At 67.9% G+C, this 57671-nt stretch carries 49 protein-coding genes, 1 tRNA gene and 1 pseudogene (1 of these 51 running past the window's edge); 29 read left to right on the forward strand and 22 right to left on the reverse strand.

Annotated elements, in window-relative coordinates; translation table 11 throughout:
• Window positions 1–980 (forward strand): annotated as a pseudogene (locus ACZ3TS_RS17425) (hypothetical protein); the annotation flags it as partial.
• 306 nt (window positions 981–1286) lie between these two features.
• On the opposite strand, the gene ACZ3TS_RS17430 reads toward ACZ3TS_RS17425, so the two are convergent.
• Window positions 1287–1919 (reverse strand): HAD family hydrolase, encoded by a 633-nt coding sequence (locus ACZ3TS_RS17430; RefSeq protein WP_467618654.1) that lies wholly within the window; start codon window positions 1917–1919, stop codon window positions 1287–1289.
• Between the two features lie 232 nt (window positions 1920–2151).
• On the opposite strand from ACZ3TS_RS17430, the gene ACZ3TS_RS17435 reads away from it, so the two are divergent.
• A complete protein-coding gene (locus tag ACZ3TS_RS17435) occupies window positions 2152–3021 on the forward strand; it encodes a GNAT family N-acetyltransferase (protein WP_467618656.1) in 870 nt (289 codons plus the stop codon).
• 100 nt (window positions 3022–3121) lie between these two features.
• On the opposite strand, the gene ACZ3TS_RS17440 is transcribed toward ACZ3TS_RS17435, so the two are convergent.
• Both ACZ3TS_RS17440 and ACZ3TS_RS17445 read right to left on the reverse strand, forming a co-directional pair.
• Entirely contained in the window at window positions 3122–3544 is a 423-nt protein-coding gene (locus ACZ3TS_RS17440; protein WP_467618657.1) for a GlcG/HbpS family heme-binding protein, read from the reverse strand.
• A 116-nt stretch (window positions 3545–3660) separates the two neighbouring features.
• Window positions 3661–4869: an MFS transporter gene (locus tag ACZ3TS_RS17445; protein WP_467618660.1), complete on the reverse strand. Its 1209-nt coding sequence runs from the start codon at window positions 4867–4869 to the stop codon at window positions 3661–3663.
• Between the two features lie 139 nt (window positions 4870–5008).
• Between ACZ3TS_RS17445 and ACZ3TS_RS17450 the strand changes: the two genes are divergently transcribed.
• Together ACZ3TS_RS17450 and ACZ3TS_RS17455 are read left to right on the forward strand one after the other, a co-directional pair.
• On the forward strand, window positions 5009–5467 hold the full coding sequence (locus ACZ3TS_RS17450) for a MarR family winged helix-turn-helix transcriptional regulator (protein ID WP_467618662.1): 459 nt from the start codon (window positions 5009–5011) through the stop codon (window positions 5465–5467).
• 43 nt (window positions 5468–5510) lie between these two features.
• Window positions 5511–5963, forward strand: coding sequence for a GNAT family N-acetyltransferase (locus ACZ3TS_RS17455; RefSeq protein WP_467618665.1), 453 nt, complete (start codon window positions 5511–5513; stop codon window positions 5961–5963).
• Between the two features lie 69 nt (window positions 5964–6032).
• Here ACZ3TS_RS17455 and ACZ3TS_RS17460 read toward each other — a convergent pair whose 3' ends face one another.
• Both ACZ3TS_RS17460 and dnaB read right to left on the reverse strand, forming a co-directional pair.
• On the reverse strand, window positions 6033–7418 hold the full coding sequence (locus tag ACZ3TS_RS17460) for a serine hydrolase domain-containing protein (RefSeq protein ID WP_467618666.1): 1386 nt from the start codon (window positions 7416–7418) through the stop codon (window positions 6033–6035).
• 74 nt (window positions 7419–7492) lie between these two features.
• Entirely contained in the window at window positions 7493–8968 is a 1476-nt protein-coding gene (gene dnaB / locus ACZ3TS_RS17465; RefSeq protein WP_467618669.1) for a replicative DNA helicase, read from the reverse strand.
• Window positions 8969–9428: 460 nt separating this feature from the next.
• Here dnaB and ACZ3TS_RS17470 point away from each other — a divergent pair, with 460 nt between their 5' ends.
• A complete protein-coding gene (locus ACZ3TS_RS17470; protein WP_467618670.1) occupies window positions 9429–10766 on the forward strand; it encodes an MATE family efflux transporter in 1338 nt (445 codons plus the stop codon).
• Between the two features lie 133 nt (window positions 10767–10899).
• On the opposite strand, the gene rplI is transcribed toward ACZ3TS_RS17470, so the two are convergent.
• The 4 genes from rplI to rpsF form a co-directional block, all read right to left on the reverse strand.
• Window positions 10900–11346: a 50S ribosomal protein L9 gene (gene rplI / locus ACZ3TS_RS17475; protein ID WP_467618673.1), complete on the reverse strand. Its 447-nt coding sequence runs from the start codon at window positions 11344–11346 to the stop codon at window positions 10900–10902.
• 18 nt (window positions 11347–11364) lie between these two features.
• Window positions 11365–11601: a 30S ribosomal protein S18 gene (gene rpsR, locus ACZ3TS_RS17480; RefSeq protein WP_003949403.1), complete on the reverse strand. Its 237-nt coding sequence runs from the start codon at window positions 11599–11601 to the stop codon at window positions 11365–11367.
• An 82-nt stretch (window positions 11602–11683) separates the two neighbouring features.
• Window positions 11684–12265 carry a single-stranded DNA-binding protein gene (locus tag ACZ3TS_RS17485; protein WP_467618675.1) on the reverse strand — a complete coding sequence of 194 codons (582 nt, stop codon included), beginning with the start codon at window positions 12263–12265 and terminating at the stop codon, window positions 11684–11686.
• A gap of 76 nt (window positions 12266–12341) precedes the next feature.
• Window positions 12342–12632, reverse strand: coding sequence for a 30S ribosomal protein S6 (gene rpsF / locus ACZ3TS_RS17490; protein WP_351221260.1), 291 nt, complete (start codon window positions 12630–12632; stop codon window positions 12342–12344).
• A 263-nt stretch (window positions 12633–12895) separates the two neighbouring features.
• Between rpsF and ACZ3TS_RS17495 the strand changes: the two genes are divergently transcribed.
• The 3 genes from ACZ3TS_RS17495 (at window position 12896) to ACZ3TS_RS17505 (ending at window position 15632) form a co-directional block, all read left to right on the forward strand.
• Window positions 12896–13201 (forward strand): hypothetical protein, encoded by a 306-nt coding sequence (locus ACZ3TS_RS17495; protein ID WP_467618677.1) that lies wholly within the window; start codon window positions 12896–12898, stop codon window positions 13199–13201.
• Between the two features lie 159 nt (window positions 13202–13360).
• The gene (femX, locus tag ACZ3TS_RS17500; protein ID WP_467618680.1) at window positions 13361–14479 is read left to right on the forward strand and encodes a peptidoglycan bridge formation glycyltransferase FemX; all 1119 of its coding nucleotides are present in this window, start codon (window positions 13361–13363) and stop codon (window positions 14477–14479) included.
• A gap of 121 nt (window positions 14480–14600) precedes the next feature.
• Entirely contained in the window at window positions 14601–15632 is a 1032-nt protein-coding gene (locus ACZ3TS_RS17505; protein ID WP_467618681.1) for an alanine racemase, read from the forward strand.
• Between the two features lie 101 nt (window positions 15633–15733).
• Here ACZ3TS_RS17505 and ACZ3TS_RS17510 read toward each other — a convergent pair whose 3' ends face one another.
• Window positions 15734–17242 carry a glycosyltransferase family 87 protein gene (locus ACZ3TS_RS17510; protein ID WP_467618682.1) on the reverse strand — a complete coding sequence of 503 codons (1509 nt, stop codon included), beginning with the start codon at window positions 17240–17242 and terminating at the stop codon, window positions 15734–15736.
• A gap of 128 nt (window positions 17243–17370) precedes the next feature.
• Complete coding sequence (locus ACZ3TS_RS17515; RefSeq protein WP_467618684.1) at window positions 17371–20031, reverse strand: transglycosylase domain-containing protein; 2661 nt, start codon at window positions 20029–20031, stop codon at window positions 17371–17373.
• Between the two features lie 374 nt (window positions 20032–20405).
• On the opposite strand from ACZ3TS_RS17515, the gene ACZ3TS_RS17520 reads away from it, so the two are divergent.
• The 4 genes from ACZ3TS_RS17520 to ACZ3TS_RS17535 all read left to right on the forward strand — a co-directional run bounded on the left by ACZ3TS_RS17520 (window position 20406) and on the right by ACZ3TS_RS17535 (window position 24217).
• Complete coding sequence (locus ACZ3TS_RS17520; RefSeq protein ID WP_467618685.1) at window positions 20406–21086, forward strand: PadR family transcriptional regulator; 681 nt, start codon at window positions 20406–20408, stop codon at window positions 21084–21086.
• A gap of 44 nt (window positions 21087–21130) precedes the next feature.
• Window positions 21131–22213, forward strand: a complete 1083-nt coding sequence (locus tag ACZ3TS_RS17525) for an inositol-3-phosphate synthase (protein WP_467618687.1) — start codon at window positions 21131–21133, stop codon at window positions 22211–22213.
• A gap of 96 nt (window positions 22214–22309) precedes the next feature.
• Window positions 22310–23572: an MFS transporter gene (locus ACZ3TS_RS17530; RefSeq protein WP_467618690.1), complete on the forward strand. Its 1263-nt coding sequence runs from the start codon at window positions 22310–22312 to the stop codon at window positions 23570–23572.
• A gap of 117 nt (window positions 23573–23689) precedes the next feature.
• On the forward strand, window positions 23690–24217 hold the full coding sequence (locus tag ACZ3TS_RS17535) for an LppU/SCO3897 family protein (protein WP_467618692.1): 528 nt from the start codon (window positions 23690–23692) through the stop codon (window positions 24215–24217).
• Between the two features lie 106 nt (window positions 24218–24323).
• Here the strand turns inward: ACZ3TS_RS17535 and ACZ3TS_RS17540 are convergent, their stop codons facing one another.
• Entirely contained in the window at window positions 24324–25766 is a 1443-nt protein-coding gene (locus ACZ3TS_RS17540) for a CCA tRNA nucleotidyltransferase (protein ID WP_467618694.1), read from the reverse strand.
• Between the two features lie 219 nt (window positions 25767–25985).
• Here ACZ3TS_RS17540 and ACZ3TS_RS17545 point away from each other — a divergent pair, with 219 nt between their 5' ends.
• The 7 genes from ACZ3TS_RS17545 to trxA all read left to right on the forward strand — a co-directional run bounded on the left by ACZ3TS_RS17545 (window position 25986) and on the right by trxA (window position 35816).
• Window positions 25986–28421 carry a DUF6049 family protein gene (locus ACZ3TS_RS17545; RefSeq protein WP_467618696.1) on the forward strand — a complete coding sequence of 812 codons (2436 nt, stop codon included), beginning with the start codon at window positions 25986–25988 and terminating at the stop codon, window positions 28419–28421.
• 46 nt (window positions 28422–28467) lie between these two features.
• Window positions 28468–30783: a murein biosynthesis integral membrane protein MurJ gene (gene murJ / locus ACZ3TS_RS17550; protein ID WP_467618697.1), complete on the forward strand. Its 2316-nt coding sequence runs from the start codon at window positions 28468–28470 to the stop codon at window positions 30781–30783.
• A gap of 118 nt (window positions 30784–30901) precedes the next feature.
• The gene (locus ACZ3TS_RS17555; protein ID WP_467618699.1) at window positions 30902–32623 is read left to right on the forward strand and encodes a protein kinase family protein; all 1722 of its coding nucleotides are present in this window, start codon (window positions 30902–30904) and stop codon (window positions 32621–32623) included.
• 24 nt (window positions 32624–32647) lie between these two features.
• Complete coding sequence (gene sigM, locus ACZ3TS_RS17560; protein ID WP_467618701.1) at window positions 32648–33361, forward strand: RNA polymerase sigma factor SigM; 714 nt, start codon at window positions 32648–32650, stop codon at window positions 33359–33361.
• Window positions 33358–34287: an anti-sigma factor family protein gene (locus tag ACZ3TS_RS17565; protein ID WP_467618703.1), complete on the forward strand. Its 930-nt coding sequence runs from the start codon at window positions 33358–33360 to the stop codon at window positions 34285–34287. The genes sigM and ACZ3TS_RS17565 overlap by 4 nt, the downstream gene beginning before the upstream one ends.
• Window positions 34288–34468: 181 nt before the next feature.
• Entirely contained in the window at window positions 34469–35440 is a 972-nt protein-coding gene (trxB, locus tag ACZ3TS_RS17570; RefSeq protein WP_467618706.1) for a thioredoxin-disulfide reductase, read from the forward strand.
• A 43-nt stretch (window positions 35441–35483) separates the two neighbouring features.
• On the forward strand, window positions 35484–35816 hold the full coding sequence (gene trxA, locus ACZ3TS_RS17575; RefSeq protein WP_402422815.1) for a thioredoxin: 333 nt from the start codon (window positions 35484–35486) through the stop codon (window positions 35814–35816).
• 112 nt (window positions 35817–35928) lie between these two features.
• Here the strand turns inward: trxA and ACZ3TS_RS17580 are convergent, their stop codons facing one another.
• The 9 genes from ACZ3TS_RS17580 to rpmH form a co-directional block, all read right to left on the reverse strand.
• Window positions 35929–36546 carry a GNAT family N-acetyltransferase gene (locus tag ACZ3TS_RS17580; RefSeq protein WP_467618709.1) on the reverse strand — a complete coding sequence of 206 codons (618 nt, stop codon included), beginning with the start codon at window positions 36544–36546 and terminating at the stop codon, window positions 35929–35931.
• A 329-nt stretch (window positions 36547–36875) separates the two neighbouring features.
• Window positions 36876–37997, reverse strand: coding sequence for a ParB/RepB/Spo0J family partition protein (locus ACZ3TS_RS17585; protein WP_467618712.1), 1122 nt, complete (start codon window positions 37995–37997; stop codon window positions 36876–36878).
• Window positions 37994–39067, reverse strand: a complete 1074-nt coding sequence (locus tag ACZ3TS_RS17590; RefSeq protein ID WP_467618906.1) for a ParA family protein — start codon at window positions 39065–39067, stop codon at window positions 37994–37996. Before ACZ3TS_RS17590 ends, ACZ3TS_RS17585 begins: the two co-directional genes overlap by 4 nt.
• Before the next feature lie 298 nt (window positions 39068–39365).
• Window positions 39366–40082: a 16S rRNA (guanine(527)-N(7))-methyltransferase RsmG gene (gene rsmG / locus ACZ3TS_RS17595; RefSeq protein ID WP_467618714.1), complete on the reverse strand. Its 717-nt coding sequence runs from the start codon at window positions 40080–40082 to the stop codon at window positions 39366–39368.
• A gap of 119 nt (window positions 40083–40201) precedes the next feature.
• On the reverse strand, window positions 40202–40714 hold the full coding sequence (locus tag ACZ3TS_RS17600) for a Jag family protein (RefSeq protein WP_467618717.1): 513 nt from the start codon (window positions 40712–40714) through the stop codon (window positions 40202–40204).
• Between the two features lie 15 nt (window positions 40715–40729).
• Window positions 40730–42028, reverse strand: coding sequence for a membrane protein insertase YidC (yidC, locus tag ACZ3TS_RS17605; protein WP_467618719.1), 1299 nt, complete (start codon window positions 42026–42028; stop codon window positions 40730–40732).
• A 3-nt stretch (window positions 42029–42031) separates the two neighbouring features.
• On the reverse strand, window positions 42032–42385 hold the full coding sequence (gene yidD / locus ACZ3TS_RS17610; protein WP_467618722.1) for a membrane protein insertion efficiency factor YidD: 354 nt from the start codon (window positions 42383–42385) through the stop codon (window positions 42032–42034).
• Window positions 42382–42756, reverse strand: a complete 375-nt coding sequence (rnpA, locus tag ACZ3TS_RS17615; RefSeq protein WP_467618724.1) for a ribonuclease P protein component — start codon at window positions 42754–42756, stop codon at window positions 42382–42384. The genes yidD and rnpA overlap by 4 nt, the downstream gene beginning before the upstream one ends.
• A 21-nt stretch (window positions 42757–42777) precedes the next feature.
• Window positions 42778–42915 (reverse strand): 50S ribosomal protein L34, encoded by a 138-nt coding sequence (gene rpmH / locus ACZ3TS_RS17620; protein WP_003956500.1) that lies wholly within the window; start codon window positions 42913–42915, stop codon window positions 42778–42780.
• 423 nt (window positions 42916–43338) lie between these two features.
• On the opposite strand from rpmH, the gene dnaA reads away from it, so the two are divergent.
• From dnaA to ACZ3TS_RS17665, 9 genes are all read left to right on the forward strand, one after another.
• The gene (gene dnaA, locus ACZ3TS_RS17625) at window positions 43339–45201 is read left to right on the forward strand and encodes a chromosomal replication initiator protein DnaA (RefSeq protein ID WP_467618726.1); all 1863 of its coding nucleotides are present in this window, start codon (window positions 43339–43341) and stop codon (window positions 45199–45201) included.
• A gap of 1122 nt (window positions 45202–46323) precedes the next feature.
• A complete protein-coding gene (gene dnaN, locus ACZ3TS_RS17630) occupies window positions 46324–47454 on the forward strand; it encodes a DNA polymerase III subunit beta (RefSeq protein ID WP_467618728.1) in 1131 nt (376 codons plus the stop codon).
• Window positions 47455–47635: 181 nt separating this feature from the next.
• Complete coding sequence (gene gnd, locus ACZ3TS_RS17635; protein WP_467618730.1) at window positions 47636–48511, forward strand: phosphogluconate dehydrogenase (NAD(+)-dependent, decarboxylating); 876 nt, start codon at window positions 47636–47638, stop codon at window positions 48509–48511.
• Window positions 48512–48562: 51 nt separating this feature from the next.
• On the forward strand, window positions 48563–49684 hold the full coding sequence (gene recF, locus ACZ3TS_RS17640) for a DNA replication/repair protein RecF (protein ID WP_467618732.1): 1122 nt from the start codon (window positions 48563–48565) through the stop codon (window positions 49682–49684).
• Window positions 49681–50214 (forward strand): DciA family protein, encoded by a 534-nt coding sequence (locus tag ACZ3TS_RS17645; protein ID WP_467618735.1) that lies wholly within the window; start codon window positions 49681–49683, stop codon window positions 50212–50214. The genes recF and ACZ3TS_RS17645 overlap by 4 nt, the downstream gene beginning before the upstream one ends.
• 362 nt (window positions 50215–50576) lie before the next feature.
• Window positions 50577–52658, forward strand: a complete 2082-nt coding sequence (gyrB, locus tag ACZ3TS_RS17650) for a DNA topoisomerase (ATP-hydrolyzing) subunit B (protein ID WP_467618736.1) — start codon at window positions 50577–50579, stop codon at window positions 52656–52658.
• A 42-nt stretch (window positions 52659–52700) separates the two neighbouring features.
• Window positions 52701–55295, forward strand: coding sequence for a DNA gyrase subunit A (gene gyrA, locus ACZ3TS_RS17655; protein ID WP_467618738.1), 2595 nt, complete (start codon window positions 52701–52703; stop codon window positions 55293–55295).
• Window positions 55296–55313: 18 nt separating this feature from the next.
• On the forward strand, window positions 55314–56123 hold the full coding sequence (locus tag ACZ3TS_RS17660) for a DUF3566 domain-containing protein (RefSeq protein WP_467618740.1): 810 nt from the start codon (window positions 55314–55316) through the stop codon (window positions 56121–56123).
• 300 nt (window positions 56124–56423) lie between these two features.
• Window positions 56424–56500: transfer RNA gene (locus ACZ3TS_RS17665), tRNA-Ile, on the forward strand.
• 91 nt (window positions 56501–56591) lie between these two features.
• On the opposite strand, the gene ACZ3TS_RS17670 is transcribed toward ACZ3TS_RS17665, so the two are convergent.
• The gene (locus tag ACZ3TS_RS17670; protein ID WP_467618908.1) at window positions 56592–57026 is read right to left on the reverse strand and encodes a tyrosine-type recombinase/integrase; all 435 of its coding nucleotides are present in this window, start codon (window positions 57024–57026) and stop codon (window positions 56592–56594) included.
• Here ACZ3TS_RS17670 and ACZ3TS_RS17675 point away from each other — a divergent pair.
• A protein-coding gene (locus tag ACZ3TS_RS17675) for a PP2C family protein-serine/threonine phosphatase (RefSeq protein WP_467618742.1) crosses the window boundary here: on the forward strand, window positions 57020–57671 show its 5' portion. It continues 572 nt past the right edge of the window; the window shows 652 of its 1224 coding nt (coding positions 1–652); the start codon lies at window positions 57020–57022; the stop codon falls past the right edge of the window. The two genes, ACZ3TS_RS17670 and ACZ3TS_RS17675, sit on opposite strands and share 7 nt — an antisense overlap.

The raw sequence follows: 57671 nt of genomic DNA on the forward strand, positions 1-57671 counted from the left end.
GCGACCCGGCCGCCACACTCGTCCGCCTCTACCATGAACGGTGGGAGGTCGAGTCTGCCTTTTACGCCCTGCGGCACACCCTGCAAGCAGGGCTGGTCCTGCGTTCATGTGATCCGGTCGGCCTGGAGCAGGAGATGTGGGCCAGCCTGATCGTCTATCAACTGCTCCGCAGGGCGATGACGGACGCGGCCATGCAAGGCGATGGGGCAGATCCCGACCGGATGAGTTTCACCGTGGCCCTGGAGAGCGCCCGCGACCAGGTGGCCCTCGCCTCCGGCATCGAGTACACCGGTCTCACCGCCGACGGCACGATCGGCGCCGCTGTGCTGAGATCCCCACTGCCCCTGCGGCGCCTGCGCGTCAGCGCGCGGAAGGTCAAATGCAGCACCTCGCGCTACGCGTCCCGGACCGATGATGAGCGCGCCACAACGAGCATGAACGTCACGCACCTGGCCATCGACATCCACGACGGACACGTCCCCTTCCCCGTCCTCGACACGCCCGAACCTGCCGATGGCGGGTCGTGTCTGCCGTCCCGAACAGCACGCAAGGAGCGCGTCATCCGGCTGCTGCAGACCCACCCCGTCCGCTCCTGGACGGCCCGCGAGATCGCCTATGCGCTGGGTTATCCCAAGCACCACGTCATCGCTGGGCAGTTGTGCCAGTGGGCGATCACCGGGGTGCTCGAACGCACCGCCCCCGGCGCTTACACAGTGGCCCCCGCCTGGGCTGATCCGGCTCACCCAGGACGAGCCGGACATACCAGCAAGGAACGCACGATCGCGCTCCTGCGAGCGAACCCGGACCGCTCCTGGAAGGCTCGGGAGATTCTCGACGCCCTGGAGTATCCCCCGGCCCGCCATCGCGGCCTGGTCAACGAGCTATGCCGCTGGGTCCGTGAAGGAATCCTGCAACGAACCGGCCCCGGCAGCTACAAGCTCCCCAACCCAACCGATTTGACCTGCGGCGTTTCCGCTTAACTGCCGGGCATTGGGCCCTGGACACGCGCATTCACCACCGCCTGGCAGCGGGCCCACCAGCTCCCGGCCCTCACCTGACGGCAGTCCGTCACCCCGACGACACCGGAAAGGACAGCACCGCACCACCCTCGGGCCCGTGGAACCCGACGCCCCCGCAGCGTCACGCGACGGCCAGTCCCGACACAGCACGGGACATATCGGGCAGCCAGCCGCTCACAACGCCGCCGTCAGCCCTCGGAAGAATCGAGGCAAGTCCCCCTTGGTACGCCCTGAATGGGCGGGCGAGCAAACCAGAAATTCCTTAAATTACCGGGCGAGGCGCACCAATTCATAGGCTTCCCATAGATCACGCCCGGTATAGCAGTGAGTCGCACTCCCTACCAGATGCCGGTCCCCATTGACCGCGACGGATACCGGCGCCATCTCGAACAAGTCCTTGTCCGACATCGAGTCACCGTAGGCGACGCAGTCGGCGCGCCCCACTCCGAACTCCACGCAGAGTTGGTCCGCGATCCGCACCTTGGCAGCGGCGCTGAGTATTCCCGCCGGATCCACCGGTTCCCTGAAGGGCAGTGCGGGGAAGCGCGAGCCGAACGCCGCGTGGACGCCCCACTGTGTCAGTCGCTCCACGAAGAAGGAGGGCGAAAGCGAGATGACGGCGCAGTAGTCACCGTTCTCGCGGATCTCCGTCCACACTTCCTCGATACGGGAGAGCCAGGGAGCCGCCGCAAAGGCCGCCGTCACATGTGCCTCCGTGAGTTCCGCCCACAGGGCGTGTACCTGAGTCGCGTATTCCGGGGGTCCGATGCGCCCGGCCCCGATCGCCCGGTCCAGCGCCACGGTCTCGGCCTCAAGGCCGAGTTGCCGCGAGATCTCCACGGGCGCCCATGTCCCGTGCAGCAACGTCCCGTCCAGGTCGAAGAGATGAAGTCTCGCCATGGGCGAGGAGGCTAGCGCGCGCCTACCAGCCACCGTCGCAGGACTCTCCTCGGACGCGTGCAGCCACGACGGGTCATCCGTTCGTTGCCGACCGATCGTGATCAGGCCATCGCTGTTTCACGTGAAACATCTGTCCCTGTCCTGTGCGGTCGAGCATGACATGGCCAAAAGCGTGTGCGTTCGACCGCAAACCGGTGGACGCGGGTGCCCCACGTCGGACAGCCTGACCTGCGTGCCGACACCTCCCCTCGCCGCTCTGCCCATCAGGCGTCTGACGCACCGCGATCTCGCCGCCTGCGCCGACTTGTCCGAAGACCGGGGCTGGCCCCGCGAGGAACACAAGTGGGGGCTGCTCCTTGCCGCCGGAAAGGGATATGGCATCGATGACCCGGAGGGTGGCCTCGTCACCGCCTGCGTCGTGACCGAGTACGGGTCCCGCTATCGCCCGGATCTGTGCGGCATCGGCATGGTGCTCGTCGCCCAGCGGCATGCCCGTCAGGGCGTCGGCCGCCGGCTGATGCGGCATGTGGTGGCGGAGACGGGCACCACGACCCCGCTCACGCTCTACGCAACCCCCTACGGTCGTCCCCTCTACGAAGAACTCGGCTTCAAGGTCACCGGCAGCTCCGAGATGGTGCGTGGACACTTCATACCTGGTGGACCGGCGTCGACCGTCGCCACCCGTCCGGCCACCGGGGAGGACCTCGCCGCCCTGGTCCGGCTCGACGAGCAGGTGTTCGGCGCCGATCGCACGCATGTGATCACACGGCTGCCTGCTTTCGCCGACCAGGTGCGAGTCGCCGAGGAGAACGGGCGGATCATCGGGTACGCGGCCGCCTGGCCCAACATGGACACCCACGTGGTGGGCCCGCTCATCGCCCGCGACACCGAGACGGCGAAGGCACTCGTCGGGTCTCTCGCCGCTCATACCGACCGACCCCTACGCACCGATGTCGACGTACGGCACGAGGACCTGCTGGCCTGGCTGAAGGAGCGTGGGCTCGCCTCCGTGGGCCTCAACGCGGTCATGACCTTCGGTATCCCGGACCTGCCCGGTGACTGGACACGGCGCTTCGCTCCGCTGACGGTGGCAGCGGGGTGAGTCGACGCCGAGAAGAGCGCGTGCCCCCGGGCTGCCGGGGACACGCCTTTCATCGCCGTTCGACATTCTCGGGCGCCCGCGGCGCCCGACGGCCGGTGCGTCAGGCGAGCGCCCCCAGGGCTGCCTTGGCGAACCCGTGGTCCTGTTCGGGCGCGCCGCCGCCGACCCCGATCGCGCCGATCAGCCGCCCGTTGCGGTGGACCGGGACGCCGCCCGCAATGAACAGCAGCGGACGGTCGAGCGCGGTGGGCAGGGTGTGGAAGAGGCCGCCGGGCTGGACGGCGTCGACGAGGTCGGCCGTGGGCGCGTTCAGCTGGAGCGCCGTGTAGGCCTTGCGCGTGCTGGTCTCTCCGGAGATCAGCACGGCCCGGTCGTCGCGGCGGAAGGCCAACAGGTGACCTCCCGCGTCGAGCACAGTGACGCTGACCGCGACCCCGGCGGTCTCGGCGGCGCTGTGGGCGGCGGCGACGAGCACTTCGGCGTCCTGGATCGTGAGCGGGGCAATGGCGGTGGTCGTGCTCATGGGGAAGTTCTCCTTGCGAGTGGTGCTGAGTTCTTGGGGAGCTTGTCGAGAGGGGCTGATCCGGGGACGGCCCTGGCCCCGGGCCCCGTTCGCGGCAGGCCGGTCGCGGGCAGAGATCAGTGGTGGACGGCGGTGCGCCGCTCGGCGGGCGCGGCACCTGCCACGACCGTGCCGAAGGCCGTCTCCCGGCGCTCCAGGGCGGCCGAGAGGAACGCCAGCAGCAGGGCGGAGCCGGCAAGGAGCGCGCCCACCCAGTTGGGAGCGGTGTAGCCGAGACCGGCGGCGATCACGATGCCGCCGAGCCAGGCGGACAGGGCGTTGCCGAGGTTGAAGGCACCGATGTTCGCGGCTGAGGCAAGGGTCGGCGCGCCCTGCGCATGGTCCAGGACCCGCTTCTGCAGCGGAGGCACGGTCGCGAACCCCAGGCCACCGATCAGCACGATGGTGAGCGCGGCGAGGATCTTGCTGTGTGCGGTCACGGTGAACAGTGCGAGCACAAGAGCCAGACCTCCGAGCGACACATACAGCATCGGCATCAACGCGCGGTCCGCGTACCTGCCACCGATGAGGTTGCCGCCGACCATGCCGAGTCCGAAGAGGACGAGCAGCCAGGTGACCGAACCGTCGGCGAAGCCGGTGACGTGGGTCATCATCGGCGCGATGTAGGTGATGGCCGCGAACACACCGCCGAAGCCGAGGACGGTCATCGCCATGGCGAGCAGCACCTGCACGTTCTTGAACGCGGCCAGCTCGTGGCGCAGGTGGACACCCTCCGGCCTGGGCGTCTCGGGCACGAGCTTCGCGACGCCGATCAGCCCGACCACGCCGAGGGCCGCGACCAGGGCGAAGGTGACCCGCCAGCCGGCGGACTGTCCGACGAGCGTGCCGAGCGGGACGCCGACGACGTTGGCGACGGTCAGGCCACTGAACATCATGGAGATGGCACCGGCCTTCTTCTCGGGGGCGACCATGTCGGCCGCGACCACCGAGCCGATGCCGAAGAACGCACCGTGGGCCAGGGATGCCACCACCCGGCCCACCAGCATCAGTCCGAAGACCGGGGCCACGGCAGAGACCAAGTTGCCGAGGATGAACAGGCCCATCAGGAGCATCAGCATCCGCTTGCGGGAAACCTTGGTGCCGAGGGCGGTCATGACCGGCGCGCCGAACATCACGCCCAGGGCATACCCGGTCACGAGCAGACCGGCGGTGGGAATGGAGACCCCGAAGTCGTCCGCGACCTCGGGGAGCACACCCATGATCACAAACTCTGTGGTTCCGATCCCGAAGGCCCCGATCGCGAGGGCCAGAAGCGCGAGAGGCATGAGGTAGACCTTCCAAGCGATTGCATGAGCGCTTTTCGTGCGCCAACAATAGTTGCATACGCTCTATACATGCAACCGCAGGCTATTGCAGTCGTGCTCTATCCTGGCTGTGAGCCGCTCCTGGACGGAGGAGAACGCCATGACTGCGACCGACCCCGCGCTCACAGCCCTCGCCCAGGGCTGGTGCGCCCTCTCCCTGCTGCACGGGAGGATCGAGGCCCGTATCGAGCGCGCCCTGCAGGCCAAGCACGGGCTGAGCGTGCGGGAGTACTCCCTGCTGGACGTGCTCAGCCGCCAGCACGACGGCGAAGGCGGACATCTGCAGATGAAGCAGGTCGCCGACGCCGTGGTCCTCAGCCAGAGCGCCACGACCCGGCTCGTCACCAGGCTCGAGGACCGCGGTCTGCTTGCGCGCTACCTCTGCCCGACCGACCGCCGCGGCATCTACACCAACGTCACCGACGCCGGCCTCCAGCTCCTGGAAGAAGCCCGCCCCACGAATGACGCAGCTCTGCGCGAGGCGCTCGACGAGGCGGCCAAGAATCCCGAGCTGGCGCCGCTGGTCCGCGTCGTCGAGTCGTTGAACGTGCCCGCCTAGAGCCCGCGTCCGGGGGGCGGGCCTGGCCGCATAGGGTGCGGATATGGGAGATCTTGAGATACGCACCGCCGTCCCGGACGACGTTCCCACGATCGTGGCCATGCTCGCCGACGATCCGCTGGGTGCTCAGCGCGAGTCACCGGACGACCTGACGCCGTACCTGAGCGCCCTGGAGCGGGTGAGCGGCGATCCCAACCAGCGTCTCGTGGTCGCTGTACTCGACGGACGTGTCGTGGGCACCCTCCAGCTCACGATCATCCCGGGCCTGTCCCGCAAGGGCGCGAACCGGTCGATCATCGAGGCCGTGCGTATTCACGCCTCCGAACGTGGCGGTGGCCTCGGTACGCAGCTCATCGAGTGGGCGATCGGCGAATCCCGCCGCCAGAACTGCCAGTTGGTCCAGCTGACCTCCGATGCCACCCGCACCGACGCCCACCGCTTCTACCAGCGCCTGGGCTTCGAGGCCTCGCACGTGGGCTTCAAGCTGCCACTCTGACACCGCCGTCGAGGAGCAAAGGGGGCGTGTTTCACGTGAAACATGCCCCCTTCACAAGCGCAGCGGCGCCTAACGGATCCCGATCCACCCCTCCGGGTCCACTCCACCGGGCACGGGAGCCCCCTCGTCGTACGGCTGCCGCGTGAACACGAACGATCCGAGGTCCAGATGGCTCACGGATCCGTCCGACCGCCGTACGGCCCTCAGTACCTCTCCGGCGTAGTAGCCCTCCAGACCTGTCCAGGTACCGTCACCGTTCGGCCGGAACCGCGAGCGCCGGCCGTTGCCGGACAGCGGCTCCAGTGAGACGAGCCCATCCGCCGCGACTCGCAGGGCGTAGCCGTACGTCCCCCAGTACCACTGCCCCGCCAGCTCGAGGACGGAAGGATCGACGTCCCGCAGCGGCCGCCACGGCTCGGGGATCCGAGGTTCGGCCTCGGCGACGATGCGAACGAGATCGGCACCCACCACGGACAGCAATGGGCCAGAGGTGCAATTGGCCAGAACGACGGCTGCGACGTCGTCCTCCACGCTGATCGTGAGACAGGCGAGGAAACCCGGCAGGGATCCCGTGTGCCCAGTGAGGAGCCGACCGCCCTGGCGCCGGATATCCAGTCCCAGACAGTAGGCGTACCCCGTCGCCACGTCAGCGGCCTCGGGCGGAGCCGCCGGAGTCCGCATCTCCAGAAGCGACTCTGCGCTCAGTACCCGATCGTCCCCTTTGAGCAGGAAGGCTGCGAAGCGCGCCAAGTCGCCTGTTGTGGACCACAGTTGTCCGGCCGGAGCCATTCGGCCGAGGTCTTCGGCCGGTTCAGGAAGCATGACATCGGCCCATGGGTGCACCGCCCAGCCACCGGCGTGCGGTGCCTGCGCACGGCCACTCGTACGGTGCAGGCCCAGGGGTTCGAGCACTTCCCGCCGAAGGACCTCTTCCCACGGTGCTCCGCGCAGTGTCTCGATCAGCGCCCCGAGCAAGGTGTAGCCAGGGTTGGAGTAATGGAATCTGCGCCCGACCGGATGCCTCAGTGGCTGCTCGCCCAGCACGTCCGCAAGCTCGGGGCGCAGCGAACCGGGCGTGCGTTCCCACCACGGCGCGGGCGACTCGGCCGCCAGGCCGCCTGTATGGGCGAGCAGTTCGGCGATGGTCGCCTCCCCCGCACCGGTGCCGGGCAGATGCTTCTCCAGCGGGTCGCCGAGGTCCAAGAGGCCCTCGTCACGCAGCCGCAGCACGAGGAGCGCGGTGAAGGTCTTCGTGATCGATCCGATCCGGTACTGCACGTTCTCGTCCGGGGCATGGCCGTCCACGGAGGTGCGCGAGCCGTGCCACACCGTCCGCCCGTCCCGGACGACCGCGGCCACCAGGGACGGCGCCCTCCCCTGGGACTGCGCAACGGCGATGCGGTGCAGCAGTGACCGGCGCGTGGCGGGGAGCAACTCCTCTTGAGATGTCGTCATGGCTACAGTCCACTCGGCCGGGGATTCCACGTCGAGTCGATTACCCCGACATCACCGATGTCCGACCGACGGGATCAGGTCTGCGCCATATCCACAAAACGGGAGTAGTGCCCCTGGAAGGCGACGGTGATCGTCGCCGTAGGACCGTTTCGGTGCTTGCCGACGATGATGTCCGCCTCGCCCGCTCGTGGCGACTCCTTCTCGTACGCATCCTCACGGTGCAGCAGGATCACCATGTCGGCGTCCTGCTCGATCGAGCCGGACTCACGCAGGTCGGACACCATCGGCTTCTTGTCCGTCCGCTGCTCGGGGCCTCGGTTGAGCTGCGAGAGCGCGATGACGGGCAGCTCCAGCTCCTTGGCCAGAAGCTTCAGATTCCGCGACATCTCGGAGACCTCCTGCTGCCGGCTCTCGGACCGCTTGGAGCCGGACTGCATCAGCTGCAGATAGTCGATGACGACCAGCTTCAGGTCGTTGCGCTGCTTGAGGCGGCGGCACTTGGCGCGGATCTCCATCATCGACAGGTTCGGCGAGTCGTCGATGTAGAGGGGAGCGGCCGAGACGTCCGGCATACGACGGGCGAGCCGGGTCCAGTCCTCGTCCGTCATGGTGCCGGACCGCATGTGGTGCAGGGCCACACGCGCCTCGGCGGACAGCAGCCGCATCGCGATCTCGTTACGGCCCATTTCGAGCGAGAAGATCACGCTCGGCAGGTTGTGCTTGATGGACGCTGCCCGCGCGAAGTCCAGGGCCAGCGTCGACTTACCCATGGCGGGACGGGCCGCGATGATGATCATCTGGCCCGGGTGCAGACCGTTGGTGAGCTGGTCGAGATCGGTGAAGCCGGTCGGTACGCCGGTCATCTCCCCCGATCGCGAGCCGATCGCCTCGATCTCGTCGAGCGCGCCCTCCATGATCTCGCTGAGCGGCAGATAGTCCTCGGCTGTGCGCTGCTCGGTGACCGCGAAGATCTCGGCCTGGGCACTGTTGACGATCTCGTCGATGTCGCCGTCGGCCGCGTAGCCCATCTGTGTGATGCGCGTGCCGGCCTCGACCAGGCGGCGCAAGACCGCGCGCTCGTGCACGATCTGCGCGTAGTACTCGGCGTTCGCCGCGGTCGGGACCGTCTGCACCAGGGTGTGCAGATACGATGCGCCGCCGACCTTGGTGATCTCACCGCGCTTGGTCAGCTCGGCGGCGACCGTGATGGGGTCGGCCGGCTCACCCTTCGCATACAGGTCGAGGATCGCCTGGTAGATCGTCTCGTGCGCGGGTCGGTAGAAGTCATGGCCCTTGAGGACCTCGACGACGTCGGCGATCGCGTCCTTGGACAGGAGCATGCCACCGAGAACAGATTGCTCGGCATCCAGGTCCTGCGGCGGAACCCGCTCGAAGGAGGAGCCCCCGCCGTCCCATGCGCCGCTGTCCTGACCGCGCTCGTGCTGCTCGTCGCGGCCACGGCCGCCGTCACGACCACGACGGGAGGCGGGGACACGATCACTCGGACCGCTGTCGGCCCACGGATCGTCCAAGGGCTCGGAAATGCTCACCGGGCCGCCTCCTCCCGTCCGCCGCGCGGACCTCGCCGTGCACCTCTTTTCTAGGGCACGACACTGACAAAGCGAGAAGCCCAGCTCCGGTTCAGACGCGTCGGTTTTGCGCGTTTTCCGAGGACGGAGGAGGGAGTGGGCGCCGGACCACGTTAGGCCCGTCGGCACCGTCAGCCAATCTGGTTATCCACAGGCCATGTGGACGACCGACCCTATGCTGTGGAGAACTCCGCAAAACCTGTGCACGACGCGGTGGACAGCCCTGTGAACAAGCCCTCAGCCCCTCCACCGAAGTGGCTCTGTCCTGCATCTTTCCCGTCCACCGGCTGTGCAGAAGAAAAACTTCCCCAGTCGGACCAAGATCCCCTCGAAGGGTGCACAGCGCCACACCCTGCCGGAATCGAAGTAAGGGGTGTAGATGCTTTGTATCTCTTACCTGTGGATGGTTAGATTGGCCTTCATGACACAGGCCCCCGCGACACCCCGCGCCACCCGCCGCCGGCACGACCGGGAGATCGTCGCGCTGGCCGTTCCGGCCTTCGGCGCACTCGTGGCAGAACCCCTTTTCGTGATGGCCGACAGCGCGATCGTCGGCCATCTCGGGACGGCACAGTTGGCCGGTCTCGGAGTCGCCTCTGCACTCCTCACCACCTCGGTGAGCGTCTTCGTCTTTCTCGCCTACGCCACCACGGCCGCGGTCGCCCGCCGTGTCGGCGCGGGCGACCTTCGGGCGGCCATCCGCCAGGGCATGGACGGCATCTGGCTGGCGCTGCTGCTGGGAGCGGGCATCATCGCCGTCGTCCTGCCGACGGCCCCCGCCATCGTGGACCTCTTCGGCGCTTCACAGACCGCCGCTCCCTATGCGACGACCTACCTGCGGATCTCGGCGCTGGGCATCCCCGCAATGCTGGTCGTGCTCGCCGCGACCGGTGTCCTGCGCGGGCTGCAGGACACCAGGACACCTCTGTACGTCGCCGTCGCGGGCTTCGTCACGAACGCCGCCCTCAACGCGGGCCTCGTCTACGGCGCCGGCCTGGGGATCGCCGGTTCGGCATGGGGCACCGTCATCACCCAGTGCGGTATGGCCGCCGTGTATCTGTACGTCGTCGTTCGCGGCGCACGTCGGCACGGGGCCTCGCTGCGGCCGGACGCGAGCGGGATACGCGCCTGTGCACAAGCGGGAGTTCCCCTGTTGGTCCGTACGCTCTCGCTGCGCGCGATCCTGATGATCGCCACCGCCGTCGCGGCACGGCTCGGGGACGCGGACATCGCCGCACACCAGATCATCCTGTCGCTGTGGAGCCTGCTCGCCTTTGCCCTGGATGCGATCGCCATCGCCGGGCAGGCCATCATCGGGCGCTATCTCGGCGCGGACGACCCGCTGGGGGCCCGCGAGGCGTGCCGACGGATGGTGCAGTGGGGCATCGTCGCCGGTGTCGTACTCGGGCTGCTGGTCCTTGTGACCCGCCCGCTCTTCCTGCCGCTGTTCACCAGCGACACTCTGGTCCACCGTGCGGCCCTGCCTGCACTGGTGCTCGTGGCCGTCGGGCAACCCATCTGCGGCGTCGTCTTCGTATTGGATGGCGTACTGATGGGTGCGGGCGACGGGCCCTATCTCGCCTGGGCCATGTTGCTGACCCTGGTGGTCTTCGCTCCCGTAGCCCTGTTGGTCCCGGTCCTCGGTGGCAGACTCACCGCCCTGTGGGCAGCGATGACACTGATGATGATCGTGCGGATGCTCACGCTGTGGCGACGCTCTCGTTCGGGACACTGGATCGTGACGGGTGCGACGCGCTGACCGAGCCCACGACCGTGGCTCCGCGCCGTTTCACGTGAAACATGCCGCCGCGCGGCGCCGCCTTCGGTCACGCAGAAGGGCCGCACCCTGGCGGGGTGCGGCCCTTCTCCCAGCTGTCAAGCCGAGCGCAGCGTCAGCCCGCGACGACCTCGATGTTGACCTTGGCGGCCACCTCGGGGTGCAGACGCACGGACGTCTCGTGGGAGCCGAGCGTCTTGATCGGGGCGCCCAGCTCGATGCGGCGCTTGTCGACCTCGGGGCCACCGGAGGCCTTGATCGCCGAGGCGATGTCAGCCGGGGTGACGGAACCGAACAGACGGCCGGCGTCGCCGGAGCGGACGGCCAGGCGGACCTTCACACCCTCGAGCTGGGCCTTGACCTGGTTGGCCTGCTCGATGGTCTGGATCTCGTGGATCTTGCGAGCGCGACGGATCTGCTCGACGTCCTTCTCGCCACCCTTGGTCCAGCGGATAGCGAACTTCCGCGGGATCAGGTAGTTGCGAGCGTAACCGTCCTTGACGTCGACGACGTCGCCCGCGGCACCGAGGCCGGAGACCTCGTGGGTGAGGATGATCTTCATGAGTCTGTCACCCTTCCCTTAGCGCGCGGTGGAGGTGTAGGGCAGCAGCGCCATCTCACGGCTGTTCTTGACGGCCGTGGCGACGTCACGCTGGTGCTGCGTGCAGTTGCCGGTCACGCGACGGGCACGGATCTTGCCGCGGTCGGAAATGAACTTCCGCAGCATGTTCGTGTCCTTGTAGTCCACGTACGTGACCTTGTCCTTGCAGAAAGCGCAGACCTTCTTCTTCGGCTTGCGCACAGGCGGCTTCGCCATGGTGTTTCTCCTGTGTGATCAAGAAGTGTGGGGTACGACCCGCCCTCGACCCGGCCCGGTCCGAAGGACCCGGCCAGAAGGCCTAGAAGGGGGGCTCGTCCGAGTAGCCGCCACCGCCACCGCCGCCGCCGGAGCCACCGCCCCAGCCGCCACCGCCCTGGCCGCCACCGGCCGGAGCGCCGGTCGCCCATGGGTCGTCGGCCGGAGCGCCGCCCTGCTGACCGCCGCCGGGGCCACCGCCCCAGCCGCCGCCACCCTGGCCGCCACCGCCGCCGTAACCGCCCTGGCCACTGCGGCCGCCGGCGGTCTTGGTGACCTTGGCCGTGGCGTTGCGCAGGCTCGCGCCGACCTCGTCGACGTCGAGCTCGTAGACCGTGCGCTTGACGCCCTCACGGTCCTCGTAGGACCGCTGCTTCAGCCGGCCCTGCACGATGACGCGCATGCCTCGCTGGAGCGACTCGGCGACGTTCTCCGCCGCCTGGCGCCAGACCGAGCAGGTCAGGAACAGGCTCTCGCCGTCCTTCCACTCGTTCGTCTGGCGGTCGAAGGTGCGGGGAGTGGACGCGACGCGGAACTTCGCGACCGCCGCACCGGACGGGGTGAAGCGCAGCTCGGGGTCATCGACAAGGTTGCCGACGACCGTGATGACGGTCTCGCCTGCCATGGGGGAACCTCTCGGCGGGTTTGCTGCTGGCTGCTTGTGCTGCTACTCGAATCCCGAGATCAGCTGAGCGGACGGCTCAGTGGGTCTCGGGGCGGAGGACCTTGGTCCGGAGGACCGACTCGTTCAGGTTCATCTGGCGGTCGAGCTCCTTGACGACCACAGGCTCGGCCTGCAGGTCGATGACCGAGTAGATGCCCTCGGGCTTCTTCTTGATCTCGTACGCGAGACGACGACGACCCCAGGTGTCGACCTTCTCGACCTTTCCGCCACCGTCACGGACGACGGACAGGAAGTTCTCGATCAGCGGGGAGACAGCACGCTCCTCGAGATCGGGGTCGAGGATGACCATCACCTCGTAGTGACGCATGTGGAACCCACCTCCTTCGGACTCAGCGGCCACGGTCGTTCCGTGGCAGGAGGGTTGTGATGCGTACGCAACGGTATCGGCCGCCACTGACAATCGGGGTCAGTCGGCGGTTGACCCGGCTCAGCCTGGGCAGACACCGGTGCAGACGGTACAGAGTACCCGCACACGAGCTTCCGGTTGAAATCCGGCCGCGGAGGCCGTCAATCTGTACACATCGGGTGTGTATGGCGCTACGATGCGCCGCCTTCCGCAGGAGGTGCCCCATGGCACAGGTATTGCGACCCAACACCACCGGTTCTCTCTTCGCCACGGACGGCAAGGCCCACCCCGTCCAGGACACCCTTCTCGTGGTGACCCTGGCGCTCGGGATCACGGCCTTCGTCACGGCGATGTTCCACAGCCTGCATCTGATCAGCTCCTGGACCGGCCTGGTGGGGATCTTCACCGGCGCGTACGGGCAGTACATCTCCATCACGACCCGTGAGCGCTTCGGCCTGATCCTGGGACTCGGCGCCTCAGCCATCGGCTTCTTCCTCGGCATGGCACACGGCGGTCTCTTCGGCGGCTGACCGTGGGGTCGCCGGCCGGCCCACGGGGCCGTCGGACGACCCGACGGGCACACAGGTTCCGTACGGCCATTCGGGGCGCTCGCGGGGCGCAGTAGGCTTCGGCGCGAGAGCCGGAGCCCCTGTACCCATGGGGACACACCAGCCCGAGGAGCGCCCCGAATGAGCCTGACCCTGAGGACGATCAGCCGCGAGCAGCATCTGGCGTACATCCAGAGCCTGCCGTCGGCGAGCCACATGCAGGTCCCGGCGTGGGCAGACGTCAAGGCGGAGTGGCGTTCGGAGAGCCTCGGCTGGTTCGACAAGAGCGGCGAACTCGTGGGCGTGGGACTGGTGCTGTACCGCCAGCTGCCGAAGCTCAAGCGGTATCTCGCGTACCTGCCCGAGGGCCCGGTCATCAACTGGTTCGCGCCGAATCTCGACGACTGGATCCAGCCGATGCTCGCGCACCTCAAGCAGCAGGGTGCCTTCTCGGTGAAGATGGGCCCGCCGGTGATCATCCGGCGCTGGGATGCCAACTCCATCAAGCAGGGCATCCAGAACCCGGACGTGAAGCGCCTGCGTGACATCGAGGCGGACTTCATCGAGCCGCGCGCCTTCGAGGTGGCCGACAAGCTGCGCCGCATGGGCTGGCAGCAGGGCGAGGACGGCGGCGCCGGCTTCGGCGACGTGCAGCCCCGTTATGTCTTCCAGGTGCCGCTCGCCAACCGTTCCCTGGAAGAGGTCCACAAGAACTTCAACCAGCTGTGGCGTCGCAACATCAAGAAGGCGGAGAAGGCCGGCGTCGAGGTGGTCCAGGGCGGCTACCACGACCTCGAGGAATGGCAGCGGCTTTACGAGATCACAGCAGTGCGCGACCACTTCCGGCCCCGCCCGCTCTCGTACTTCCAGCGCATGTGGACGGCCCTCAACACCGAGGACCCCAACCGCATGCGGCTCTACTTCGCACGTCACAACGGCGTGAACCTGTCGGCCGCGACGATGCTGATCGTCGGCGGGCACGTCTGGTACTCCTACGGCGCCTCCGACAACGTCGGGCGTGAGGTCCGGCCCTCGAACGCGATGCAGTGGCGGATGCTCCGCGACGCCTACGCGCTCGGCGCCACCGTCTACGACCTGCGCGGCATCTCCGACTCGCTGGACGAGACCGACCACCTCTTCGGCCTGATCCAGTTCAAGGTGGGCACGGGCGGGCAGGCAGCCGAGTACCTCGGCGAATGGGACTTCCCGCTCAACAAGCTGCTGCACAAGGCGCTCGACATCTACATGTCGCGCCGCTGACGCCGGAGCCCCGGGCCGCCCGAGTGGCCCCGCATCGCCCCCGTCGGCCCGGCGGATCCGTCACAATTTCCTCTCAGACCTCTGATACACCGCAGCCACAAGAAAGGTTCCGGGACCGGCCATGGCGCTCACGCTCTACGTCGACACCGCGCGCTGGCGGGCACACCACAAGCACGTGCAGGAGCAGTTCCCGGGGCTCGTCCCCGTCTGCAAGGGCAACGGCTATGGCTTCGGCCACGAGCGGCTGGCGGAGGAGGCCACGCGCCTGGGCGCGGACGTCCTCGCCGTCGGCACGACGTACGAGGCGGCCCGGATCAGGGACTGGTTCGGCGGCGACCTGCTGGTGCTGACGCCGTTCCGGCGCGGCGAGGAGCCCGTGCCCCTGCCCGACCGCGTCATCCGCTCGGTGTCGTCCGTGGACGGCGTGTACGGACTGGTGGGCGCCCGTGTGGTCATCGAGGTGATGTCCTCGATGAAGCGGCACGGTGTGAGCGAGCAGGAACTGTCCCATCTGCACTCCGCCATCGAGAACGTCCGCCTCGAGGGCTTCGCCATCCACCTCCCGCTGGACCGCACCGACGGCTCCGACGCGGTCGAGGAGGTCATCGGCTGGATGGACCGGCTGCGCGCGGCCCGGCTGCCGCTGCACACGATGTTCGTCAGCCACCTCAAGGCCGAGGAACTGATCCGGCTGCAGCAGCAGTTCCCGCAGACGCGCTTCCGCGCCCGCATCGGCACCCGGCTGTGGCTGGGGGACCACGAGGCCACCGAGTACCGCGGGGCCGTCCTTGACGTCACGCGCGTCTCCAAGGGCGAGCGCTTCGGCTACCGGCAGCAGAAGGCGGCCTCGGACGGGTTCCTGGTCGTCGTGGCGGGCGGAACGTCGCACGGGGTGGGTCTGGAGGCCCCCAAGGCCCTGCACGGCGTCATGCCACGCGCCAAGGGCGTCGCCCGGGCCGGCCTCGCGACGGTGAACCGGAACCTCTCGCCGTTCGTCTGGGCGGGCAAGCAGCGCTGGTTCGCCGAGCCCCCGCACATGCAGGTCTCGATCCTGTTCATCCCGTCGGACGCCACGGAGCCGAAGGTCGGCGACGAACTGCTGGCCCATCTGCGGCACACCACCACGCAGTTCGACCGGATCGTCGACCGCTGAGCGCCGGCCGCAACCGGCGGCGGAGCGCGCAGCAGACAACACAAAGGCCGTACATGAAGCCGTGTACGGCCTTTGTCATGGCGCCTTCGCGCTCCGTTCGCTCAGAGCGAACTATCGCCGGTGGACTCCGCACCCCGGCTGCCCCACTCCACGTGCGGCCCCTCGAAGTGCGCCGCGTGCCTCGGCGGATGGGCGGCTGCCCCTAGCACGAAGACGTCCGGCGCGCCGTCCAGCACACCGCCCGACGGGTCGTCGTCTCCCGCCCGGCGCACCGTGTCGCGTTCCGGCATGAAGATGTCGCGTACGACGACGGCGCACAGGTAGAGCGTGCCCAACAGGTGGACGGCGATGACGACTTGGTACCCGTCCGTCGGCAGGCCCTTGTGGGCGTCGCCACTGGTCGTGTACGCGAGGTACATCCAGATCCCGAGGAAGTACGCGACCTCGCAGGTCTGCCAGATCAGAAAGTCCCGCCACCGCGGCCGGGCCAGCGCGGCGAGCGGGACCAGCCACAGCACGTACTGCGGCGAGTAGACCTTGTTGGTGAGGATGAACGCCGCGACGATCAGAAAGGCGAGCTGTGCGAAGCGCGGGCGGCGCGGGGCCGTCAGCGTCATCGCGGTGATGCCCGCACAGGCGAACAGCATCATGATCATCGCGCAGGTGTTGGCGGTGCCCTTGGTGATCTCTACGTCGAACCAGCGCGAGATGAACAGGAAGACCGAGCCGAAGTCGACTCCGCGCTCCCGGCTGAAGCTGTAGAACTTCGACCAGCCCTCGGGTGCGAGGAACATCACCGGCAGGTTGACCACGAGCCACGCACCCACGGCGCCCAGCAGGGCGGTCGAGAACTCCCGCCACTTGCCCGCCCGCCAGCACAGCACGAGGAGCGGTCCGAGCACCAGGAACGGATAGAACTTGGCGGCCGTGGCGAGCCCGACCAGGACGCCGAAGGCGAGGGCCCGGCCGCGCGACCACATCAGCATCGCGGCGGCCAGCAGGGCCACGGCGAGCAGGTCCCAGTTGATGGTGGCCGTCAGCGCGAAGGCGGGCGCCAGGGCCACCAGGAGCCCGTCCCAGGGGCGCCGCCGGTGGGTACGCGCAGTGCACACGGCGATGACCACGGCGCACACCATGAGCATCCCGGCATTGACCATCCAGTACGTCTGCTCCCGGGACTGGAGGGCACCGCTGCCAGGGGTCAGCCACGAAGCGACTTCCATGAACACACCGGTGAGCACCGGGTACTCGAGGTAGCTCATGTCGCCGGGAAGCTTGTCGAAGTAAGGCACGAGCCCGTCGGCGAAACCGCGCCCCTGGTAGAGGTGCGGGATGTCCGAGTAGCACGCGTGCGTGTACTGCGAGCTGGCGCCGAAGAACCAGCCGCTGTCGTAGCAGGGCAGCTTCTGGACCATGCCGAGGGCGAACATGCCGATCGCGACGAGGGCCACGACTCGTACGGGAGTCCACCAGGACGTCCCGAGCAGTGCGCGTCGTCCGATGGGACCGCCGATCAGCTCGCTGCCGGCCGCGGCGACCTCGTCCTCCCTGGTCGGCCGCACCATGTCCGGCTCATGGACGCTGGCTCGCGTCGTCTCTGCACTGGGCATGAGGCTCATCCTGCCGTATCCGCCTAGGAAAACGCCGAGGGCCGTCACACCCGGTCGGTGTGACGACCCTCTCCGGTCGATGTTTCACGTGAAACGGAGTGTTTCACGTGAAACACGCTCGGTGATGACTATCCCTTCGAGCCCCCGAAGAGGCCCCCATTGTTGCCATTGCCTCGGGAGGTTCCACCGGTGACGGTCTCGGTCGGCGTCGGGGACACACCACCCGTGCTACCCCCGTTGCCAGTGCCGCCACCGTTGCCGCAGTTCCAGCCGAAGTTGCCGCAGGTGTCGCTCGGCGTCGGCGTGGGCGAGATCAGCGACTCGCTTGGCGTCGGGGTCGGTGTCGGGCTCTGTGTGACGCTCGGCGTGGGCGTCGGCGTCACGCTCGGGCTCGGGGTGTCGTTGACGATCTCACCGATGGGCTCGGGCGTCTCGAACGACACTGCGGGCTGGCCCTGCAGCGCCTCTGCCATGTAGTCGTGCCAGATCTCGGCCGGGAACGAGGCGCCGTGGATCTTCTGCTGACCACCAGTTCCGTACATTTTCAGGAACTCGCGCGACTTGTTCTTTTCATTGTCGTCCATGCGGTACATGCCGATCGCGGTCGACAGCTGCGGGGTGTACCCGACGAACCAGGCGGACTTGTTGCCGTCCGTCGTACCGGTCTTGCCCGCCACGTCGCGACCGGGCAGCTTCGCGGCGGTACCCGTGCCCTTGTCGACCACGGTCTTCAGAACATCGGTCACGTTGTCCGCGACCGCCGAGGTGAAGGCCTGCTTGGTCGCCTTGGCGTGCTGGAAGGCCGTCCCATCCTTGCTGGTGACCTTCTCGACGGAGTAGGGGTCGTTCTGCTTGCCGCTGGCCGCGAAGGTGGCATACGCACCGGCCATGCGGATCGCGCTGGGGTCGGAGGTGCCGATGGAGAACGACGGGAAGTTGGAACTGGCCAGACTGCTTTCCAGGACGCCCGCATCCAAGGCGCTCTGCTTGACCTTGTCCAAGCCCACGTCCATGCCGAGCTGGACATAGGCGGAGTTGACCGAGAGCCGCATCGCCTCGCGAAGGTCGATCTTGTAGTCCGGCGGGCTTCCCTCCGACTTAAGTCCGTCGTTGGTCTGCAGCCACTCCTTGCCGTCCTTGTCGGTCCAGACCGTATGGTCGTAATTCTTGATCTTGAGCTTGTTCTTGCCGCTGTACAGGCTCTTCGGTGAGACGACGGTCCGCTCGTCCTGCGCCTGGGACTCCCCGAGGTCTGGGTTCCGCACACCCCACTTCATGGCAGCCGCCAGTACAAACGGCTTGAACGTCGATCCCACCTGGGCACCGGTCTGGTCGGCGTTGTTGGTGAAGTGCTTGGTCGCGTCCTCACCGCCGTAGATCGCCTTGATGGCACCGGAGGCCGGGTCCACGGATGCGCCGCCGAACTGGACGAAGGTGTCCGTCTTCGGGCGCTCCTTGGGCTTGATATTGGCCTTCTGGACGTTCTTCACAGCGGTCTGGAGCTGGTCGACCTTCTTCTTGTCGAAGGTCGTGTAGATCGAGAGGCCACCCTGCCGCAACTTGTCCTGGGTGATGTGGGTCTCGTCGCTGTGGGTGACCAGATAGCTGTTGGCCAGGTCGACGAGATAGCCGATCTGACCGCTGAGCCGGGTGTTCGACCGCGGGTTCTGGACCTTGGGCAGTGTCTTGTACTTGGCCCGTTGCGTGGCGTCCAGGTGGCCGTACTGGACCATCTTGTCGAGCGTGTCCTGCATCTGCACCAAGGCGCGCTGCTTGTTGGCCTCGGGAGTGGCGGACGGATCGATGGAGGTCGCGCCCGCCGGGTCGTAGTACGTGGCGCCCTTGAGCATCGCCGCCAGGAAGGCGCACTCATCCGGCTGCAGCTTGATGGCGTCCTTGTTGAAGTACGCGCGTGCGGCCGCCTGAATGCCATAGGCGTTCCGGCCGTAGTAGGCGGAGTTCAGGTAACCGGCCAGGATGTCGTCCTTCTTGACGGTGGCCCCCACCTTGATCGAGATGAAGATCTCCTTGAACTTCCGGCTGATCGTCTGCGACTGGTCGTCCAGCCTCGCGTTCTTCACGTACTGCTGGGTGATGGTGGAGCCACCCTGGGTCTGACCGCCCGTTGCCATGTTGAAGAAGGCGCGTGCGATGCCCTTCGGGTCGATGCCGCTGTCGGTGTAGAAGGTCTTGTTCTCCTGGGAGATGACCGCGTACCGCATGGCCTGGGGGATCTGCGAGAGGTTGACGATCTGGCGGTTCGTCTCGCCGCCCGTGGCCACCATCTGGCTGTTGTCGGACCAGTAGTAGACGTTGTTCTGCGACGTAGCGGTCTGCGCGATGTTCGGGACGCTCACCATGGCGTATCCGATGCCCGCGACCGCCACCAGGCTCCCTATGAAGCCGATGAACAGTCCGGTCACCAGCTTCCACGACGGCACCCAGCGCGCAGCTCCGTACTTACCCGCCCGCGGATAGTCGATCAAACGCTTCTTGGCGGGAGGGGCATTGCGCCCCCTGCCCCGGCCGGGCCCGTTCGGGCCGCCGGGACCGCGTTGCGGACCATCGGCCGCTCTGCGCCGGCCGCCTCCATTTCTCTGTGCTGCCCGCCGGGCCTCGGCACGGCCACCGTACGGGCGCTCATCACCTCCCGCTCCATAGGAGTCGGAAGGGGACCCGGTGGCGCCTCGCGGTGCCGCGCGGCGGCCGGAGGACGCCGACTGGCCGCGTCGGGCCGCGGCACGTCCGCCTCCCTGCGACTGCGGCGGTTTGCGACGGTGCTCGCTCATCGAACGATTACTCCTCGGGCAGGCGCATCCTCGCGCGCCTGGAAACGGCGGCTGGTTTCCGGTCCCCCCGAAGTACGGATGAGGCCGTTTCGGCATTCACCCGTACTGCACCAAAGACGGGGACGTCCACTGGCGTCACTCGGTTCCCGGTGATGTGCATGCCGCACAGACTACGCACCTCCAAAACCCACCTAGCCCCGAACTTCGGCCCAAAAAGTGCAACTTGCTTCCTACGAATCGGTGATGTGACCCCGTTCACCGTGCTCCCTCTTGTCGCATCCGGAGGGGCGTTCTATCGTCTTGATGTATCGAGTCGATACATCAGCTCGAGATAAAGACCGTGCAGACGAGACAGCGATCGGAAGGAGGCACGCATGAGCCGGCGTTCCGGGATCCTCGAGTTCGCCGTCCTCGGCCTGCTCCGCGAGTCCCCGATGCACGGATACGAGCTGCGTAAGCGGCTCAATACGTCACTGGGTGTATTCCGTGCGTTCAGCTACGGGACGCTCTACCCGTGCCTCAAGACGCTGGTCGCCAACGGCTGGTTGACCGAGGAATCGGGCAGCACCCCCGACGACGCCCTCGCCGCTCCACTCGCGGGGCGCCGCGCCAAGATCGTCTATCGGTTGACGGCGCAAGGTAAGGAGCACTTCGAGGAGCTGCTCTCGCAGACGGGTCCGGACGCGTACGAGGACGAGCACTTCGCCGCTCGTTTCGCCTTCTTCGGACAGACGTCCCGCGACGTGCGCATGCGCGTCCTCGAGGGCCGCCGCAGCCGGCTGGAGGAGCGCCTGGAGAAGATGCGCGCCTCCCTGGCGCGCACCCGGGAGCGCCTCGACGACTACACCCTCGAGCTCCAGCGCCACGGGATGGAGTCCGTGGAGCGCGAAGTGCGCTGGCTGAACGAGCTCATCGAGAGCGAGCGGGCCGGACGGGACCTCAGGCGTTCCGCCGCCGACGGCTCCGCTCGAAGCAGCACATCTGGAGAGACGGGCGGCCTGCCCCGGTACCGGGACACCTCCCGGCCGGATCCGTCCGACGACACCACCACGTGAGGTCCAGTCGGGACTTCACCTCGTACACACAGGGAGCAACCGGAATGGGTTCGGTTCGCGTAGCCATCGTCGGCGTGGGCAACTGCGCCGCATCGCTGGTGCAGGGAGTCGAGTACTACCAGGACGCCGACCCGGCGTCCAAGGTCCCGGGTCTGATGCACGTCCAGTTCGGCGACTACCACGTCCGCGACATCGAGTTCGTCGCCGCGTTCGACGTGGACGCCAAGAAGGTCGGCCTCGACCTGGCGGACGCCATCGGCGCCTCGGAGAACAACACCATCAAGATCTGCGACGTCCCGTCCACCGGCGTGACGGTCCAGCGCGGCCACACCCTCGACGGTCTCGGCAAGTACTACCGCGCCACCATCGAAGAGTCCGCCGAGGAGCCGGTCGACATCGTCCAGGTCCTCAAGGACAAGCAGGTCGACGTCCTCGTCTGCTACCTGCCCGTTGGCTCCGAGGCCGCGGCGAAGTTCTACGCCCAGGCCGCCATCGACGCCAAGGTCGCCTTCGTCAACGCCCTCCCGGTCTTCATCGCCGGCACCAAGGAGTGGGCGGACAAGTTCACCGAGGCGGGTGTCCCGATCGTCGGTGACGACATCAAGTCCCAGGTCGGCGCCACCATCACGCACCGCGTCATGGCGAAGCTGTTCGAGGACCGGGGTGTCATCCTGGACCGCACGATGCAGCTGAACGTCGGCGGCAACATGGACTTCAAGAACATGCTCGAGCGCGAGCGCCTGGAGTCCAAGAAGATCTCCAAGACGCAGGCCGTCACCTCCCAGATCCCCGACCGGGACCTCGGCGAGAAGAACGTCCACATCGGCCCGTCCGACTACGTGGCCTGGCTCGACGACCGCAAGTGGGCGTACGTCCGTCTCGAGGGCCGTGCCTTCGGCGACGTCCCGCTGAACCTGGAGTACAAGCTCGAGGTGTGGGACTCCCCGAACTCCGCGGGTGTCATCATCGACGCCCTGCGCGCCGCGAAGATCGCCAAGGACCGCGGCATCGGCGGCCCGATCCTGTCCGCGTCCTCCTACTTCATGAAGTCCCCGCCGGTCCAGTACTTCGACGACGAGGCCCGGGAGAACGTCGAGAAGTTCATCAGGGGCGAGGTCGAGCGCTGACGACGGCGCAACCCCGTCGGCAGACCGTTCCACCGGTCTTCGTGGGTCCCCGGGCGATGCGGCCCGGGGACCCAGGCGTATGTGAGGCTGTGCCCCATGTCCGTCGTGCGTGACCTGCGCGTCCTCCTGCGCTTCCGGGGCTTCAGATGCCTGCTCGCCGTGCGGTTGCTGTCCCAGGGGGCCGACGGCGTCTATCAGGTCGCCCTCGCCACCTACGTGGTCTTCTCCCCGGAGAAACAGACATCGGCCGCGGCGATCGCCTCCGCGATGGCCGTACTGCTCCTTCCGTACTCCCTCGTCGGCCCCTTCGCGGGCGTCCTGCTGGACCGCTGGCGGCGCCGTCAGGTCTTCCTGTACGGGAACCTGTTGCGCGCCCTGCTGGCCTGCGCGACGGCCTTGCTGATGCTGGGGCATGTCCCCGACTGGCTCTTCTACGTCTCCGCGCTGTGTGTCACCGCGGTCAACCGCTTCGTCCTCGCGGGCCTGTCCGCGGCACTGCCCCGCGTGGTCGACGACGAACGTCTGGTGATGGCCAACTCGCTCTCCCCGACGGCCGGCACGCTGGCCGCGACCGCGGGAGGCGGACTCGCCTTCCTCGTCCGCCTGGTGGCCGCGGACTCCGATGCCGCTGTGGTCCTGCTCGGCGCGACCCTGTATCTGGGCGCGGCGCTCGCGTCGCTGAGCATGGCGCCGGAACTGCTGGGCCCCGACCGGGAGTCGGTGCCGACCAGGCTGGGCACGGCCCTCGTCGATGCCACGCGTGACCTTCTCGCAGGCGTACGGCATCTGGCGGCGCCCCCGCGCCGGGAGGCGGCCTGGGCGCTCACCGCGATGACGCTGATGCGGTTCTGCTACGGCGCGCTGCTGGTCCTGTTGCTGATGCTGTGCCGGTACGCATTGTCCTCGGACGCGAAGCACGGACTCGCGCTGCTGGGGCTGGCATTGGGGGTGTCCGGCGCCGGGTTCTTCGTCGCCGCTCTCGTCACACCGTGGGCGGCGGGACGGCTCGATCCCGGTGGCTGGATCGTCGTGTGCGCCGCGGCCGCCGCGGTCCTGGAGCCCGCACTCGGCCTCCCGTTCGCCACCGCCCCGATGCTGGTCGCCGCCTTCGTCCTGGGGCTGATCACGCAGGGCGCGAAGATCTCCACGGACACGATCGTGCAGCACGCCGTTGACGACAGCTTCCGTGGCCGGGTCTTCTCCGTCTACGACGTGCTGTTCAACGTCGCCTTCGTCGGCGCTGCGGCGGTCGCCGCTCTGATGCTGCCCCCTGACGGCCGCTCGGTCGCCCTGGTGGTCATGGTCGCCGTTGTCTACGCCGCGATTGCTGCGGCTATGTACCGCTTCGAGCGCCGATAAGTATCACATCAATGCTACGGAGCCTCACTGGACTTCAGAGTTGTCAGTCCGGACCTGTAGCTTACGGGCGTCTTATTTCGCGCCACGCGCACCCACGTTCGAGGGGGGACCTCCCAAGTGACAACTCCGCCGCCCCAGGGCCCGAATCCTTACGCCCAGCAGCCCACCCCACCCCTGGGGCAGCAGCCCGGTCAGCCGGGAACTCCGCCGCAGCAGACCGACTACCCGGGCGTTCCCCCGCAGGGCGCCCCCTATGCCCCATTCCCGAACCAGGGCGCTCCCGCTCCGGTGCCGCCGCAGCAGGGCTCGGGCAAGCGCACGAGCAAGAAGGCCCTGCGTATCGTCGGAGCCATCGTCGTCGGCATCATTGTCATAGCCGTGAAGTTCGGCATCGGCTGGTTCGCGAGTGAGACGGATGCCGAAACCACTTCGGTGGGCGCATGCATGCACAACGACGGCACGGACAGCAACGCCGATCTCAAGGAAGTCGACTGCTCCTCCAGCGACGCCCAGTACAAGGTCGTCCAGAAGTTTGACGGCAGCAATGACGAGAACAAGTGCCAGGACGTCCAGGACGCGACGATCTCCTACATCCAGTCCGGCGGCGGCCATGACGTGGTGCTCTGCCTGAAGGAAACCAAGTAACACCTCGTTTTGTGCGCGACGAGGGGGCGATGTTTCACGTGAAACATCGCCCCCTCGTACGTCCCGGGGTCATGTTTCACGTGAAACATGACCCCGGTTCCTTGTCTCAGCCCTGCTCGTCCCACCACTCCTTGAGGGCCGCGACCGCAGCGTCGTGCTCCATCGGGCCGTTCTCCAGGCGGAGCTCCAGCAGGAACTTATACGCCTGGCCTACCACCGGGCCGGGGCGGACGCCAAGGATCTCCATGATCTGGTTGCCGTCCAGGTCGGGACGGATCGCGTCCAGCTCCTCCTGCTCCTGGAGTTGGGCGATGCGCTTCTCCAGGCCGTCGTACGCACGGGAGAGGGCGGCCGCCTTGCGCTTGTTCCGGGTTGTGCAGTCCGACCGGGTCAGCTTGTGGAGGCGGTCGAGGAGCGGGCCTGCGTCACGGACGTATCGGCGTACCGCGGAGTCTGTCCACTCGCCGGTGCCGTAGCCGTGGAAGCGGAGATGAAGTTCGACCAGGCGTGAGACATCCTTCACCAGATCGTTGGGGTACTTCAGCGCCGCCATCCGCTTCTTGGTCATCTTGGCTCCGACCACCTCGTGGTGGTGGAAGGAGACACGGCCGTCGCTCTCGAAGCGTCGCGTCCTCGGCTTCCCGATGTCGTGCAGCAGCGCGGCGAGCCGCAAGGCCAGGTCGGGGCCGTCCTCCTCCAGCGCCATCGCCTGTTCGAGCACGATCAGCGTGTGGTCATAGACGTCCTTGTGCCGGTGGTGCTCGTCACGCTCCAGCCGCAGCGCGGGAAGCTCCGGCAGAACGTGATCGGCGAGCCCGGTCTCGACCAGCAGCGTCAGTCCCTTCCGTGGGTGTGCAGACAGGACCAGCTTGTTCAGCTCGTCCCGCACACGTTCGGCGGACACGATCTCGAGCCGCCCGCCCATCTCCTTCATGGCCGTGACGACCTCGGGAGCGACTTCGAAGTCCAGCTGAGCCGCGAAGCGCGCGGCCCGCATCATCCGCAGGGGATCGTCCGAGAACGACTCCTCGGGAGTGCCCGGGGTACGCAGCACCCGGGCGGCGAGATCATTGAGCCCGCCGTAGGGGTCGACGAACTCCTTCTCGGGCAGCGCGACGGCCATCGCGTTGACCGTGAAGTCCCGACGGACCAGATCCTCCTCGATGGAGTCGCCGTACGACACCTCGGGTTTGCGCGAAGTCCGGTCGTAGGCCTCGGACCGGTAGGTCGTCACCTCGATCTGGTAGCCGTCCTTCTGCGCGCCCACCGTCCCGAAGGCGATACCGACCTCCCACGTGGCATCCGCCCACGGCCGCACGATCTTCAGGACGTCCTCGGGGTGAGCGTCGGTCGTGAAGTCCAGGTCGTTGCCGAGCCGGCCAAGGAGGGCATCCCGGACCGAGCCGCCGACCAGGGCAAGCGAGAACCCGGCCTCCTTGAATCGGCGGGCAAGGTCGTCGGCGACAGGGGACACTCGCAGCAGTTCACTCACCGCGCGGTGCTGCACCTGACTCAGGGCGCTGGGGTTGTCTTCGTTGGCGTTCGGCACAGCAGAAAAGGGTACGTGGCTCGGGCAGTGGTGGGCGCCTCCATTAAACGTGCACAAGCGTCCCGCAGGATGCTTCTCTGGATACCCACACATAGGGGACACTCCGACGCCGGATTCCGATCTTGGGACGCGGACCGCGGCACTTCCTCTCCGCGCGCATCGTTACCATGCGGGGACGCACATTCCGACGACCACTGACGACGAGGGACGGGCGAGCGCGTGGCCGAGGCGGCAGACTTCCAGGGGATGAGTTCCTCACCTGCCCGCCGGTGGCTCCGGCGTACTGGAGCGCTGCTCGTGGGCGCGCCCCTGCTGGCCGGCCTGATGCAGCTGCCCGCCGGCCCGTCGGCGCACGCCACCGAGAACGGCTCGCCGGTCGAGGCAGGCGGCTCGCGCACGGTCAGCGTCTCCCTCGATTCGCTCAGCCCCAGCATGCCGACCGACGGCGACACCCTGACCGTCTCCGGCACAGTCACCAACAACAGCAAGAAGACCGTCACGGCTGCCCATGTGGGCCTGCGGGTCAGCCCGACGTCCCTGACCAGCCGCGCGTCCATCGACAGCGCCGCCCGGCGCACCGGCTTCCTCCAGAGCGTCGACGGCTCCGAGGTCGGCGGCAAGTACGTAGAGGAGTTCGCCAAGCTCACCCCGGGCGTCTCGCAGAGCTTCCATATCTCCGTGCCCGTCAAGGAACTGGATCTCGGCTCCGACGGGGTCTACCAGCTCGGCGTCTCACTCTCCGGCCAGACCGCCGACCAGCCGTACGAGCAGGTGCTGGGCATTCAGCGGACCTTCCTGCCCTGGCAGCCCGACGGCGCCGCCACCAAGACGAAGACGACGTACTTGTGGCCGCTGATCTCCACCGTCCACATGACCGCGGAGACGCTGCCCAACCAGCAGCAGACGCCCGTCTTCCAGAACGACGACCTGGCCAAGGAGATCTCCCCGGGCGGCCGCCTCTCCCAGCTTCTGTCGCAGGGAAGGGACCTCGACGTCACCTGGGTGATCGATCCCGACCTGCTCGCCTCCGTGGACGCCATGACGGGCAGCTACAGCGTCAGGGGCACCGGAGACAGTGTCACAGCGGGCAAGAGTCAGGCGGTCGCCAAGCAGTGGCTCGCCGATCTCGAGAAGGCGGTCCAGAACAAGGAGGTCGTCGCCCTCCCCTTCGCGGACCCCGACCTGGCCTCCCTCGCACACAACGGCAAGAACGTCACCGGCTCCCTGAGCCACCTCAAGGACGCGACCGACGTGGCAGCGGGCACAGTGGAGACCGTCCTCCATGTGAAACCCGAGACGGACTTCGCCTGGCCCGTGGACGGCGCGATCGACCCCTCGATCGTCAAGGTCGCCACCTCCGCGGGCGCCGACAAGGTGATCGCCCGCAGCGACAGCCTCCAGGACAACCAGCTGTCCTACACGCCCACCGCCGCCCGCCCCATCGGGGGCGGGACCACGGCGGTGGTCGCGGACGAGGGCCTGTCGACGGCATTCGAGGGTGACATGATCCATGCCGCCGCCTCCACGCTCGCCGTGCAGGACTTCCTGGCCCAGAGCCTGATGATCAACCTGCAGGAGCCGGAGAAGGGGCGCAGCATCGTCGTCGCCCCGCAGCGGACGCCGTCCGCGAGTCAGGCCCAGTCGATGGCGCAGGCGGTGACGGCCCTCCAGGACAGCTCGTGGTCGCAGTCCACCGGGCTGGCGGAGGCCGCCAAGGCCAAGCCGGACCCGAATGCCACGACGAACGTGCCGTCCACGTCCCGCTATCCCTCCTCTTTGCGCAAGACAGAGCTGCCGCAGTCGGCGTTCCAGCAGATCGAGGACACCCAGGACAAGCTCGACAGCTTCCAGGTGATCCTCACCGACCCCGCACGGGTCGTCACGCCCTTCGGACGGGCCATAGATCGCGCCATGTCCACCGCCTGGCGCGGGCACGCCACCGAAGCATCCACCTTCCGCCAGGGCGTGGAGTCGTACCTCGAGCTGCTCACCGGCCAGGTCCGGCTGATCCAGAAGTCCGAGACGAAGCTCTCGGGCCGCAGCGCCACGATCCCCGTGACGGTGCAGAACAACCTCATGCAAGGGGTCGATCACCTGGTGCTGCGGCTCACCTCGCAGCAGCCGACCCGCCTGAAGGTCGGCAACGGTCCCTACTCCGAACAGCCCATCACCGTCTCGGGCGGCCACAGCCAGTCCGTGAAATTCACCACCACGGCCAACGCCAACGGCCGGGCCGCCGTCTTCGCCCAGCTCTTCACCGAGGACGGCCAGGCATATGGCCCCCGCATCAGCTTCGACGTGAACGTCACCGAGGTCACGCCCACGGTGATGCTGGTCCTCGCCGGTGGCGTCCTGCTGCTGGTCCTCGCCGGTTTCCGCATGTACACCCAGCGCAAGCGGATGGCGGCCCAGGCCGAGGAGGAAGGGGAGGGCGCTCCTGACGGCCCGGACGCCGCCTCGGAAGAGACAGGTCTGAACGAGGCCGCGGACGGCGCCGTAGACAGTGGGGACACCGAAGGCTCCGCGAAGACGCCCGAACAGGAGTCGGACGCGGAGACCGGGGCAGACGACCCGGAGCAGCCGAGTGACCCGACACCGGACACCGCACCGGAAAGCGCCGACCCGTCCGGCACGGGTGAGAGAGTGGACCGTTGAGCCATGTCGTGGCCGGTGGGCCCGGTGACAATGAGGTGGGGTAACCATGAACGCGCCGTACGACGGTGACCGCGGCCAGGGTGCCGCGGGCGGCTCGGGCTACCCCGAGGGCCCTCCGCCGCACGAGCCCGGCCAGACGCCTTCGCAGCCCCCGGCCGACATGTATCTCCAGGACGCCTACGACCAGGACCCCTACCGAGCACAGGACCTCTCTGCCCAGGACCCGGTGAGCGAGGCGCTCTACGACCGCGCGGCGCACCCCCCGCCGCCTCCGGGTACGTACCAGCCGCAGCCGCCCCTGTACGGGCAGCCGCCGGCGCAGCAGTACGCCCCGGACCCGCGCGTGTGGGCCCAGCCACCGGCGCCGGAACCCGAAGGGCCCTCCCAGTACCTTCCGTACGGCGACGATCCCCGCACGACGCAGTTCGTGGGGGTCGACGACCTGGTCACTCAGGCCGGCGACGAGCGCCACGAGCCGGACGCCTTCGCCCACCTCTTCCGGGACCAGCAGCAGGGCGGCGGCCAGCCGTACATGGAGCACCCGCCCGTCCCCGGCCCTGCTCCCGCCCCGCCTGCCGGCCACAGCCCGGCAGGACAGTATCCCTATCCGTATCCGGGACCGGCCTACGCTCCCGCGGCCCCTCAGGCCGGGGCATACGCTCCTACGCATCCACCGGCCGCCCAGGCAGCACCGGCTCCCGCGCCGGCACCCGCACCCGCTGCGAAGAAGGGCGGGCGCGCCTCCGGCTTGCTGAAGTCCAGCGCCGTGATGGCGGCGGGCACGATGGTCTCCCGACTCACCGGTTTCATCCGCTCCGCGCTCATCGTGTCCGCACTGGGCCTCGCCCTGCTCGGCGACTCCTTCCAGGTCGCGTACCAGCTCCCGACGATGATCTACATCCTCACCGTCGGCGGCGGGCTCAACTCCGTCTTCGTGCCGCAACTCGTCCGCGCGATGAAGGAGGACGAAGACGGGGGCGAGGCGTACGCCAACCGCCTGCTGACGCTGGTCATGGTGGCGCTGGGCGTGCTCACGGGACTGGCGATGTTCGCCGCGCCCCTCCTGGTCCGCGTCCTGTCCGTCCCCGTGGCCAACGACCCGGCCGCCAATGCGGTCGCCGTCACCTTCACCCGCTACTTCCTGCCCTCGATCTTCTTCATGGGCATCCATGTGGTGATGGGGCAGATCCTCAATGCGCGCGGCAAGTTCGGCGCGATGATGTGGACCCCGGTCCTCAACAACGTCGTCATCATCGTGACGCTCGGGGCGTTCATCTGGGTCTATGGCACTGCCGCGGACTCCGGGATGACGGTCGAGAACATCCCGGCGGAGGGCGAGCGTCTCCTGGGTGTCGGTGTCCTGCTGGGGCTGGTCGTCCAGGCCCTGGCCATGATCCCGTACCTCCGGGAGACCGGCTTCCGGCTCCGGCTGCGCTTCGACTGGAAGGGCCACGGCCTCGGCAAGGCCGCGGTGCTCGCGAAGTGGACGGTCCTGTTCGTCCTCGCCAACCAGGCGGGCGCCATGGTCGTCACCCAGCTCTCCACCGCCGCGGGCAAGGACTCCCCGGTCAAGGGCACCGGCTTCGCGGCCTACGCCAACGCCCAGCTGATCTGGGGTCTCCCGCAGGCGATCATCACGGTGTCCCTGATGGCCGCCCTGCTGCCGCGGATCTCGCGCTCGGCCGCCGAGGGCGACGGCGGGGCCGTCCGGGACGACATTTCCCAGGGGCTGCGCACCACGGCCGTCGCGATCGTGCCGATCGCCTTCGGGTTCATCTCGCTCGGCATCCCGATGTGCACCCTGATCTTCGGCTCTTCCGGCACCGGCGCCGCGACCAACATGGGCTACATGCTGATGGCCTTCGGCCTCGGCCTGATCCCGTACTCCGTGCAGTACGTCGTCCTCCGCGCCTTCTACGCCTACGAGGACACCCGCACTCCCTTCTACAACACGGTCATCGTGGCCGCCGTGAACGCGGGCGCCTCGGGAGCCTGCTACCTCCTGCTCCCGGCTCGCTGGGCCGTGATCGGGATGGCGGCCTCGTACGGCCTGGCGTACGCGATCGGTGTCGGCGTCGCCTGGGCCCGGCTGCGCAAGCGGCTGGGCGGCGACCTGGACGGCGCACGGGTACTGCGCACGTACGCACGGCTGGGGATCGCGTCGGTCCCTGCCGCGCTGCTGAGCGGCGTGGCCTGCTACGAAATCGGCCACACGCTGGGCCAGGGCGTCGGCGGATCCTTCGCCGCCCTGGTCGGCGGTGGCGCACTGCTTCTCGGTGTCTTCTACGTCGCGGCACGGAAGATGCGCATCGAGGAACTCAACTCAATGGTCGGCATGGTCCGCGGGCGCCTGGGGCGCTGAGGCGGGGGTAGGCGCACAACCATCGTCCGCCGTCGTGTGTCGTGCATAGCGGCGGACTGTGGGCACAATTGGTTTCTGCGTCGGACAGCGCGCAACGGATGGGGAGGCGGGAACGACGGTGGCGGAACGGAGCACGGCTGCCGTCGACGTGGCAGACAACAGCGGTGACGAGCCGCTGACCGCCAAGGCGGACCAGTCCACGTCCGACGGGGTGGCCCAGGACCGGGAGCGGGACACGGACGGCGACGAGGTACAGGGGAGTGGCGGGACCGAGCGTCCCGGAAAGGCCTCATCACCCGAGTTGCACAGCGGCCACAAGCTCGCCAGACGCTACCGACTCGAGGAGTGCGTCACCCGTCTGGACGGATTCAGCAGCTGGCGTGCGGTGGACGAGAAACTCCGCCGCGCCGTCGGCGTTCACATCCTGCCGGCGGACCACACACGGGCCCGTTCCGTGCTGGCCGCGGCCCGCTCCTCCGCGCTGCTCGGCGACCCCCGCTTCGTGCAGGTCCTGGACGCCGTCGAGGAAAACGATCTCGTCTATGTCGTGCACGAGTGGCTGCCCGACGCCACCGAGCTGACCACCCTGCTCGCCTCCGGACCACTGGAGGCGCACGACGCCTACCAGATGGTCACCCAGGTGTCCCAGGCGATGGCCGCCGCCCACCGGGAGGGCCTCTCCCATCTGCGTCTGAACCCGGGCACCGTCCTGCGCACCTCCTCCGGCCAGTGGCGCATCCGCGGCCTCGCTGTGAACGCCGCGCTGCGCGGCATCGGCTCCGACACCCCGCAGCGCACCGACACGGAGGCCATCGGCGCGCTCCTGTATGCCGCCCTCACCCAGCGCTGGCCGTACGAGGACGACGCCTATGGCCTGTCCGGCCTGCCCAAGGGTGTCGGTCTGATCGCGCCCGACCAGGTGCGCGCCGGCGTCCACCGCGGTCTGTCCGAGCTCGCCATGCGCGCACTGGCCAACGACGGCGCCACCGCCTCGCGTCACGAGTCCCCGTGCACCACGCCCGAGGAACTGGTGAAGGCGATCGGTGAGATGCCCCGCATCCGGCCGCCGGAGCCGGCATTCACCGCCCCGCCCGAGTACCAGCGCACGACGTACCAGCAGGGCACCTACGGCCGACCCCCGGCCCGCCCGGGCGTCCCCCAGCCCGTGCAGGCCCCACCGCCCCCACTGCAGAGCCGCACCGGCAAGGCGCTCAAGTGGACCGTGTCCGCCTTGCTGATCGCCGCGCTGGGGCTCGGGAGCTGGCAGCTGGCGGAAACGCTCATGGATCAGGGCGACAAGTCCAACGACACGCACCAGACGCAGACGACGGACGGGAACGACAAGAACGGCGGCAAGCCCAAGCCTGCCGCGCAGGTCAAGATCCAGGACGCCAAGGAGTTCGTCGCGAAGGGTGATGCCCAGCACCCCAACGACGTCGCCAAGACGTACGACGGCAACAGTTCGACGTACTGGAAAACCAACACCTTCATAGAAGGTCCGGCCCTCGCGCCCTACAAGCCGGGCGTGGGCATCGTCTACGACCTCGGCTCGGTGAAGGACCTCGCCACGGCGTCCATCGGGCTCCGATACTCCGGCGATCACACGACGGTCAAGCTGTACGCGGCCGATTCGATGACGCCGTCGTCATTGAGCTCGATGCGGCAGATCGGCAACGTCACAACGAGTGGCACCACAGCCTCGATGAAGATCACCAAGACGGTGAAAACGCAGTACGTGCTCGTATGGCTCACCGCGGTTCCGTACTCGGGCGCCGACGCCAGCGCCTACACCGGCGCCGGCTACAAGCAGGCCATCACCGACGTGAAGTTCACGGGCTGAGCACACGCTGAGGGGAGGGGGCCGATGGCGGATGTAGCCGGATACGGCGATGCAGGCGATCAGGACCTCCTGGCCCGTCATGTCGAGGGCGACCCGGACGCTTTCGGGGAACTCGTACGACGGCACCGCGACCGACTCTGGGCCGTGGCGCTGCGGACGCTGGGGGACCGCGAGGAGGCCGCCGACGCCGTTCAGGACGCCCTCCTATCCGCCTATCGTGCCGCCCACACCTTTCGCGGCCAGTCGGCCGTCACAACCTGGCTGCACCGCATCACGGTGAACGCCTGCCTGGACCGCGCCCGCAAGGCGGCCTCCAGGAAGACCTCGCCGGTCGACGACACGGAACGGCTGGAGCAACTCCTGGAGCCGCACGAATCGGCGTCCGCCCCGGCCGAGCGCAACGATCTGCACCGCGAGCTACTGGAAGCCCTGGGCGCCCTGCCGGCCGACCAGCGAGCCGCCCTCGTCCTGGTGGACATGCAGGGCTACCCGGTGGCCGAGGCCGCCCGCATCCTCGATGTGCCGACCGGGACGGTGAAGAGCCGCTGCGCCCGCGGCAGAGCCAGACTGCTGCCGCTGCTCACCCATCTGCGTAGGGAGGGCGGCGGGCAGGACGGCAAGAAGTCGGGGGGCGGACGGAACCGGGCGCAGGGGGCATCCGTCCCACCGGCAGCGGGACCACAGGATGCAGGGCCAAGCGATTCAGCTGCTGTGAAGGGCGGAGGTGGGCGAGCGTGACATCCACGACCGGCACAGCCGGACACCCGGAAGTCGAGGAGCTCTCCGACCTCAGCGAAGGTCTTCTCCCACCCTCCCGCACCGCGGACGTGCGACGGCATCTGGACGACTGCCCCCTCTGCGCCGACGTGTACGACTCCCTTGAGGAGGTCCGCGGCCTCCTGGGCTCCCTGCCAGGGCCCCCTCGCATGCCCGACGACGTGGCGGGGCGTATCGACGCAGCGCTCGCAGCAGAGGCGTTGCTGAGCGCGACAGCACCCGACACTGCTGATGCCTCCTCTCCCGAGCCCGCCGTCGCACATGTTTCACGTGAAACATCGCCCTCTTCCCCGTCCGGCCGCCCGTCGGGTCACGCCATCGCGGCCACCGGACCGGGTCGCATGAAGCGCAGGCGCCGGCCCGGTCGCAGGGCCGCAGCCCTGGGCGCCGTCCTCACGGCCGCGGCCCTCGGACTGGGCGCGGTGCTGGTGCAGACGCTGACCAACGACTCGGGAAAGACTCCGCAGGCGACCCCCCAGTCACACACCGACGCGGCGCACACCTACTCCGAGGGCACGCTGCAGAGCCGGGTGGCAAACCTGCTCGCCGGGAAGACGACGGGCAACGGCCGCTCCGGCAGTGCCAAGCCATGGGGCGTCGAGTCCGACGTCGGCACCACGGGGTCATCGGGCATGCAACCGAACAAGACGTTCCAGGGCACCACCGTCGACGTGCCGGGTTGCGTCGAACAGGCCATCCACAACAACCAGACCGTGCTCGCTGCCGACGAGGGTGTGTACCAAGGCATCGCCGTCTATCTCGTCATCACTCCTGACGCCTCCGACAGCACCAAGGTCACTGCCTACATCGTTGACGCCGCATGCGTGAAGCAGGCCTCGGCGTCGCCGGGCAAGGTGCTTCTGACCCAGTCGTACGCGCGCTCCTGAAGTCTTCTCGGCCGGACGGCTGCGGCCCAGGTATCCCTTGGCATCTGTGTGCGGTGTCGTCTCCCCGTGTGCCCTGACACACCGGGAATGCGGGCCCCTTAGGATCCGTTGGGTGGGGTGAGAGTACAGAGCGAGCCTCCACCGAGTAGCAGCTGCAGTCTCAGAGACGAGGAAACAAGCCGTGAGCGACGTCCGTAACGTGATCATCATCGGCTCCGGGCCCGCCGGCTACACGGCGGCGCTCTACACCGCGCGCGCGTCGCTGAAGCCCCTAGTGTTCGAGGGTGCCGTCACCGCGGGCGGCGCGCTGATGAACACCACCGACGTGGAGAACTTCCCCGGCTTCCAGGACGGCATCATGGGCCCCGAGCTCATGGACAACATGCGCGCGCAGGCCGAGCGCTTCGGTGCCGAACTCATCCCGGACGACATTGTCTCCGTCGACCTCAACGGTGAGATCAAGACCGTCACGGACACGGCCGGCACGGTGCACCAGGCGAAGTCCGTCATCGTCGCCACCGGCTCTCAGCACCGCAAGCTGGGTCTGCCCAACGAGGACGCCCTCTCCGGACGCGGCGTCTCCTGGTGCGCCACGTGTGACGGCTTCTTCTTCAAGGATCAGGACATCGCCGTGATCGGTGGCGGCGACACCGCCATGGAGGAGGCCACCTTCCTCTCGCGGTTCGCCAAGTCCGTGACGATCGTCCACCGCCGTGACACGCTGCGCGCGTCCAAGGCGATGCAGGACCGCGCCTTCGCCGACCCGAAGATCAAGTTCGTCTGGGACAGCGAGGTCGCCGAGATCAAGGGCGACCCGAAGCTGGAGAGTCTGACGCTGCGCAACCTGAAGACCGGAGAGCTCACCGAGCTGCCGGTGACCGGTCTGTTCATCGCGATCGGACACGACCCGCGCACCGAGCTCTTCAAGGGCAAGCTCGACCTGGACGAGGAGGGCTACCTGAAGGTGGACGCTCCCTCCACCCGAACCAATGTGACCGGTGTCTTCGGCGCCGGTGACGTCGTAGACCACACCTACCGCCAGGCGATCACCGCGGCCGGCACCGGCTGCTCCGCGGCCCTCGACGCCGAACGGTTCCTCGCCGCTCTCGCGGACAGCGAGCATCAGGCCGAGCCCGAGAAGACCACCGTCTGACCCCCTTTTCGCCCCACCGCATCATCGAGTTAAGGAGCCCGCCGTGGCCGGCACCCTGAAGAACGTAACCGACGACTCCTTCGAGCAGGACGTCCTGAAGAGCGACAAGCCCGTCCTGGTGGACTTCTGGGCCGCCTGGTGCGGTCCGTGCCGCCAGATCGCGCCGTCGCTCGAGGCGATCGCCACCGAGTACGGCGACAAGATCGAGGTCGTCAAGCTCAACATCGACGAGAACCCGGCCACTGCTGCCAAGTACGGCGTCATGTCGATCCCGACCCTGAACGTCTACCAGGGCGGCGAGGTCGCCAAGACCATCGTCGGCGCCAAGCCGAAGGCAGCGATCGTCCGCGACCTCGAGGACTTCATCGCCGAATAAGCGGGACGCCGCTGCACCAAGGCAGCGATGTTTCACGTGAAACATGAATGGGCCAGCCCTCGGGGGCTGGCCCATTCGCATGATGGGAGACACAGGAAGAGAGCGTCGTCGATCACAGCGGCCGCAGCGCCGGTTCCTTCTGTACAGCTCCCAGAAGGCGATCCAGTGCCAGCTCCACGTCTTCCTTCCAGGAGAGCGTCGTACGCAGCTCCAGCCTCAGTCGGGGGTACGTCGGATGCGTGCGCACCGTCTTGAAGCCCACCGCAAGGAGATGCTCGGCAGGGAGGAGACACGCAGGTTCCTTCCAGCGGGCGTCGCCGAATGCCTCGATCGCCTTGAAGCCACGACGCAACAAATCCTTGGCGACCGTCTGGACCATCACACGGCCGAGACCCTGGCCTTGATACCCGGGCATGATGAAGGCGGTCATCAACTGGACCGCATCCGGCGACACAGGACTCGTGGGAAACGCCGTGGAGCGTGGGACATAGGCAGGTGGCGCGTACAGCACGAAGCCCACCGGAACGTCATCCACGTAGACCACCCGGCCGCAGGATCCCCAGTCCAGTAGGACGGCGGAGATCCACGCCTCCTTCTCCAGCGTGGACGTGCCGGCCCTTACCGCGGCTTCGCTGCTGACGGGATCCAACTCCCAGAAGACGCACGCCCGACAGCGGTGGGGGAGGTCTGGAAGGTTGTCCAGCGTGAGCGGTACAAGCCGACGCCCCATGAAGGCAGTTCCTCGCTTCCCTCGCCCGCTGCGTCGCGGGCGGCTGTCAGAGTGCTCCGCTCCCTGAGCAGGCTGCCGACGAAGCCGCCGACCGCTCCCAGGCTCAGGCCCACGGTCACCAGTCCGGTACGGCTCATGGTTCGCATGGCCCCCGCCTCCCCAATGAAGGTGTCGCCAGGTGGATGCGCCATACCCGAACGCATCGTATCCATGATGCGATTCCATCGAAACTGCCTGAAAGCAAAGAGCAGACCGTGTTCCGGTACACACCGGACACGGTCTGCTCTGGTGGTCGGGCGCTCGCAATCCGTCGCGTTGCCTGCTGGCTGTCAGTCCTCCGAGGCCTCCGAGTCCTCGGAGGCCTCGAAGCCGCCGTCGAGAACGCTCTTCTGGAGGACCGGTCCCTCGCCCGGCGCAAGCGTGCTCAGGATCCGCTCGAGATCCTCCATCGATGCGAACTCGACGGTGATCTTCCCCTTCTTCTGTCCCAGGTCGACCTTCACCCGGGTCTCGAAGCGGTCCGAGAGCCGGGTCGCCAGCTCACTGAGAGCCGGAGAGACCCGAGCACCGGCACGCGGCCCCTTGGAGCGCGGAGCACTCTGCGGCCGTGATCCCATAAGGGTGACGATCTCCTCGACGGCCCGCACGGACAGTCCCTCGGCCACGATCCGGTGAGCCAGCCGATCCTGCTCCTCCGAGTCCTCGACGGACAGCAGGGCTCGGGCGTGCCCGGCGGACAGCACTCCCGCGGCCACCCGCCGCTGGACCGCCGGCGACAGCTTAAGCAGACGGAGCGTGTTGGAGACCTGAGGGCGGGACCGGCCGATGCGGTCCGCCAGCTGATCATGGGTGCAGTTGAAGTCCTTGAGGAGCTGGTCGTAGGCGGCCGCCTCTTCCAGCGGATTCAGCTGGGCCCGGTGCAGGTTCTCCAGGAGGGCGTCGAGAAGAAGCTTCTCATCGTCCGTGGCGCGCACGATCGCCGGAATGAACTCCAGACCCGCCTCCCGGCAGGCCCTCCAGCGTCGCTCACCCATGATGAGCTCATAGCGCGCCGGGCCGATCTGCCGCACCACGATGGGCTGGAGAAGTCCGACCTCCTTGATGGAGGTGATGAGTTCGGCAAGCGCGTCCTCATCGAACACCTCACGAGGCTGCCGCGGGTTGGGGGTGATGGAGTCCAGGGGCAGCTCGGCGAAATGGGCACCGAAAGGAGGTGCGGGCGTCTCCGCGGCACCGTTCGTCAACGGCTCCTCGGTCTCCTGTGAAACGGGCGGAAGCGTGGCCACCCTCGCGGCCGCCACCCCCCGGTCCGTCGTCAGTACGGGCACCGTCGCAGGGGGGGCGGACGCGCCGCCACCCACTCCGGCCGGGGCCGCCGGCTTCTCGCCTGTCGGGGCAGCAGGGATCAGTGCGCCAAGACCACGGCCCAACCCCCTCCGTCGCTCGCTCACTGGATCCCCTCCACCATGCTCTGTTCCGTCTGTGCACCGATGTGGGCCTGCTCGGCGTCGTAATGGACGCCCACACCCTTCAGCGCGATTTCACGTGCCGCCTCAAGATAGGAGAGAGCGCCACTCGACCCTGGATCGTAAGTCAGGACCGTCTGTCCATAACTCGGCGCCTCGGAGATGCGGACCGAGCGCGGAATGCTTGTCCTCAGCACCTCGTCACCGAAGTGCGTGCGTACCTCTTCCGCGACCTGGGACGCCAGGCGCGTCCGGCCGTCGTACATGGTGAGCAGGATGGTCGACACATGCAAGGCGGGATTGAGGTGCCCCCGCACCAAGTCGACATTGCGCAGCAGCTGACCCAGGCCCTCCAGCGCGTAGTACTCGCACTGGATCGGGATGAGTACCTCCTGCCCGGCGACCAGCGCGTTGACCGTCAGGAGACCCAGCGAGGGCGGGCAGTCGATGAGAACGTAGTCCAGCGGCTGCTCATAGGCCTGGATCGCCCGCTGCAGTCGGCTCTCCCGCGCCACCAGGGACACCAGCTCGATCTCCGCACCGGCGAGATCGATCGTGGCAGGAGCGCAGAAGAGACCCTCGACATCGGGGACCGGCTGGACGACCTCCGCGAGCGGCTTGCTCTCGACCAACACGTCATAGATGGAAGGGACTTCGGCATGATGGTCGATCCCCAGAGCGGTGGAGGCATTGCCCTGAGGGTCGAGGTCGATCACCAGGACGCGGCCACCGTGCAGGGCGAGAGAAGCGGCAAGATTGACCGTCGTCGTGGTCTTGCCCACCCCGCCCTTCTGGTTGGCGACCACGATGACGCGGGTCTGCTCAGGCCGCGGCAGACCTTCGCCAGCGCGGCCCAGTGCCTCCACCGCAAGTTGGGCAGCACGACCGATGGGAGTGTCGTCCATCGGGGGCGGTGTTTCACGTGAAACATCCTCCCCCATCGACTCGGTACGGGGACCGGGGACCGGATCGGTCATCGGTCCCGCGATGTTGGCGTCGGACCGCAAGGATTCACTCTCCTCGACTTCAGGCTCGCAATGAACAGAGCCTCCCATGCCTTCGGGGTCGTGAACCAGTGAGGTCTGGTCTTCTGTGGAGAAATCCACCTCTGTGGACAACTCCGCGCCCTCCACGGGGGACGAAGTGCCGCGTGTGGACGGTTCGCCGAGGGACCCGAGGGGCCTGCGGTCGCGAGGTTCGGCCGCAGCCCGGCCGCGACTGATGATGCCGTGCAGCAGTGATCGACGTTTCACGTGAAACACGATGCACAGCAGTCGTGGCCGGACTGTCGCGACACTCCGGCATGGGTAGGTTTGGCGGCTTGTGTGGAGTACGTCTCGCCATCAGGACGGATCAGCGGCGACGTCGCGCACGTCCGGTCCGGGCCGCCTTGGCTCGCTTGGCCGCAAAGCGCACGCCTCCAGGGCTCTCCCCGACCTCGACCCGCACCACTGTGGACGGCGGATCCACGATGCCCTCCCCGACATGGAGGATGGAGGTCTCCACAGCACCGAGCTTGCTCAGCGCGGTGGCCGCGCTCTTGAGCTCCTCCTCGGCGGTATCGCCCTTGAGTGCGAGCATCTCCCCGTACGGGCGCAGCAACGGGATACCCCATGTCGCCAGTCGGTCCAGTGGAGCCACGGCCCGTGCCGTGACCACATGGACCGGCGGCAGCTTACCCATGACCTCCTCCGCACGGCCCCTCATGACCGTCACATGGTCGAGGCCCAGGAGTTCGACGACCTCCATAAGGAAGTTCGTGCGTCGCAGCAGCGGTTCCAGCAGCGTGATCTTCAGGTCGTCCCGCACGAGGGCCAAGGGAATACCGGGCAGCCCGGCACCCGACCCGACATCACACACCGTGACCCCCTCGGGCACGACCTCGGAGAGCACCGCGCAGTTCAGCAGGTGCCGCTCCCACAGGCGGGGGACCTCCCGAGGGCCGATGAGCCCTCTCTGCACTCCTGTCTCGGCCAGGAGCTCGGCATACCGGACCGCATCGGCGAACCGATCGCCGAATACATCACGCGCCTGCTCGGGTGCAGGGGGGAGCTCCGCTGCCTCCGTCACGGGGACCGTCCTTCCGTACCGCATCGACGTACCGGGCGTCGACTACCAGAACTACCAGGCTGACAAAGTTCGGCCCCGCCTGCGCAACAGGCGGGGCCGGAGAAAATGTATGGACCGAATCAGGCGGGCAGCACGACGACGAAGCGCTGCGGCTCCTCGCCCTCGGACTCGCTGCGCAGACCCGCGGCCTTGACCGCGTCGTGCACCACCTTGCGCTCGAACGGCGTCATCGGCTTGAGCTTCACGGGCTCACCGCTGCTCTTGACCTCCGCCGCCGCCTTGGCGCCGAGCTCCGAGAGCTCCGCACGCTTCCTGGCCCGATAGCCGGCGATGTCGAGCATCAGCCGGCTGCGGTCGCCGGTCTCCCGGTGCACGGCCAGGCGTGTGAGCTCCTGGAGCGCCTCCAGCACCTCGCCGTCACGGCCGACCAGCTTCTGCAGGTCGCGGGTGCCCGCGTCGCTGATGATCGACACGGACGCACGGTCGGCCTCGACGTCCATGTCGATGTCGCCGTCGAGATCGGCGATGTCCAGCAGACCCTCGAGGTAGTCCGCCGCGATCTCGCCCTCCTGCTCCAGGCGGGTCAGGGTGTCTGCACCCTCGGCAGCGGCGGAGGTGGTGCCTTCCGTCACGGGATGGACTCCTTCTTACTTCTTGGACGGGGACTTGGGCCGCTGCGGACCCTTGCGCTGGCCGGACTGGGCCCTGCTGCGGCCGTTGCCGGGCTTGGACGTCGCCTTCCCGGCGCCGCCCTCAGGCGCGGTGTCCTGCGGCGCGGTGTCCTGCGGCTCGTCGGACTTGCTCAGCGACGTCGACGAGGCGGACTTCGGCTCGGAGCCGCCCGCCGACTTCGCACCGCCGGACTGACGCTGCGCCTTGCTCTGCCGCTTGGGCTGCTGGCGCTTGGCGGCGCCGGTGGTCGGCGTACCGTCCTCGGCTGTGGCGACAGCCACAGCCTCGCCCTTCACCACGGTGCCGTCGGACTGAGCCGCGAGGCCCGCCTTGTTCAGGCCGTTGATGAACTTGCGCTCGAACTCGTTGCGGTCGCGGCCCTTGGCGACGATCGCCTTGACGATGGTCTTCTCACGCCGGTTGCGGGTCTTGCCGTGGTGCGTGACGTGCTTGGTGAGACGCTCCAGGTAGGCGGCCTGGGCCTTGGAACCCGGGGTCGGGTTGTTGTGGATCACGTACATCTGCTGGCCCATGGTCCACACGTTGGTGGTCAGCCAGTAGACGAGGACACCGACCGGGAAGTTGATACCGAAGACGGCGAACATCACGGGGAAGACGTACATCAGCATCTTCTGCTGCTGCATGAACGGCGTCTTCACGGTGGTGTCGACGTTCTTCGTCATCAGCTGACGCTGCGTGTAGAACTGCGACGCCGACATCAGGACGATCATGATCGCGGTGACGACCCGGACGTCGGTCAGCGAGGCACCGAGCGAGGCGACCTTGTCCGCGCTGTCCGTGAACTTCGCGGCCAGCGGAGCACCGAAGATGTGCGCCTTACGAGCGCTGGCGAGCAGCTGATCGTCGATGACGCCGATCGTCTTGCCCGTCGCGATGCCGTTGAGCACGTGGTACAGGGCGAAGAAGAACGGGGACTGCGCCAGGATGGGAAGGCACGAGGAGAGCGGGTTGGTACCCGACTCCTTGTACAGCTTCATCATCTCTTCGGACTGGCGCTGCTTGTCGCTCTTGTAGCGCTCCTGGATCTTCTTCATCTCGGGCTGCAGCGTCTGCATGGCCCGAGTCGCCTTGATCTGCTTCACGAAGAGCGGGATCAGGCAGATACGGATCAGAATCACCAGGGACACGATGGACAGGCCCCAGGCCCAGCCCGTGTCGGGACCGAAGATCTTCCCGTACACCGAGTGGAACTGGACGATGACCCAGGAGACGGGTGTCGTGATGAAGCTGAAGAGGCTGGCAATCGTGTCCACTAATCATGCTCCTTGGGCATGGGACGAGGTCTCTGCGGCCGGGCTCGAAGGGATGTGCCCCTCGGTGGCCGATTCGGCGGCAATGGGCCCGCCCTTGCGTGCACGCCAGGCGTCGCGCAGCACTTCGTGCCACCGCGGACGCTTGCGTGGCGGGACATGGTCCACACCACCGAGCGACCACGGATTGCACCGCAGGATGCGCCAGGCGGTGAGTGCAGTCCCCTTGATCGCACCGTGCCGGTCTATGGCCGTGTAGCCGTAGTGAGAACACGACGGGTAGTACTTGCACACCGGCCCGAGCAGCGGACTGATCGTCCACTGGTAGAGCTTGATCAGAACCAGCAGTGGGTACTTCATCGCGCGCCCCCTCCTCCCAGCAGCCGCTGAAGGGCGGCATCCAGGTCTCGGGCCAGCTGTGCTTGGTCGGCGTCACCCGAACCGGGCAGCGCTCGTACGACTACCAGGCTACCGGGGGGCACCAGGACCACTCGGTCACGCATCAGATGGCGAAGCCTGCGCTTCACCTTGTTGCGTACGACCGCTCCGCCCACGGCCTTGCTCACGACGAAACCCGCACGCACCGGGGGAGCGCTCTCCCCAGGCGCGTGCGGGTCGGTGGCACCGCTACGTACGTGGACGACGAGAAGCGGGCGTCCGGCCCGGCGCCCTCGGCGTACCGCGGTCGCGAAGTCCTCGCGCCGCCTCAGCCGGTTCTCGGTGGGCAGCACGACGTCATGACCTGACCGGGATCAGGCGGACAGACGGGCGCGACCCTTGCTGCGGCGGGACGCCAGGATGGCGCGGCCGGCACGGGTGCGCATCCGCAGCCGGAAGCCGTGGGTCTTCGCGCGACGACGGTTGTTCGGCTGGAAGGTGCGCTTGCTCACTCGGGGGCTCCAGTAATGATTCGATGGGTGGCGGGGTGTCGCCTGGCTGTCACCGTGCGCCCACGAGTAGCTCGCATTACGCCCGAGTGCACCGCTTCCCGATCACCGAAATGTGCCCTGGTAGGGACACTGGTACGTGATCTGTGCCCATCGGAGGCAGGCGGCAGCAGCCATCGACAACTCGACCTGGTTACGGTACGCGGGGCTGCGCCATCCGGTCAAACCAACAGCCGGTAGGAGACACTTGTCCACAGGCTGGGGACAACAACTTGAACCGCACCGGCCGCCCTGACTACCGTGGCTGGACTCCGATTCGTTCCTTTATCCCTGCCCCATCTGTTCCGTTCCCGCCCGACCCACCCGATTTACATCCCGACCCGTCCCGCACCACACGTTCGTGGGACCTGTGAGAGAGCGTGCCCTGTGGCTGACGTACCTGCCGATCTTGCCGCAGTGTGGCCACGAGTACTCGAGCAGCTTCTCGGTGAGGGGCGCGGGCCGGGTGTCGAGGCGAAGGACGAGCACTGGATCAAGCGCTGCCAGCCGCTGGCGCTGGTCGCCGACACCGCTCTGCTCGCCGTACCGAACGAGTTTGCGAAGGGCGTCCTGGAGGGCCGGCTCGCGCCGATCGTCAGCGACACGCTGAGCCGTGAGTGCGGCCGCCCGATCCGCATCGCGATCACCGTCGACGACTCCGCGGGCGAGCCCGCCGTACCGCCCCCGCCCGCCCCACCGCGCTACGAGGAGCCCGAGCTCCCCGCCGCCCAGGGCCGCGACCTGTACGACGGCCGGGGCGGCTATGAGGGGTACGGCCGCCACCGGGCGGACGACCACCGTGGGGGCCGCCCCGACCAGCTCCCCACCGGACCCGGCGACCAGCTGCCCACCGCCCGTCCCGCCTACCCGGGCGAGTACCAGCGCCCGCAGCCCGGCGCCTGGCCGCGCGCGTCCCAGGACGACTACGGCTGGCAGCAGCAGCGCCTCGGCTTCCCCGAGCGCGACCCGTACGCGACGCCGGCGCCGGACTACCGCGCGCCGTCGCAGGCGCGGTCGCCGTACGAGCAGCAGCGCCCGGAGTACGAGAGCGCACGCGCCGACTACGACCAGCAGCGCCCCGACCGGCGCGAGCTCCCGGAGCCGCCCTCCGGCAACGGCCAGGTGCACCGGGGCGGTCCGGTCGGCCAGGGTCCCGCCACCGGCGCCCCCGGACCGCTGGCCGCGCAGCCCGCACCGGCGACCGGTCCCGGCGAGCCCACCGCGCGCCTGAACCCGAAGTACCTCTTCGACACGTTCGTCATCGGCGCCTCGAACCGCTTCGCGCACGCGGCCGCGGTCGCCGTCGCCGAGGCACCGGCGAAGGCGTACAACCCCCTTTTCATCTACGGGGAGTCGGGGCTCGGCAAGACGCACCTGCTGCACGCGATCGGGCACTACGCGCGCAGCCTCTACCCGGGCACGCGCGTGCGCTATGTGAGCTCCGAGGAGTTCACCAACGAGTTCATCAACTCCATCCGTGACGGCAAGGCGGACGCGTTCCGCAAGCGCTACCGCGACATGGACATCCTGCTGGTCGACGACATCCAGTTCCTGGCGCAGAAGGAGTCGACGCAGGAGGAGTTCTTCCACACCTTCAACACGCTCCACAACGCCAACAAGCAGATCGTGCTGTCCTCGGACCGGCCGCCCAAGCAGCTGGTCACCCTCGAGGACCGGCTGCGCAACCGCTTCGAGTGGGGTCTGATCACCGACGTGCAGCCGCCCGAGCTGGAGACGCGCATCGCGATCCTGCGCAAGAAGGCGGTGCAGGAGCAGCTCAACGCCCCGCCGGAGGTACTGGAGTTCATCGCCTCCCGCATCTCGCGCAACATCCGCGAGCTGGAGGGCGCGCTGATCCGGGTGACGGCGTTCGCGTCGCTCAACCGGCAGCCCGTGGACCTCGGTCTGACGGAGATCGTCCTCAAGGACCTGATCCCCGGCGGCGAGGACTCGGCTCCCGAGATCACCGCGACCGCCATCATGGCGTCCACCGCGGACTACTTCGGGCTGACGGTGGAGGACCTGTGCGGCACCTCGCGTGGTCGCGCCCTGGTGACCGCCCGCCAGATCGCGATGTATCTGTGCCGTGAGCTGACGGATCTGTCGCTGCCGAAGATCGGCGCGCAGTTCGGCGGCCGGGACCACACGACGGTGATGCACGCCGACCGCAAGATCCGCGCGCTGATGGCCGAGCGGCGTTCCATCTACAACCAGGTGACCGAGCTGACCAACCGCATCAAGAACGGCTGACAGCAGCCCGCACACGGCACCGAGGGCGCCCCGGGAGCTTTCCCGAGGGCGCCTTGCGCTGTTCTCATACGCGCGTGGCGGCCGCCTTCCGGACTCCCCGGACCGCTCGCTGAGGAGCGCCCTGAGCCTTCCCCCGGCCGTCCAGCGAGGGCGTCCGCAGCCGTTCCCCGGCGGCCCGCGCGGCCGGCCCGCGAGGAGGTCCGCAGCCGTTCCCGTTCCCCGACCGCTCGCGGATGGTGAACCGACCGTCCACGACCGCTCGCGGAGCAGCCGCCCGATCGTTCCTCCGTCCTCCGAGGAGGCGCCGTCAGCCGGCTCCGGGCCGCACCTCGGAGACCCGCTGTTCGAATACCTGCCGCGTTACGGCCACTCTCCACAGATCCGGCGACTTTCTTCCGTCCACATCCTGGGGACTGTGGAGTTGTCCAGACGGCGTCCACAGGTGATCCTGTTGAGCAACGATCAGGCCAGCTCAGCCACTTGTGGATTGGTGGACGAACGATCTCCACAGACTGTGGACGACACGAAGATCCACAGGGTGTGCACGGAGTTGTCCACCGACGGCCCACAGGCTGTGGCCGTTTGTCCCCAGCAATCCGGCGCTTCTCCACATCCCTGTCCACCGTTCGGCAACGCGACGCGGTCACTCACCGGCCCGAGTGAAAGGCGTCACACCAAGGTGCTGGGTTGGGCTGTGGGAAAGGTGGGCAAAGCTGGGGACGGTACTGGGGAGAAGTCCCCCGAGGCTGTGCACGGCGTGTGCAGAACTTTCCGTTCTCCACAGAGACACGTGGTTGTCCACTGCTCGTGCCCACAGGGCCCGTGGACAAAATCTCGCCGCTGACCTGGGACAACGCGGTTATCCACGGTATCCACAGGCCCTACTACTACTCCCAACTAGAGAGACCAGGGAATTCGCTTCGAAGCGGGGTCTGTGCACAACTCGTTCTCCGGCTCCCGACTGCCCCTCGTCACGACTTGACCCCGAGAGGCGCCTACTGTCAGCGCCGTGCGTCAGACTGTTCCCCGGTGTCCTTCCCCTCACAGGGACCCACGACACCGAGTCAGACGACGAAGGCGAAGCAGGGCGAGAACGCCGGCAACAGCAGGAGGCGGCTTACGGTGAAGATCCGGGTGGAACGCGACGTACTCGCGGAGGCAGTGGCCTGGGCGGCGCGCAGCCTCCCGGCCCGTCCGCCGGCGCCGGTCCTCGCCGGCCTGCTGCTGAAGGCGGAGGACGGCCATCTGAGTCTCTCCAGCTTCGACTACGAGGTCTCGGCGCGGGTGTCCGTGGAGGCTGAGGTCGAGGAGGAGGGCACGGTCCTCGTCTCCGGTCGTCTTCTCGCCGATATCTCCCGGGCTCTCCCCAACCGGCCGGTGGAGATTTCCACAGACGGTGTACGAGCGACGGTGGTCTGCGGCTCCTCGCGGTTCACCCTCCACACCCTCCCTGTGGAGGAGTACCCGGCACTGCCCCAGATGCCGAACGCGACGGGCACGGTCCCGGGCGAGGTCTTCGCGTCCGCCGTGCAGCAGGTCGCCATCGCCGCGGGCCGCGACGACACGCTGCCCGTCCTCACCGGTGTGCGCATCGAGATCGAGGGCGACACGGTCACGCTGGCCTCTACCGACCGCTACCGCTTCGCGGTCCGCGAGTTCCTGTGGAAGCCGGAGAACCCTGACGCGTCCGCGGTCGCCCTGGTGCCCGCCAAGACCCTCCTGGACACCGCCAAGGCGCTGACCAGCGGTGACAGCGTGACCCTGGCGCTGTCCGGCTCGGGCGCGGGCGAGGGCTTGATCGGCTTCGAGGGCGCCGGCCGCCGCACCACGACCCGCCTTCTCGAAGGCGACCTCCCGAAGTACCGCACGCTGTTCCCGACGGAGTTCAACTCGCTCGCCACCATCGAGACCGCCCCCTTCGTGGAGGCCGTCAAGCGCGTCGCCCTGGTCGCCGAGCGCAACACCCCGGTTCGGCTCAGCTTCGAGCAGGGTGTGCTGATCCTTGAGGCCGGCTCCAGCGACGACGCACAGGCTGTGGAAAGGGTCGACGCCCACCTGGAGGGTGACGACATCTCGATCGCCTTCAACCCGACCTTCCTGCTGGACGGCCTGAGCGCGATCGACTCCCCGGTGGCCCAGCTGTCCTTCACGACGTCCACCAAGCCCGCGCTGCTGGGCGGCAAGCCTGCCGTGGACGCCGAGGCGGACGAGGCGTACAAGTACCTGATCATGCCGGTGCGACTCAGCGGCTGAGCACCGATCGCTGTCCACAGCGTCCGGCGACCCGGTGGATCACGGACCGCCGGACGAAACCGCAGGTCGGGGCATACGTATGAGCGTGTATGCCCACAGGTGTGCATGAGGGGCCGGGTTTAGGCTCGGACGCAGGTACGAAAGTGCCCCTCATGCCACATCGCAACCTAAGGAACAACTGATGGAGCTCGGTCTCGTCGGCCTCGGCAAGATGGGCGGCAACATGCGCGAGCGGATCGGCCGCGCAGGCCACACCGTCATCGGATACGACCGCAACCCGGACCTCGCCGATGTCCACAGCCTCGAAGAGCTTGTGGGCAAGCTCGGGGGCCCGCGCGTGGTGTGGGTGATGGTCCCGGCCGGCGCCCCGACCCAGTCCACGATCGACGAGCTCGCCGAGCTCCTGGAGCCCGGTGACGTCGTCGTGGACGGCGGCAACTCCCGCTGGACGGACGACGAGAAGCACGCCGAGGAGCTCGCGGTCAAGGGCATAGGCTTCGTGGACTGCGGTGTCTCCGGCGGCGTCTGGGGCCTCGAGAACGGCTACGCGCTGATGTACGGCGGCGACGCCGAGAACGTCGCCAAGGTGCAGCCGATATTCGACGCCCTCAGGCCCGAGGGCGACTTCGGCTCCGTGTACGCGGGCAAGGTCGGCGCGGGCCATTTCGCGAAGATGGTCCACAACGGCATCGAGTACGCGATGATGCAGGCCTACGCCGAGGGTTGGGAACTGCTGGAGAAGGTCGACTCCGTGGAGAACGTCCGCGAGGTCTTCCGCTCCTGGCAGGAGGGCACCGTCATCCGCTCCTGGCTGCTGGACCTCGCGGTCAACGCCCTCGACGAGGACGAGCACCTGGACAAGCTGCGCGGCTACGCCGAGGACTCCGGCGAGGGCCGCTGGACCGTCGAGGCCGCCATCGACAACGCGGTGCCGCTGCCCGCGATCACCGCGTCGCTCTTCGCGCGGTTCGCGTCCCGGCAGGACGACTCGCCGCAGATGAAGATGATCGCGGCGCTGCGCAACCAGTTCGGCGGCCACGCGGTCGAGAAGAAGTAATCCACAGGGCCGCCCGGCGGTCCACAACCCTGGGGAGGTCGGCGAACGACCATGCACGTCACGCATCTGTCGCTGGCCGACTTCCGCTCGTACGCCCGGGTCGAAGTCCCGCTCGACCCGGGCGTCACCGCCTTCGTCGGGCCCAACGGACAGGGCAAGACGAACCTCGTCGAGGCCATCGGCTATCTGGCCACCCTCGGCAGCCACCGCGTCTCCTCCGACGCGCCCCTGGTCCGCGTGGGCGCCGAGCGGGCGATCATCCGGGCGCAGATCAGGCAGGGCGACCGCCGGCAGCTGATCGAACTCGAGCTGAACCCAGGCAAGGCCAACCGTGCCCGTATCAACAGATCCTCGCAGGTCAGGCCGCGTGACGTGCTCGGCCTCGTACGCACCGTGCTGTTCGCGCCAGAGGACCTCGCGCTGGTCAAGGGCGACCCCGGCGAGCGGCGCCGCTTCCTCGACGAGCTGATCACCGCCCGCTCCCCGCGCATGGCAGGCGTCCGCTCCGACTACGACCGGGTTCTCAAGCAGCGCAACACCCTCCTCAAGACTGCCGCGCTGGCCCGCCGCCACGGGGGCCGCACGATGGATCTGTCCACGCTCGACGTCTGGGACCAGCACCTCGCACGCGCCGGGGCCGAGCTGCTCGCCCAGCGCCTCGACCTGATAGCCGCGATCCAGCCGCTCACCGACAAGGCGTACGAGCAGCTGGCACCCGGCGGTGGACCGGTCGCCCTGGAGTACAAGCCGTCCGCGCCTGGTGAGGCCCACACGCGCGAAGCCCTCTACGAGCAGCTGATGGCCGGGCTCACCGAAGTCCGCAGGCAGGAGATCGAGCGCGGCGTCACCCTGGTGGGACCCCACCGGGACGATCTCCTGCTCAAACTGGGTCAGTTGCCCGCCAAGGGATACGCCTCCCACGGCGAGTCCTGGTCCTACGCGCTGGCGCTGCGCCTGGCGTCGTACGACCTCCTCCGTGCGGAGGGCAATGAGCCGGTGCTCGTCCTCGACGACGTCTTCGCCGAACTGGACACCCGCCGTCGCGAGCGCCTGGCCGAGTTGGTGGCGCCGGGCGAGCAGGTCCTGGTGACCGCCGCGGTCGACGACGACGTACCGCATGTTCTGACGGGGACGCGCTACACCGTGTCCGACGGCACCGTGGAGCGCGCATGAGCACCGACGAGCCCGCACCGAAGAAGACCCCTGAGCTCTCGGGCGTGGACCTCGCGCGCGTGGCGCTCAGGGCCGCGAAGGAACAGGCACGCGCGCGTGGGGACGCGGCGCAGCAGAGGAAGCAGGCACGGCGCGGCGGCCTGCGCTCCGGCGCCCGCGCCGACGGCCGCGACCCCATGGCACTGGGCGCCGCCATCAACCGGCTGATCACCGAGCGCGGCTGGGAGACGCCTGCCGCGGTGGGCGGTGTGATGGGCCGCTGGCCGCAGATCGTCGGCGAGGACCTCGCCAAGCACTGCGTGCCGCAGAGGTACGACGAGGACGAACGCGTCCTGACGGTGACCTGTGACTCCACGGCGTGGGCGACCCAGCTGCGGCTGCTGGCCCCGCAACTGGTCGCGCGCCTCAACGAGGACCTCGGCCACGGCACGGTCCGGTTGATCAAGGTGCATGGTCCCGGCGGCCCCGCCCGCCGCTTCGGTCCCCTGCGCGCTCCCGGCAGCACGGGGCCCGGCGACACCTACGGGTGACCGACATCACTCCAAGCCGCTCGGGGCAGCTTCCGGCGGCCGCTTCGCCGTACCCGCACGCGGTTGCGAACGCCGACCTGACTCCCAAGTAGCCAAGGGTTGACAGCCGGAAGCGCTGAGTGCCTCTTAGAGCCTCTTGGAGCCCCGTTCCGCATATGGGGAGTCGGACGAGACCGGTTCAGGGCGGCACATGCGGACTCAGGTACCGGCAAACCCCCATCACTGTCGGCGCTACCGGTAGACTGGAAGACAATCCCGCCCCCATACGTGGGGACCGTCGGGACAAGCTGAGCAACGCTGATCAAGGCTTACCAACGCAACATGCCGCAGCCGCTCCGGCAACCCGCCGACGAGCCTGGCTCGTGCTGTGCCAGAAAGGGCGCTTCGTGGCCGATTCCGGCAACCCCAACGAGAACATTCCGTCCATCGACGCCGACGCGAACAGGCCAGCATCCTCGAACGGTGAGGTCACGGCCTCGTACGACGCCAGCGCCATCACCGTCCTCGAGGGCTTGGACGCGGTCCGCAAGCGCCCCGGTATGTACATCGGTTCCACCGGTGAGCGCGGCCTGCACCACCTCGTGTACGAGGTGGTCGACAACTCCGTCGACGAGGCGCTGGCCGGGCACGCGGACACCATTGACGTGACGATCCTGGCCGACGGCGGCGTGCGCGTCGTCGACAACGGCCGCGGCATCCCGGTGGGCATCGTGCCCTCCGAGGGCAAGCCGGCCGTCGAGGTCGTACTGACGGTCCTGCACGCGGGCGGCAAGTTCGGCGGTGGCGGCTACGCGGTCTCCGGCGGTCTGCACGGCGTCGGCGTCTCGGTCGTCAACGCCCTGTCGAGCAAGGTCTCCGTCGAGGTCAGGACCGACGGTCACCGCTGGACGCAGGACTACAAGATGGGCGTCCCGACGGCCCCGCTCGCCAAGCACGAGGCGATCGAGGAGACCGGCACCTCGGTCACCTTCTGGGCCGACCCGGACATCTTCGAGACCACCGAGTACTCCTTCGAGACGCTCTCGCGGCGCTTCCAGGAGATGGCGTTCCTCAACAAGGGTTTGACGATCAAACTCACTGATGAGCGCGAATCGGCGAAGGCCACCGCCGGGGCGGACGAGGCGGGCGCCGACGAGAAGGACGAGGTAAAGGCCGTCACGTACCACTACGAGGGCGGCATCGTCGACTTCGTGAAGTACCTCAACTCCCGCAAGGGAGACGTGGTGCACCCCACCGTCATCGACCTCGAGGCCGAGGACAAGGACAAGAGCCTGTCCCTCGAGGTCGCGATGCAGTGGAACAGCGGCTACAGCGAGGGCGTGTACTCCTTCGCCAACATCATCCACACCCACGAGGGCGGTACCCACGAAGAGGGCTTCCGGGCCGCGCTGACCTCCCTGATCAACAAGTACGCGCGCGACAAGAAGCTGCTGCGCGACAAGGACGACAACCTCACGGGCGACGACATCCGCGAGGGCCTGACCGCGATCATCTCGGTCAAGCTGAGCGAGCCGCAGTTCGAGGGCCAGACCAAGACCAAGCTGGGCAACACGGAGGCGAAGACCTTCGTGCAGAAGGCGGTCTACGAGCACCTCAACGACTGGCTGGACCGCAACCCGAACGAGGCCGCGGACATCATCCGCAAGGGCATCCAGGCGGCCACCGCGCGCGTGGCGGCCCGCAAGGCCCGGGACCTGACCCGTCGCAAGGGCCTGCTGGAGTCGGCGTCCCTGCCGGGCAAGCTCTCCGACTGCCAGTCGAACGACCCCACCAAGTGCGAGATCTTCATCGTCGAGGGTGACTCCGCCGGCGGCTCGGCCAAGTCCGGCCGCAACCCGCAGTACCAGGCGATCCTCCCGATCCGGGGCAAGATCCTCAACGTCGAGAAGGCGCGGATCGACAAGATCCTGCAGAACCAGGAGATCCAGGCGCTGATCTCGGCGTTCGGCACCGGTGTGCACGAGGACTTCGACATCTCGAAGCTCCGCTATCACAAGATCATCCTGATGGCGGACGCCGACGTCGACGGACAGCACATCAACACCCTGCTGCTGACCTTCCTGTTCCGCTTCATGCGGCCGCTGGTCGAGGCAGGACATGTGTTCCTGTCCCGTCCGCCGCTCTACAAGATCAAGTGGGGTAGGGACGACTTCGAGTACGCGTACTCGGACCGCGAGCGCGATGCGCTGATCGAGCTGGGCCGCCGCAACGGCAAGCGGATCAGGGACGACTCCGTGCAGCGCTTCAAGGGTCTCGGCGAGATGAACGCAGAGGAGCTGCGCATCACCACCATGGACGTGGACCACCGTGTCCTCGGCCAGGTCACCCTCGACGACGCCGCCCAGGCCGACGACCTGTTCTCGGTCCTCATGGGCGAGGACGTCGAGGCGCGCCGCGCGTTCATCCAGCGCAACGCCAAGGACGTCCGCTTCCTCGACATCTGAGTCGGTCTCAGCTGACCGCACCAGGAAGGATCTTCACCAGCAATGGCCGACGAGAACACTCCCGTTACCCCTGAAGAGGGCGGCGAGACCACCATGCGCGTCGAGCCCGTCGGGCTCGAGACGGAGATGCAGCGCTCGTACCTCGACTACGCGATGTCCGTGATCGTGTCGCGTGCGCTGCCCGACGTGCGGGACGGTCTGAAGCCCGTGCACCGCCGCGTCCTCTACGCGATGTACGACGGCGGCTACCGCCCCGAACGCGGCTTCTACAAGTGTGCCCGCGTCGTCGGCGACGTCATGGGCAACTACCACCCGCACGGCGACTCCTCGATCTACGACGCGCTGGTCCGCCTCGCACAGCCGTGGTCGATGCGGATGCCGCTGGTGGATTCCAACGGCAACTTCGGCTCCCCGGGCAACGACCCCGCGGCCGCCATGCGCTACACCGAGTGCAAGATGGCGCCGCTGTCCATGGAGATGGTCCGCGACATCGACGAGGAGACCGTCGACTTCACGGACAACTACGACGGCCGCTCGCAGGAGCCGACGGTCCTTCCGGCCCGCTTCCCGAACCTGCTGATCAACGGCTCCGCGGGTATCGCGGTCGGTATGGCGACCAACATCCCGCCGCACAACCTCCGTGAGGTCGCGGCCGGTGCCCAGTGGTACCTGGAGAACCCGGAGGCCTCGCACGAGGAGCTGCTGGACGCCCTCATCGAGCGGATCAAGGGCCCCGACTTCCCGACGGGCGCCCTCGTGGTCGGCCGCAAGGGCATCGAGGAGGCCTATCGGACCGGCCGCGGCTCGATCACCATGCGCGCGGTCGTCGAGGTCGAGGAGATCCAGAACCGCCAGTGCCTGGTGGTCACCGAACTGCCGTACCAGGTCAACCCGGACAACCTCGCGCAGAAGATCGCCGACCTGGTGAAGGACGGCAAGATCGGCGGCATCGCGGACGTCCGCGACGAGACGTCGTCCCGTACGGGCCAGCGTCTGGTGATCGTGCTCAAGCGCGACGCGGTGGCGAAGGTCGTTCTGAACAACCTCTACAAGCACACCGACCTGCAGACGAACTTCGGCGCCAACATGCTGGCGCTTGTCGACGGCGTGCCGCGCACCCTGTCCCTGGACGCGTTCATCCGTCACTGGGTGACGCACCAGATCGAGGTCGTCGTCCGGCGTACGCGCTTCCGGCTGCGCAAGGCCGAGGAGCGTGCGCACATTCTGCGCGGCCTGCTGAAGGCTCTGGATGCCATCGACGAGGTCATCGCCCTGATCCGGCGCAGCGCGACCGTCGAGGTCGCGCGCGAGGGCCTGATGGGCCTGCTGGAGATCGACGAGATCCAGGCGAACGCCATCCTCGAGATGCAGTTGCGCCGGCTCGCCGCTCTGGAGCGCCAGAAGATCGTCCAGGAGCACGACGAGCTCCAGGCGAAGATCACCGAGTACAACGCGATCCTGGCCTCGCCGGTCCGCCAACGCGGCATCATCAGCGAGGAACTCGCCGCGATCGTCGAGAAGTTCGGCGACGACCGCCGCACCCAGCTGGTGCCCTTCGACGGCGACATGTCCATCGAGGACCTGATCGCCGAGGAGGACATCGTCGTCACGGTCAGCCGGGGCGGCTACGTCAAGCGCACGAAGACCGACGACTACCGCGCCCAGAAGCGCGGCGGCAAGGGAGTGCGCGGCACGAAGCTCAAGGAAGACGACATCGTCGACCACTTCTTCGTGTCCACGACGCACCACTGGCTGCTGTTCTTCACCAACAAGGGCCGCGTCTACCGCGCCAAGGCGTACGAGCTGCCCGACGCGGGGCGGGACGCCCGCGGCCAGCACGTCGCGAACCTGCTTGCGTTCCAGCCGGACGAGACGATCGCCGAGATCCTCGCGATCCGCGACTACGAGGCCGCGCCGTACCTGGTGCTCGCCACCAAGGGCGGTCTGGTCAAGAAGACGCCTCTGAAGGATTACGATTCGCCGCGCTCCGGCGGTGTCATCGCGATCAACCTCCGGGAGACGGCGGACGGTTCCGACGACGAACTGATCGGGGCCGAGCTCGTTTCGCCCGAGGACGATCTGCTTCTGATCAGCAAGAAGGCGCAGTCGATCCGGTTCACGGCGACCGACGAGTCCCTGCGCCCGATGGGCCGCGCCACCTCGGGCGTCAAGGGCATGAGTTTCCGTGAGGGAGACGAGCTGCTCTCGATGAATGTTGTTCGACCCGGTACGTTCGTGTTCACTGCCACAGACGGTGGGTACGCGAAGCGGACCGCCGTCGACGAGTACCGCGTCCAGGGTCGCGGTGGCCTCGGCATCAAGGCCGCCAAGATCGTCGAGGACCGCGGCTCGCTCGTCGGCGCGCTGGTGGTCGAGGAAGGGGACGAGATCCTCGCCATCACGCTGTCCGGCGGTGTGATTCGTACGCGAGTCAACGAGGTCAGGGAGACGGGCCGTGACACCATGGGCGTCCAACTGATCAACCTGGGCAAGCGCGATGCCGTGGTCGGCATCGCTCGTAACGCCGAGGCGGGGCGCGAGGCGGAGGAAGTCGACGGCGACGAGGCCGTGGACGAGACCGCCGAGGATGCCGTGACCACCGGCACGGACGAGGGTGAGGCGCCCTCGGCCGAGTAGCACGAGGAGTGAGTCAGCGTGAGCGGAGCCACGGGCGCCGGATCGACCGGTACGGAAACGGACGGCGGCGGCCGTGGCTTGGCCACGCGGGTGACGGACTCGCACACGACCAACCTCAAAGCGATCACGTCATCCGCCACCGACTCGCACTCGCCCGACTCCCATGAGTCTCATGGATCCCAGGGGGGAACAGTGACGGACACCCGAGGCCCGCAGACCCAGCAGCACACGGCTGGAGCGGGCCCGGCCGCTCCCGCCACCGCGCAGCCCGCGCCGGCGGCGCAGCCGGCCCCTGCGCCCGCGGCCCCGGCGGCCGGCGCGCCGCCCGCTTCCCCCCTCCCGGGGGAGCGCCGGACCCAGCAGCCCGCGGCGCCCCACCACCCGCCACAGGCCTACCAGACCCAGTCGCCCACGGGCGCCGTGCGCCGTCCCCGGACCGGTGCGCGCACCACTCCGCGCACCCGCAAGGCGCGCCTCAGGGTGGCCAAGGCCGACCCGTGGTCGGTGATGAAGGTCAGCTTCCTGCTCTCCATCGCGCTCGGCATCTGCACGATCGTGGCGTCGGCGGTGCTGTGGATGGTCATGGACGCGATGGGCGTCTTCTCGACGGTCGGCAGCACGATCTCCGAGGCGACCGGCTCGAACGAGTCGAACGGCTTCGACCTCCAGGCGTTCCTGTCCCTGCCGCACGTCCTGATCTTCACGACGATCATCGCGGTCATCGACGTCGTCCTGGCGACCGCTCTCGCGACACTCGGAGCGTTCATCTACAACATCTCCGCGGGCTTCGTGGGCGGCGTCGAGCTGACGCTGGCGGAGGACGAGTAGGCGCCGTTCCCGAGCGTCTGCGGCGCCTGCGGCGTCTCCCGAGCCTCTTGGGCGCGTCTCGAGCGTGCTTGCCGACGTCCGGCCCGAGGGTGAGCGCATCCCCGACGGAGATGTGCTCTCTTGCGTCCGGGTGGGGGTCGTGGAGGGGTCGGGGCAGGGACGGCCAGGCCGGCGGACAAGCAGCCACGGCTGCCCTCACGGGCAGGGCGGAGGGTCCCCCGGTATCGATTTTGGGACTTCCCACCTCGTGCGCTAATCTTCAGGGGTCGGCGCGGCGGGACATACACCGCAGAGCGCGGCGGGGCTATAGCTCAGTTGGTTAGAGCGCATCCCTGATAAGGATGAGGCCACAGGTTCAAATCCTGTTAGCCCCACCAGCGAAAAGACCCCCAGTCCGTACAGGCTGGGGGTCTTTTGACACCAACGGTTGACACCAACAGCAACAGTCAGCCGATGAGCGGATCTTCTCTAGAAGCTCGGCGAGCAGTGCGACAGCCTCTCGTTCATCCTCACCGACCACGTGTGTGTGTACACGTCCATGGTCATGCTGATCTGGCTGTGCCGGAGGATCGCCTGAGCCACCTTGGGATGCACCTTCAAGAAGGCGAGCAGGGTCCCGCAGGTGTGCCGGGCGAGCCGGACCGTGATGCGTCGCACGCCGGCCCTCTTCACGAGTCGATCGAAGGTCCGCGAAAAGCCGACTGGGTCGATCATTCCGCCATGCGCCGACGAAAAGATCAGATCATGATCAGGCTCCTGTGACCAGTGATCACCGGCGATCTTCCAGATTCCAGCCGCGCAACTCAGGCGCCGATTGGGGTCGGCGAGCCCGGACCCTGGATCGCCCGTAGACTGACATTTCAGGTAGTCGCGCTCGCGGACCCTGGGGAGCGCGTATGTCAGTGGATATCGATTTCACGGCCTTCTGTGACGCCGCACCGAGCCCGTATCTGGTGCTGGACAAGGATCTGGTGATCTGCTGCGTCAACCCGGCATACCTGCAGATCACCGGGCGAACCAGGGAAGAGCTCATCGGGAAGTACTTCTTCGACGCCCTACCGGAAAACCCCAGCGCCCCCGAGGGCGACGCAGAACACCTAAAGGCGTCATTGCGGGAGGTCCTGGACACCGGGGAGCAGGACACCCTGCCGCTACAGCGGTACGACATACCCGCCCCCGACCAGCCGGGCAGGTTCGAGGAGCGGTGGTGGTCCGAGGTCCACACACCGATTCTCGGGCCGGACGGCAACGTGAAGTGGATCGTCCAACAGGCCGACGACGTCACCACCTTCGTCCACTCATGCAGGGCACGTCCGCTCACCGAGCACGACAACGCCATGGCAGCCGAGCTCTACGTGAGGGCGCGCGAGCTGTACCGGTTGAACCAGGAACTGCGCCAGGCCCACGCCCGCGAACGCCAGGTCGCCGTCACCTTGCAGGAAGCCATGCTCGACGACGCCGACCTGCTCCGACACGACAACATCGCCGTGCGGTACCTGCCCGCGACCGCATCACTCAACGTGTGCGGCGACTGGTACGACATCGTCG

Source organism: Streptomyces sp. NPDC022910 (assembly GCF_055561075.1).

Coding starts and splice junctions, on each gene's coding strand:
- sigM (WP_467618701.1), top strand. CDS start 32,648: ATGGCGGATGTAGCCGGATACGGCGATGCAGGCGATCAGGACCTCCTG.
- yidD (WP_467618722.1), bottom strand. CDS start 42,385: ATGAAGTACCCACTGCTGGTTCTGATCAAGCTCTACCAGTGGACGATC.
- ACZ3TS_RS17590 (WP_467618906.1), bottom strand. CDS start 39,067: ATGGGAGGCTCTGTTCATTGCGAGCCTGAAGTCGAGGAGAGTGAATCC.
- gnd (WP_467618730.1), top strand. CDS start 47,636: ATGGAGCTCGGTCTCGTCGGCCTCGGCAAGATGGGCGGCAACATGCGC.
- ACZ3TS_RS17515 (WP_467618684.1), bottom strand. CDS start 20,031: ATGAGCGAGCACCGTCGCAAACCGCCGCAGTCGCAGGGAGGCGGACGT.
- ACZ3TS_RS17460 (WP_467618666.1), bottom strand. CDS start 7,418: ATGACGACATCTCAAGAGGAGTTGCTCCCCGCCACGCGCCGGTCACTG.
- ACZ3TS_RS17510 (WP_467618682.1), bottom strand. CDS start 17,242: ATGCCCAGTGCAGAGACGACGCGAGCCAGCGTCCATGAGCCGGACATG.
- ACZ3TS_RS17495 (WP_467618677.1), top strand. CDS start 12,896: ATGGCACAGGTATTGCGACCCAACACCACCGGTTCTCTCTTCGCCACG.
- recF (WP_467618732.1), top strand. CDS start 48,563: ATGCACGTCACGCATCTGTCGCTGGCCGACTTCCGCTCGTACGCCCGG.
- femX (WP_467618680.1), top strand. CDS start 13,361: ATGAGCCTGACCCTGAGGACGATCAGCCGCGAGCAGCATCTGGCGTAC.
- ACZ3TS_RS17580 (WP_467618709.1), bottom strand. CDS start 36,546: ATGGGGCGTCGGCTTGTACCGCTCACGCTGGACAACCTTCCAGACCTC.
- ACZ3TS_RS17645 (WP_467618735.1), top strand. CDS start 49,681: ATGAGCACCGACGAGCCCGCACCGAAGAAGACCCCTGAGCTCTCGGGC.
- ACZ3TS_RS17525 (WP_467618687.1), top strand. CDS start 21,131: ATGGGTTCGGTTCGCGTAGCCATCGTCGGCGTGGGCAACTGCGCCGCA.
- rpsR (WP_003949403.1), bottom strand. CDS start 11,601: ATGGCGAAGCCGCCTGTGCGCAAGCCGAAGAAGAAGGTCTGCGCTTTC.
- rpsF (WP_351221260.1), bottom strand. CDS start 12,632: ATGCGTCACTACGAGGTGATGGTCATCCTCGACCCCGATCTCGAGGAG.
- ACZ3TS_RS17485 (WP_467618675.1), bottom strand. CDS start 12,265: ATGGCAGGCGAGACCGTCATCACGGTCGTCGGCAACCTTGTCGATGAC.
- gyrA (WP_467618738.1), top strand. CDS start 52,701: ATGGCCGACGAGAACACTCCCGTTACCCCTGAAGAGGGCGGCGAGACC.
- ACZ3TS_RS17450 (WP_467618662.1), top strand. CDS start 5,009: ATGACTGCGACCGACCCCGCGCTCACAGCCCTCGCCCAGGGCTGGTGC.
- ACZ3TS_RS17455 (WP_467618665.1), top strand. CDS start 5,511: ATGGGAGATCTTGAGATACGCACCGCCGTCCCGGACGACGTTCCCACG.
- ACZ3TS_RS17530 (WP_467618690.1), top strand. CDS start 22,310: ATGTCCGTCGTGCGTGACCTGCGCGTCCTCCTGCGCTTCCGGGGCTTC.
- ACZ3TS_RS17470 (WP_467618670.1), top strand. CDS start 9,429: ATGACACAGGCCCCCGCGACACCCCGCGCCACCCGCCGCCGGCACGAC.
- ACZ3TS_RS17505 (WP_467618681.1), top strand. CDS start 14,601: ATGGCGCTCACGCTCTACGTCGACACCGCGCGCTGGCGGGCACACCAC.
- ACZ3TS_RS17440 (WP_467618657.1), bottom strand. CDS start 3,544: ATGAGCACGACCACCGCCATTGCCCCGCTCACGATCCAGGACGCCGAA.
- rplI (WP_467618673.1), bottom strand. CDS start 11,346: ATGAAGATCATCCTCACCCACGAGGTCTCCGGCCTCGGTGCCGCGGGC.
- ACZ3TS_RS17430 (WP_467618654.1), bottom strand. CDS start 1,919: ATGGCGAGACTTCATCTCTTCGACCTGGACGGGACGTTGCTGCACGGG.
- murJ (WP_467618697.1), top strand. CDS start 28,468: ATGAACGCGCCGTACGACGGTGACCGCGGCCAGGGTGCCGCGGGCGGC.
- ACZ3TS_RS17520 (WP_467618685.1), top strand. CDS start 20,406: ATGAGCCGGCGTTCCGGGATCCTCGAGTTCGCCGTCCTCGGCCTGCTC.
- ACZ3TS_RS17445 (WP_467618660.1), bottom strand. CDS start 4,869: ATGCCTCTCGCGCTTCTGGCCCTCGCGATCGGGGCCTTCGGGATCGGA.